Annotated in this window: 37 protein-coding genes and 1 riboswitch (1 of these 38 running past the window's edge); of the genes, 14 read left to right on the forward strand and 23 right to left on the reverse strand. The window is 54.1% G+C overall.

What is annotated here, in order from left to right:
- The 3 genes from CGZ75_RS15310 to CGZ75_RS15320 form a co-directional block, all read right to left on the reverse strand.
- On the reverse strand, window positions 1–543 hold the beginning of the coding sequence (locus CGZ75_RS15310) for an HD-GYP domain-containing protein (RefSeq protein WP_089525144.1). The gene continues 1,056 nt to the left of window position 1, outside the view; the window shows 543 of its 1,599 coding nt (coding positions 1–543); its start codon is at window positions 541–543; its stop codon lies off the left edge, out of view.
- Between the two features lie 106 nt (window positions 544–649).
- Window positions 650–1,555, reverse strand: coding sequence for a polysaccharide deacetylase family protein (locus tag CGZ75_RS15315; RefSeq protein WP_089525145.1), 906 nt, complete (start codon window positions 1,553–1,555; stop codon window positions 650–652).
- Complete coding sequence (locus CGZ75_RS15320; RefSeq protein WP_089525146.1) at window positions 1,527–2,849, reverse strand: MFS transporter; 1,323 nt, start codon at window positions 2,847–2,849, stop codon at window positions 1,527–1,529. Before CGZ75_RS15320 ends, CGZ75_RS15315 begins: the two co-directional genes overlap by 29 nt.
- A 365-nt stretch (window positions 2,850–3,214) precedes the next feature.
- Between CGZ75_RS15320 and CGZ75_RS15325 the strand changes: the two genes are divergently transcribed.
- A complete protein-coding gene (locus CGZ75_RS15325; protein WP_089525147.1) occupies window positions 3,215–4,675 on the forward strand; it encodes a catalase in 1,461 nt (486 codons plus the stop codon).
- A gap of 207 nt (window positions 4,676–4,882) precedes the next feature.
- Window positions 4,883–5,500 carry a DedA family protein gene (locus CGZ75_RS15330; protein ID WP_089525148.1) on the forward strand — a complete coding sequence of 206 codons (618 nt, stop codon included), beginning with the start codon at window positions 4,883–4,885 and terminating at the stop codon, window positions 5,498–5,500.
- A gap of 155 nt (window positions 5,501–5,655) precedes the next feature.
- Here the strand turns inward: CGZ75_RS15330 and CGZ75_RS15335 are convergent, their stop codons facing one another.
- From CGZ75_RS15335 to pruA, 5 genes are all read right to left on the reverse strand, one after another.
- Window positions 5,656–6,486, reverse strand: a complete 831-nt coding sequence (locus CGZ75_RS15335; RefSeq protein WP_176444864.1) for a helix-turn-helix domain-containing protein — start codon at window positions 6,484–6,486, stop codon at window positions 5,656–5,658.
- A 252-nt stretch (window positions 6,487–6,738) separates the two neighbouring features.
- Window positions 6,739–7,359, reverse strand: a complete 621-nt coding sequence (locus tag CGZ75_RS25370) for a hypothetical protein (protein WP_176444865.1) — start codon at window positions 7,357–7,359, stop codon at window positions 6,739–6,741.
- Entirely contained in the window at window positions 7,360–7,527 is a 168-nt protein-coding gene (locus CGZ75_RS25375; protein ID WP_176444866.1) for a hypothetical protein, read from the reverse strand.
- A 181-nt stretch (window positions 7,528–7,708) separates the two neighbouring features.
- Entirely contained in the window at window positions 7,709–9,178 is a 1,470-nt protein-coding gene (locus tag CGZ75_RS15340; RefSeq protein WP_089525150.1) for an RNA polymerase factor sigma-54, read from the reverse strand.
- 59 nt (window positions 9,179–9,237) lie between these two features.
- Window positions 9,238–10,785, reverse strand: a complete 1,548-nt coding sequence (pruA, locus tag CGZ75_RS15345; protein ID WP_089525151.1) for an L-glutamate gamma-semialdehyde dehydrogenase — start codon at window positions 10,783–10,785, stop codon at window positions 9,238–9,240.
- Window positions 10,786–10,999: 214 nt separating this feature from the next.
- Between pruA and CGZ75_RS15350 the strand changes: the two genes are divergently transcribed.
- Window positions 11,000–11,923, forward strand: coding sequence for a proline dehydrogenase family protein (locus CGZ75_RS15350; RefSeq protein ID WP_089525152.1), 924 nt, complete (start codon window positions 11,000–11,002; stop codon window positions 11,921–11,923).
- A gap of 388 nt (window positions 11,924–12,311) precedes the next feature.
- Window positions 12,312–14,279, forward strand: a complete 1,968-nt coding sequence (locus CGZ75_RS15355) for a sigma-54 interaction domain-containing protein (RefSeq protein ID WP_245850878.1) — start codon at window positions 12,312–12,314, stop codon at window positions 14,277–14,279.
- A gap of 20 nt (window positions 14,280–14,299) precedes the next feature.
- Here the strand turns inward: CGZ75_RS15355 and CGZ75_RS15360 are convergent, their stop codons facing one another.
- From CGZ75_RS15360 to CGZ75_RS15370, 3 genes are read right to left on the reverse strand one after another with little or no spacing between them, the layout of a single operon-like run.
- A complete protein-coding gene (locus CGZ75_RS15360; RefSeq protein ID WP_089525153.1) occupies window positions 14,300–15,706 on the reverse strand; it encodes a sugar phosphate nucleotidyltransferase in 1,407 nt (468 codons plus the stop codon).
- Between the two features lie 41 nt (window positions 15,707–15,747).
- Window positions 15,748–17,658, reverse strand: a complete 1,911-nt coding sequence (locus CGZ75_RS15365) for a glycosyltransferase (protein ID WP_089525154.1) — start codon at window positions 17,656–17,658, stop codon at window positions 15,748–15,750.
- Complete coding sequence (locus CGZ75_RS15370) at window positions 17,655–18,707, reverse strand: DUF6492 family protein (protein ID WP_342745685.1); 1,053 nt, start codon at window positions 18,705–18,707, stop codon at window positions 17,655–17,657. The genes CGZ75_RS15365 and CGZ75_RS15370 overlap by 4 nt, the downstream gene beginning before the upstream one ends.
- A gap of 224 nt (window positions 18,708–18,931) precedes the next feature.
- Here CGZ75_RS15370 and pepT point away from each other — a divergent pair, with 224 nt between their 5' ends.
- Entirely contained in the window at window positions 18,932–20,164 is a 1,233-nt protein-coding gene (gene pepT, locus CGZ75_RS15375) for a peptidase T (RefSeq protein ID WP_089525913.1), read from the forward strand.
- A 108-nt stretch (window positions 20,165–20,272) separates the two neighbouring features.
- Here pepT and CGZ75_RS15380 read toward each other — a convergent pair whose 3' ends face one another.
- Entirely contained in the window at window positions 20,273–23,332 is a 3,060-nt protein-coding gene (locus CGZ75_RS15380) for an efflux RND transporter permease subunit (RefSeq protein WP_089525155.1), read from the reverse strand.
- Between the two features lie 335 nt (window positions 23,333–23,667).
- Between CGZ75_RS15380 and CGZ75_RS15385 the strand changes: the two genes are divergently transcribed.
- Window positions 23,668–25,194 (forward strand): MFS transporter, encoded by a 1,527-nt coding sequence (locus CGZ75_RS15385; protein WP_089525156.1) that lies wholly within the window; start codon window positions 23,668–23,670, stop codon window positions 25,192–25,194.
- A gap of 230 nt (window positions 25,195–25,424) precedes the next feature.
- Here CGZ75_RS15385 and CGZ75_RS15390 read toward each other — a convergent pair whose 3' ends face one another.
- Both CGZ75_RS15390 and CGZ75_RS15395 read right to left on the reverse strand, forming a co-directional pair.
- Window positions 25,425–25,640 carry a hypothetical protein gene (locus CGZ75_RS15390; RefSeq protein ID WP_089525157.1) on the reverse strand — a complete coding sequence of 72 codons (216 nt, stop codon included), beginning with the start codon at window positions 25,638–25,640 and terminating at the stop codon, window positions 25,425–25,427.
- A gap of 163 nt (window positions 25,641–25,803) precedes the next feature.
- Window positions 25,804–26,715, reverse strand: a complete 912-nt coding sequence (locus CGZ75_RS15395) for a LysR family transcriptional regulator (protein ID WP_089525158.1) — start codon at window positions 26,713–26,715, stop codon at window positions 25,804–25,806.
- A gap of 236 nt (window positions 26,716–26,951) precedes the next feature.
- On the opposite strand from CGZ75_RS15395, the gene CGZ75_RS15400 reads away from it, so the two are divergent.
- The 3 genes from CGZ75_RS15400 (at window position 26,952) to CGZ75_RS15410 (ending at window position 30,847) form a co-directional block, all read left to right on the forward strand.
- On the forward strand, window positions 26,952–28,127 hold the full coding sequence (locus CGZ75_RS15400; protein ID WP_089525159.1) for a GerAB/ArcD/ProY family transporter: 1,176 nt from the start codon (window positions 26,952–26,954) through the stop codon (window positions 28,125–28,127).
- A gap of 227 nt (window positions 28,128–28,354) precedes the next feature.
- Window positions 28,355–29,383, forward strand: coding sequence for an LLM class flavin-dependent oxidoreductase (locus tag CGZ75_RS15405; RefSeq protein WP_089525160.1), 1,029 nt, complete (start codon window positions 28,355–28,357; stop codon window positions 29,381–29,383).
- Window positions 29,384–30,211: 828 nt separating this feature from the next.
- Entirely contained in the window at window positions 30,212–30,847 is a 636-nt protein-coding gene (locus tag CGZ75_RS15410) for a LuxR C-terminal-related transcriptional regulator (RefSeq protein ID WP_245850879.1), read from the forward strand.
- Window positions 30,848–30,913: 66 nt separating this feature from the next.
- On the opposite strand, the gene lepB is transcribed toward CGZ75_RS15410, so the two are convergent.
- The 4 genes from lepB to CGZ75_RS15430 form a co-directional block, all read right to left on the reverse strand.
- Window positions 30,914–31,432 carry a signal peptidase I gene (lepB, locus tag CGZ75_RS15415; RefSeq protein ID WP_089525161.1) on the reverse strand — a complete coding sequence of 173 codons (519 nt, stop codon included), beginning with the start codon at window positions 31,430–31,432 and terminating at the stop codon, window positions 30,914–30,916.
- Entirely contained in the window at window positions 31,429–31,929 is a 501-nt protein-coding gene (locus tag CGZ75_RS15420; protein ID WP_089525162.1) for a hypothetical protein, read from the reverse strand. Before CGZ75_RS15420 ends, lepB begins: the two co-directional genes overlap by 4 nt.
- Before the next feature lie 108 nt (window positions 31,930–32,037).
- Entirely contained in the window at window positions 32,038–32,808 is a 771-nt protein-coding gene (locus CGZ75_RS15425; RefSeq protein ID WP_089525163.1) for a hypothetical protein, read from the reverse strand.
- Between the two features lie 78 nt (window positions 32,809–32,886).
- Window positions 32,887–33,381, reverse strand: coding sequence for a hypothetical protein (locus CGZ75_RS15430; RefSeq protein ID WP_089525164.1), 495 nt, complete (start codon window positions 33,379–33,381; stop codon window positions 32,887–32,889).
- A gap of 397 nt (window positions 33,382–33,778) precedes the next feature.
- On the opposite strand from CGZ75_RS15430, the gene CGZ75_RS26365 reads away from it, so the two are divergent.
- Window positions 33,779–34,681 (forward strand): general stress protein, encoded by a 903-nt coding sequence (locus tag CGZ75_RS26365; protein ID WP_089525165.1) that lies wholly within the window; start codon window positions 33,779–33,781, stop codon window positions 34,679–34,681.
- A 116-nt stretch (window positions 34,682–34,797) separates the two neighbouring features.
- Here CGZ75_RS26365 and CGZ75_RS15440 read toward each other — a convergent pair whose 3' ends face one another.
- The 3 genes from CGZ75_RS15440 to CGZ75_RS15450 all read right to left on the reverse strand — a co-directional run bounded on the left by CGZ75_RS15440 (window position 34,798) and on the right by CGZ75_RS15450 (window position 38,117).
- The gene (locus CGZ75_RS15440; protein ID WP_089525166.1) at window positions 34,798–36,105 is read right to left on the reverse strand and encodes a nucleobase:cation symporter-2 family protein; all 1,308 of its coding nucleotides are present in this window, start codon (window positions 36,103–36,105) and stop codon (window positions 34,798–34,800) included.
- A complete protein-coding gene (locus CGZ75_RS15445) occupies window positions 36,098–36,718 on the reverse strand; it encodes a xanthine phosphoribosyltransferase (protein WP_089525167.1) in 621 nt (206 codons plus the stop codon). Before CGZ75_RS15445 ends, CGZ75_RS15440 begins: the two co-directional genes overlap by 8 nt.
- 174 nt (window positions 36,719–36,892) lie before the next feature.
- Window positions 36,893–36,996: riboswitch (purine riboswitch) on the reverse strand.
- Window positions 36,997–37,076: 80 nt separating this feature from the next.
- Window positions 37,077–38,117 (reverse strand): AraC family transcriptional regulator, encoded by a 1,041-nt coding sequence (locus CGZ75_RS15450; RefSeq protein WP_089525168.1) that lies wholly within the window; start codon window positions 38,115–38,117, stop codon window positions 37,077–37,079.
- 126 nt (window positions 38,118–38,243) lie between these two features.
- Here CGZ75_RS15450 and CGZ75_RS15455 point away from each other — a divergent pair, with 126 nt between their 5' ends.
- Window positions 38,244–38,825, forward strand: a complete 582-nt coding sequence (locus CGZ75_RS15455; RefSeq protein WP_089525169.1) for an NAD(P)H-dependent oxidoreductase — start codon at window positions 38,244–38,246, stop codon at window positions 38,823–38,825.
- Window positions 38,826–38,873: 48 nt separating this feature from the next.
- Here CGZ75_RS15455 and CGZ75_RS15460 read toward each other — a convergent pair whose 3' ends face one another.
- The gene (locus CGZ75_RS15460) at window positions 38,874–39,491 is read right to left on the reverse strand and encodes a DNA-3-methyladenine glycosylase (RefSeq protein WP_245850880.1); all 618 of its coding nucleotides are present in this window, start codon (window positions 39,489–39,491) and stop codon (window positions 38,874–38,876) included.
- Between the two features lie 146 nt (window positions 39,492–39,637).
- Here CGZ75_RS15460 and thrC point away from each other — a divergent pair, with 146 nt between their 5' ends.
- Complete coding sequence (gene thrC / locus CGZ75_RS15465; protein WP_089525170.1) at window positions 39,638–41,029, forward strand: threonine synthase; 1,392 nt, start codon at window positions 39,638–39,640, stop codon at window positions 41,027–41,029.
- A gap of 206 nt (window positions 41,030–41,235) precedes the next feature.
- Here the strand turns inward: thrC and greA are convergent, their stop codons facing one another.
- Entirely contained in the window at window positions 41,236–41,709 is a 474-nt protein-coding gene (greA, locus tag CGZ75_RS15470; protein WP_089525171.1) for a transcription elongation factor GreA, read from the reverse strand.
- A 157-nt stretch (window positions 41,710–41,866) separates the two neighbouring features.
- On the opposite strand from greA, the gene CGZ75_RS15480 reads away from it, so the two are divergent.
- Window positions 41,867–42,739, forward strand: a complete 873-nt coding sequence (locus tag CGZ75_RS15480; RefSeq protein WP_141136781.1) for a superantigen-like protein SSL4 — start codon at window positions 41,867–41,869, stop codon at window positions 42,737–42,739.
- A 333-nt stretch (window positions 42,740–43,072) separates the two neighbouring features.
- A complete protein-coding gene (locus CGZ75_RS15485; RefSeq protein ID WP_089525174.1) occupies window positions 43,073–43,291 on the forward strand; it encodes a hypothetical protein in 219 nt (72 codons plus the stop codon).
- The last annotated feature ends 100 nt before the right edge of the window (window positions 43,292–43,391 follow it).

Raw genomic sequence — 43,391 nt, forward strand, 5'->3', positions numbered from 1 at the left:
TGATAGCTCGCTGTGCGCTAACGGGTCCCCATAGGACTTGATCGTCATCAGCAGAGGGCGGATCGCCTGAGCCGTCAGGAAATATTCAATTACCGCATGAAGGCTGGCGATCAAAATAGAAGCAAAAACCGCGATGGCCAGTTGGCCATTCGGGATTTCGATCCATCCCAGCTGTCTGCTGGTAAGAGTAAGTGCAACTGCCGGAAGTACAAACCCGAGCATATGAGGGCCCAAAGTCCGCCGGACAGCAAGCCCGGGCAATCGATGGGTCCGGAAGTAAGCTTTTCTAATTGTAGCGTTATCCCGTTCTGTCATCTGGAAAAGCCGATGTATTGGCTCTAGATGCCGGCGGAACGTTATGCCTTCCACAACAAGCATGCAGCACACCGATAACAACAAAATCAGCAAAATAACAGTAGGCTGGCCTGGATGGAGCTCCAGGCTCATTCCAATGATGGCGCCGCCTACCCCAACAACAGCAAGAGCTGAGCCAGCTATATAATTGCGCAGCAATTGATAGATAAAGAAACGATATGTAGGCATATTACCCCTATTCGTACTTTTTCCTTTATTTATCGCCTTTCATGAAGATTTTTGTTAGATTTTGCCGAAAAAAATATATATTTGTCGAATTATATTGCATAATTAATCAATTTTTAAGCAGCTGATGCATCGCATTCCAGCGAGGACGCTTCTGCTCACGCCATACATCCCGGTAAGTAGCCAGCTCAATGCCGGCATCCCGCAGTGCGTAGCGGAAATCTCCGTCCTGCAGCAACCGATGCTCCCAAGTTCGCTTTTCCCAAGATGGAATAATTCGCCCCATTTCCTCGTCTTGAACCGCTGGATGAACATACGTTTCGGTAATTCCCTCCGGCAACTCGTAGAGCTTGTTGATCATCATCGTTTTGAAGGAACTATACGTCTCTCCCGGCTCGACATGATAGGGATGACTAACCAGATAATCTGGCAGGGGCACTCTAAGCAGATCAGCCAACGCCACAACTTTGTTTAGAATCTTGTCTGCGTTCGGGACGGAGGCGAGAAAGGCATCCTTCTCCCAAATACGCCGAAACAGCCGGAAGGGCAGTCGGCGCCTTGAACATTGCCAGAGCACAAGCGGCAAATAACTGCGTCCCGTCGCCAGTCCATACAGGCTACCCATATGGTTGTCGGCATGCGTAATGCTGATCCCAGCCTCGCGGATCGCTTTGAACTGGGCGTTCATCTCTCTTTTTACGTCCGCGGCAAGGGCGCTGCGCTCGAAAGCTTCAATGTCAGGATGCAGGAAACCGTCGCTGTCCTGTAGCGACGCTGCACCAGTGAGCGCTCCCCAGCGCCAATCGGGGAATTCACTTGTAAAGGTTAAATGAGCTCCTATGCTGACTTTGCCCCCTTGGCGGCGGCACCACTCGGCTGCTTCCCGGAAAGCTGGTGCAGGCGCCATGATCGTCGCGGAGCTGGCGAGACCTTCTTCCAACAAGCCGAAGATCGCCTCATTGGCCGCACGGCATTGCCCAAAATCGTCACAGTTGAGAATCAGTCTTTTTGTCATCTGCTCCCTCTCCTTCCTCCCGATACATAAAGGATATGGCAACCGATACCGCCAGCAGACCGACCGGCACCAAGCTAATCAGCCAGCGGAAGGCAAGCTCCGGATTCGGACCCGGGTCGATGCCGCTGGAATAACCGAGCAGCATGCCGACAATCCAGAAAGCCAGCGCCGAGATCAGTCCGCTCGAACGGGTGACAAAACCGCCAACAGCAGTGTACACGCCCTCGCGCCTGCGCCCGGTTTTCTCTGCGTCCTGGTCGATAATTCGCCCGTTCAGCACAGCTGGCGTAACGAGGAACCCTGCGAGACCGAAACCGACGACGATGCCGGCCACGATACCACCGCCGAGTCCTTCGGCGAACCAGAGCGGTACGGCGCTGATGCCATAAACGACAAGCGCGAGCCGCCAGCTGCGCAAGCCGCCGAGGCGTCTTGCAATGAGGTACCAGACCGCGACGAGCGGAATGACCGGCACAAAAATAGAGGCAAGCAGCAAGGAAACTTGGCCTTCGGGAATACCTAGAGCATATTTGGCATAAAACGGAATCATGGAGCTGAGCAAGCCGTTCACGGTTTGAGCGAAGGAATTGGCGAGATGGAAAATCCAAAAGTTGCGGTTGCGAAGCGTTTCACGGAATGCCGCGATGAAGGGCAGCGGCGGCTGGCTGCGCGCTTCAGGAGGCTCCTGAAGATGGCGGAGGAATGCCAGCATGCAGAGGAGAAACAAAGCTGCATAGGCATAGGACATGCCGCCGAAGCCTAAATTTTTGAACAGGATTGGCGTCACGGCTGTGCCGATGAGAATGGCGAGCATCTGAAAGCCTTGCTGAATGGCAGAGGCTTTGGCCCGCTTATCCGCACCGCTGTAAAGCTCAGGCAGCAGCGCCCCATAGTTGACCCAAATAACGGAGGAGGCGGTTTCGAACAGGATGAGCGATGCCAAGAACCAATAGAACAGCTCCATCCCGTCTGTCGCAGCGGTGGCGGCTACAGATTCCGGTACAGAGAACAGCAGGATGAATACAGCGGCGAATGCCGGCAACGCCCCATACAACCACGGCTTGCGGCGGCCGAAACGCGTGCGCGTGCGGTCGGACCAATAGCCGAGCAATGGCTGATTGACGGCGTCCCAGATGAGGTAAATACTACGGGCAAGCGTAGCCATTCCGATGCCAAGGCCAAGCTTGTCCACATAATAGTAGCTGTAAAAGGATAAAAAAGCCTGGCTAGGAACCATCATGGCAAACATGCCCAGCCCGTACATCCAGCTGGAATTGATTCGTTTCGACGGCATGGCGCTCTTCCCCGCTTTCTCATTCCGGCAGCCCAAAGGGCGCTCGGCGCGAACAGCTTCAGGTGCTTAGAAGCACTTTGTTCCGAGAAACTACTATTGGCATTGGCTGGCTCATGTGCGCATTGGCAAGCTCGTATTGCATTCGGCACCTGGACATACGATTTATTCTTACATTTTCTTCTAAAAACATCTTCCGCAGCGCAGCGTTTTTTCCTGCTTTAGTTCTAATTTATAATTATTATAAATAACTATTGACTACAAAGTAATGAGATTGTACAGTAGTATCAACTCTCAGCTGTCTATCAGATTGATTCAGACGCATTCATTCATGGATACCGGATAACCGGGGAAAGGGGAATTATTTCATGAACCGACTGACGACGAACCAAGGGGTCCCAATTGGGGACAACCAGAGCTCCAGAACGGCAGGCCAGAACGGCCCTACTCTACTGGAGGATTATCAGCTGCTCGAAAAGCTCGCGCACTTCGACCGCGAGCGGGTACCGGAACGTGTTGTCCATGCACGCGGCGCAGGCGCACATGGCGTCTTTAAAACAGCGGCGAGCATGAAGCGCTGGACGAAAGCGGCTTTCCTGCAGGAAGCGGGACTTGAGACTAGCGTATTCGTCCGCTTCAGCACCGTTATTCACGGCCAGCATTCTCCTGAGACGCTGCGCGATCCCCGGGGTTTTGCGGTCAAATTTTACACCACAGAGGGCAATTACGATTTCGTCGGCAACAATCTTCCGGTATTCTTCATCCGCGATGCGATGAAATTCCCTGACATGGTGCACTCGCTCAAGCCAGATCCGAGCACAAACATCCAGCATCCCGATCGCTACTGGGACTTCATGTCGCTGTCGCCGGAATCGACGAATATGCTGCTACATCTGTTCTCCGACGAGGGAATTCCGGCGAACTACCGCGAGATGCGCGGCTCCAGTGTGCATGCATATAAGTGGGTCAATGCACATGGAAACCGCGTTTATACGAAGCTGCGCTGGGTTCCTAAGCAGGGTATCCGCACTTTGACTGGGGAACAAGCTTCAGCAATTCAGGCCAATGATTTCAATCACGCGACTCGCGATTTGCAAGAGGCAATCAAGCGGGGCGACTTCCCGGAATGGGATCTGTATGTACAGATTCTCGATCCGGCTGATCTCGACTCCTTCGACTTCGATCCGCTGGATGCGACGAAGGACTGGTTCGAGGAAGACATTCCTTATGTGCATGTCGGCACAATGCAGCTGAACCGCAATCCTGACAATGTGTTTGCCGATACGGAGCAGGTCGGTTTCAATCCCGGTGTTGTTGTGCCTGGCATCGAGCCGTCGGAGGATAAGCTGCTGCAAGGTCGTCTGTTCTCCTACTCCGACACGCAGCGCTACCGCATCGGTACGAATTACTTGCAGTTGCCGATCAACTGCCCGTTCGCCAATGTGAGCAACAACCAGCGTGACGGAGCGATGTCGCAACAATCGAGCAGAGGTTCCGTCAACTACGAGCCGACCCGCCACTCGGACGCGCCGAAGGAAGATCCCGCCTATGCGGAGACGCCAGATCCTTTGGCAGCGAATGCAGCGTCAGGACGCCAGCGTATCGCTAAGACCAATGACTTCGGCCAAGCGGGCCAAGTATGGCGTCGTTACTCCGAATCAGAGCAGGCAGCTGTCATTCTCAACCTGGCAGGGGATCTATCGGCGGTAGAATCGAGCACGCAGCTGCGCGCCGTCTGCAACTTCTACCGTGCGGATGCCGAGCTTGGCCAGCGTCTGTCGACAGCTTTGGGCATTGATTTGGCTCCTTATCTGAAGCATCTGGCTTAAAAAAGCTTTCTAATCTGACTGGCGGCTGCCACCCAGCCTGCCGAGCGTTATCATACGACCACCGAGCAAGCCGCTCCTCCCTGGAGCGGCTTGCTCGGTGGTTTTTTATTTTTTTTGAAACCTGGAACGCCCCTAGCTCGTATATAGAAGAAGCTATGTCCGTATGCGGACGCCCCTGTGAGATGCGAGAGGAAGGTGCTTGCTTTAATGGAAGCTTGGATTACCGAAATGATGGACAAGTTCGGCTATGCCGGAGTGTTTTTCCTGATTGCGCTCGAAAATCTGTTCCCGCCGATTCCATCCGAGGTCATCCTAACCTTTGGAGGCTTCATGACGACTCAGACCAGCATGACGCTGATCGGTGTCATCATCTTCGCCACGCTTGGCTCTGTCGTCGGAGCTGTCTTGCTGTACGGCCTGGGTGCTTGGCTGAATGCGGACCGCCTGGAGCGAATCGTACTGCGCTGGGGCCATATTCTCCGGCTTAAGCCGGAAGATGTGCGCAAGACGGATGCCTGGTTCGACCGCTACGGCCCGTGGGCCGTGCTGCTGTGTCGCCTCGTGCCGCTTGTACGCAGCCTTATTTCCATCCCAGCCGGAATGTCCGGTATGAACTTCCCGCTGTTCCTGCTGCTGACGACGATCGGCTCGCTGATCTGGAATAGCGTGTTAGTGAGCGTTGGTGCTACGGTCGGTGCTTCTTGGGAGACGATCGTTGGATACATGGACGTGTACTCCAATATCGTGTACGCACTGCTCGCCATCGGCGTCCTCGGCGGTGCCTTCTGGTTCTTCCGCAGCCGCAACAAGCCTAAGAGCCGCTAAAACAAGTGCTAAACGAGCTTTGAGCAAGCGTTAAACAAGTGTTAAACGAGCTTTGAGCACACATTGAACGAGCATTAAGCAAACATTGAACGAGTGTTAAACAAGCAAACGGCCTGGTTGTCTCCACAGACAGCCAGGCCGTTTTTTTATTATTCTTAATTGGATTCGGCAGCCGCATGTTTGCGATACGAGGCAGGAGTTTTCCCGATAGTAGCTTTGAAGTCTCGAATCAGATGCGCCTGATCAAAATAACCCAGCTCCACCGCGAGGGCAGCCCAATTCGGCTCCTTCTCCCCTTCCAAAGCGGCCAGCTCCACCGTCTCATGCATCCGGTAGCGTTGAATGACCCACTTTGGAGTGACGCCGAGGTAGGTTCGGAACAGTCGCTGCAGGCTGCGAACCGATAATCCCCAACGCTCCGCCACACCCTCCACATCTCGCTGACTGCGGTCGAGTTGGATACCGATAACGATCCGGTCAACCAGCTGCGCGCTGGCATCTGGCTCCGGTACACGAGTAGCCCAATAGGCATCAGCCAATCTTGCCCGCTGAACCGGATTGCTTTCCGCGAACACAGCATGTTCAAGCTCTAGCAGTTCCGGGCCAAGCACTTCAGCGGCGGACAAGCGCTTGCCCGCCAGCTCTTCCGGATCGCGATCCAGCCAAGCGCGGAACGCCCCCGGGCGGAACAGCATGCCCATCACTTGACCTTTTCCCTCCAGCTTTTGGCTGGAACGGCCGGGGCTGACGATGCTGACAACAGAGCAGCCCGGCTCCAGCACGACGTTAACCGAAGGATGCTCCAGCACTTCCTGCACATGGGCCTGCCCTGGCGGCAGTTCCCACTGGATCAGCCAGTAGTGGCGGATGAACGCGGCGGCAGGCCCCGAAGGCAGCAGCCGTTCGATCCGATAGTGCATCGCCCCAGCATGAGGAGCGAGAATTCCGCGGTTGTTGAGTGTCAGCGGAGAGCTGTGTTTGTCCATTGCAGAAGCTCCTTCCAGGCTGGATGGGAATTCCATTCCTATCCATTATCCGCAAGGTGATTCGGGCTGTCCAGAGCTGTCAGCCGTTCTGCATCAAATGTACCGCATATTTGAGTGGGATGAAGTCGGCTTTTCACCTCTTTATCCTCCGGCGCCTTCCAGTACCGAAGCTGCTCTTTCAGGACGCTTGAGTTATGGCTTATAAAACCTCATAATCCTTACGGCTTTGGAGCAGCGTTCAAGTAGCTTTTGCTACTTGGGGCGGGCTACATTCAAGTAACTTCGACTACTTGCTTTGCTCGTCGGAGAGACTTCCGGTGCACTCAAGTAACTTTTACTACTTGCTTTGTTCATCGGGGTATCTTCCGACGCGTTCAAGTAACTTTTACTACTTGCTTGGCTCGTCGGGGTCGCTTCCGGCGCGCTCAAGTAACTTTTACTACTTGCTTGGCTCGTCGGGGTCGCTTCCGGCGCACTCAAGTAACTTTTACTACTTGCTTGGCTCATCGGGGTATCTTCCGACGCGTTCAAGTAACTTTTACTACTTGCTTGGCTCGTCGGAGCGATTTCCGGCGCGCTCAAGTAACTTCGACTACTTGCTTGGCTCGTTGGGGCCAATTCCGGCGCGCTCAAGTAACTTGGACTACTTGCTTGGCTCATCGGTGCCAATTCCGGCGCGCTCAAGTAACTTCGACTACTTGCTTGGCTCGTTGGGGCCAATTCCGGCGCGCTCAAGTAACTTGGACTACTTGCTTGGCTCATCGGGGTCACTTCCGGCGCGTTCAAGTAGCTTGGACTACTTGCTTGGCTCGTCGGAGCCAATTCCGGCGCGTTCAAGTAGCTTGGACTACTTACTTTGCTCATCGAAGCCATTTACGGCGCACTCAAGTAACTTTTACTACTTGCTTTGCTCGTCGGAGCGACTTCTGGCGCACTCAAGTAACTTTTACTACTTGCTTTGCTCGTCGGAGCGACTTCCGGCGCGCTCAAGTAGCTTGGACTACTTGCTTTGCCCGTTGGGGCCGCTTTTGACTCGTTCAAGTAACTTGGACTACTTGAATGGGGGCTTCGGAGCCTCCTCGGCTGCGTTCAAGCAGCACAAAAAAACCGTTTTTTCGTAGGCGGAGTAGTATACCTCTGCATTACGAAAGAACGGTTTCATTAATAATGCTTTATAAAATGATGGCGGGAACAAAGCAGCTCATCCTTGGAGCCACCCAGCCTAGGCTCTAGCGTCAGCATCCCTACGAGCCGTGGAGCAAGGGATACGCAGCTCATCCCGGTACTTGGCGACGGTGCGGCGAGAGAGCGGGACACCTTCCTCCGACAACCTTTTTGCCAGTTGCTGATCCGATAACGGTCGGCTCCTACTCTCCGCTGCGATTAAGGCTGCCAATTGCTGCCGAGCCGCTACCGCTGACACCTCTTCTGAACCGCCACGACCAAGAGTCGCGCTGAAAAAAGCTTTCAAACGGAACACTCCATGCGGGGTCCGCACATATTTATCCGCTACTGCCCGGCTGACCGTTGACTCATGCACACCCAGAAGAAGTGCGATGTTCGCCATCGTAAGCGGCCGCAGGCCGGACCAACCAACCTGTAGAAACGCTTGCTGCTCGATGAAGATGGCCTCGACGACCTTCCGCAGCGTTTGCCTGCGCGTGGCAAGGCTGTTCAGCAAGCTGCGAGCGGAGCGTCGGCAGCTTTCGATGTAAGCGTACGCCTCATGCTCCCTGCGAATTCCAACTAAAAAACTGTCGCTCCCAGCCAGTGACAACCGCGGCTCCCATGTGGTATTGAGCTCTACACTGAGCTCCGAATCCGCCGTCAGGCCAACTCTCGCATCCGCAATGATAGATTCCGTCCGCACGCTGGACAGCCGCAGCCCGGGCCGCGGATCAAGTCCGCGCAAATGCAGACGAGCTGCCTCCAACTCGTCACGGCTCATCCCAGTACCTTCGGAAATCTCATCCCATTTGCGTTCAGCGAGCTGCGGCAGCCAGCGGTCGGCCAGCTCCCGAGCACCCGAAGCAGGCTGTAGCTTGCGAACCAGCTGCTGCGGCAAGCATTTGCGCTGCTCCCGAGCACCCGAAGCAGGCTGCGGATCACGATCCGGCTGCGGCTGCGGCGGCAAGCATTCACGCTGCTCTCGCGCGCCGGGAGCAGGCTCCGGCTCGCGATCCAGCTGCAGCAGCAGGCATTCGCGCAGGTCACGCGCGCCGATGCCTGCCGGCTGCAGCGACTGCAGCAGCCGCAGCGCTTCCGCCGCCAGCTCGGCTGTAATGCCGAGCTGCTGCGCTGCTTCTTCAAGCGAAAGCGCCAGATAGCCGCTTTCGTCAAGGTTGCCGGCGAGATAGCCGGCTGCCCGCCTCAGCGGAGCTGGCGGTCCCAGCAATCGCAACTGGCCAAGCAGTTCGGCCTCCAGCGTCTGCGGCTCCGCAGGCGCACGATCCAGCGGATCGGGGGCGTTCCACGCGCTGGCGAAGCGCCGCCCGCCCAGACCGCGAAGTGCAGGAGCCTCGCGGTATTCCAGCAGCGGATTGTCCGCAGCAAGCTCCTGCACGCAGCGACCCAGCTCTATCGCTGGCAGCGAGAGCAGATGCAGCGACTGGCGCATCTCCTGCGTCAGCGCCAGTCGCTGGCGCTGCTCCTGACGGAGCAGTCCATGCTGCTGAAGGGCGGGCACATTCATCGCGGCGGCCTCCTTTGGGCTTTGCCTACATTATAGCGCTTGTGCAGGCCTCTTGGACGCTACATTTTTTCCGAAACGAGCTTCCCTTGGGTGAACAGCAACAGATAATCGCGGCCGCCTGCCTTGGAATCCGTACCGGACATATTGAAACCGCCAAACGGATGCACGCCGACGAGTGCGCCGGTGCACTTGCGGTTCAAGTACAGATTGCCTGCAAAGAACTCGCGGCGCGCCTGCTCCAGATGAGCGCGGTTGCGCGAGATGACCGCTCCGGTCAGACCGTAATCCGTGTTGTTAGCGAACTCCAGTGCTTCTTCGAAGGAGGATGCTTTAGTGAATGCGACGACCGGACCGAAAATTTCTTCCTGAGAAATACGCGCTTTAGCGTCGACATCCGCAAAAATAGTCGGCTCAATATAATAACCGCACTCGTCGCCGATACCACCGCCATGCACGAGACGGCCTTCGCTTTTGCCGATTTCGATGTATTCGAGAATTTTCGCGTACGCCTTTTCGTCCACGACCGGACCGAGGTTTGTGCCGCGCTCAGTCGGGTTGCCGAGCTTCAGCTTAGCCGTGCGCTCCACGACCCTCTCCAGCACCTCGTCATACACATCAGCGTGAATGATAGCGCGTGAGCAGGCGGAGCATTTCTGACCGGAAAAGCCGAAAGCCGAAGCCGTAATCGCATCCGCTGCCAGCTCTAGATCAGCATCCGAATCAACTACGATACAGTCTTTTCCGCCCATTTCGGCGATGACGCGCTTAATCCACTTCTGCCCTGGCGCAGTTTTAGCGGCACGTTCATTGATGCGTAAGCCTACGTCGCGGGAGCCGGTAAAGCTGATAAATCGAGTCAGCGGATGCTCAACGAGGAAGTCGCCAACCTCGCCGCCTGGACCCGGCAGGAAGTTCACAACGCCAGCGGGAACGCCAGCTTCCTCAAGCAGCTCCACAAATTTAGCCGCGATGACGGCTGTCGGACTGGCTGGCTTCAGCACAACCGTGTTGCCGGAGACGAGCGCAGCTGTTGTCATGCCAGCCATAATCGCGAGCGGGAAGTTCCAAGGCGGGATGACGATGCCAACTCCGAGCGGAGTATAGTACAGCTCATTGTCTTCCTCCGGCAGGCGAGTGAGCGGTTGAGGCTCGCTGAGACGGAGCATTTCGCGGGCATAGAATTCCATGAAGTCGATCGCTTCAGCAGTATCGGCATCGGCTTCGGCACGGTTTTTGCCGGATTCAAAAGTGAGCCAAGCCGAGAATTCATGCTTGCGGCGGCGCATGATTGCAGAAGCTTTGAACAGGTGGCTGGCACGTTCTTTTGCGCTAGTATGGCGCCAAGTTAGGAATGTGTCGTAAGCGATGCGGATCGCTTGATCCGCCAGTTCCTTGTCGGCTTGGTGCACGATGCCGATGACCTGGCCTTTGTCCGCCGGGTTGGTGGATTCCAGCATGCGACCCGTCTCGATGGCCTTGCCGCCGATGACGAGCGGATAAGTCCGGCCCAGTTGCTCTTTAACAGCCCCCAGCGCGGCGTCGTAGGCGGCGCTTTCCTGCTCTTTTGTGAAATCCGTAAACGGCTCGTTGGCAAATTCCATTCTCATCGTACATCCTCCTTGGAATCTCATTCGTCCCCTGCATCATCCCGGGGCTCTTCGCTCATATAGTAAAGCAAGAATCATGCCAATATGATTGGGGGAGCGCGAGATTTATTGGGCCAGTTGCAATAACCTACACAGTTGGCATGAAAATTGCTACGTATTTCCTACGATTATTCAGAAAACCGCCATTCATACCGCAAAAGGGGAAGGGATCAACATGGACATCGGATCCGAGCTGTACCGCAAGACGCTTCTCACCATCTCTGGCAACTCGCTTGTAGAGAAGCTCACCCTCAAATACGGCGGCAAACTGGCCGCCAAATTCATTGCCAGCCAGGAGCTGCAGCCTGCGCTGGACGTTATTCGCGAACTGAACCGCAAGGGAATCATGGTTACACTGGATCATCTCGGCGAGGGCATCAAGGCGTTATCTGAGGCTTCCGGCTATCGTGAGGAATATATTCGGCTCGTACGTGGCATCGCAGCGGCGAGCGTGAACGCCAATGTGTCGCTCAAGCCAACCCAGATGGGGCTGGCGCTGGATGCTAAGGCCTGCTTCACAAATATCCGTGCCGTTGTGCAAGAAGCAGCGGCGGCCAACAACTTTGTGCGCATCGATATGGAAGATACCCCTTTTACACAAGCGACGATCGATATGGTAAAACAGCTGCATCGCGAAGGACTGACGAATGTAGGGACGGTCATTCAGGCCTATCTGCATCGCACCCGCGCTGATGTGAAGGATCTGATTGCAAGCGGAGTCAACCTGCGTCTGGTGAAAGGTGCTTACAAAGAACCGGCTGAGGTTGCCTTCCAGAAAAAATCCGAGGTTATCGATAACTTCAAAGCAATCATCCGCATGCACCTGGACCAGGGTATTTATACGGCGATTGCCTCACATGACGATACCATTATCCGTTGGGTAAAAGAATACGCGGCAGCAAACCGAATTTCGCCGGAGAAGTTCGAATTCCAGATGCTGTACGGACTGCGTATGAACGAGCAAGCAAAGCTGGCTGCAGACGGCTACCGGGTCCGCTGCTACGTGCCGTACGGCAAGATGTGGTACCCCTACTACACCCGCCGCCTTGCGGAAAAACCCGCCAATCTGATGATGGTTCTGCAGAATATGTTCCGTTGAGTCAGTTACAATGAAACGGTCTAGTATCGTAGTTGCGCAGCGTGCTGTTGACGCTTAGCAAAGACGGCGCTGGCCGTTTTTGCGTTGCAGGCTCACTCTTTCTGTGACCCATGCAGCCCGGACTTGAAGCCTGCCGTGGTGTATCCTTTACTATGGCTCTATTAACTACTGCCGTGTTTTTATCACCTGCTGTAATTTTATCAACTCTCCCCGTGTTTTTATCATCTACTACTGCAATCACCCTCCCTTGGCGACCATCAATATGTCTAATATGTAAATAAAATTAGACACTTGTGTCTAACCTGTTTTACACTTATTAGACACATGATCCATATTTCGCCAGACCGAGCTCGAAAGAGCTGCGAACGGCATCGTCAGGGAGGTACTTATGAAGCTGCAATTGCCCCTTCTGTACCAAATAAAGTGGGATGACTATGAAATTTGTACTGCCCGGGAATTCAATTATCGTCCCGTCGATGCGCCAAATGCTGCCGATAAACTTTCCGCTGACAGCCATCCCCCCCTCTTCATTCAGCTGGAAACGAATCGCTGGGGCTGGCTACCGCCGGGCGCAGTAGATGCCAGCCGCGTTGTGCCAGCGGCAGCTCTGCCAGCGAGGCTCCGCTTGGACGAACTGCCAGAGCTGCCGACAGGCTGTCCTTGGGCGCTGCTGCTGGATGAAAACGGCCAGCCAATCGGCTGTCTAAGCTTGTCGATCGCAGCAGCACAGCTGCAGCAGGCATTCCGCCGGCTGCGGGCTGGATTTGAGACGACACTGGAGACGACGGACAGTGCGATTACGGTCATTAATGCGGAAAGCGAGGTCATCGCCTGGACGAGCGATGCGGAGCGCATGTTTGGCATTCGCCGCGAGGAAATTATGGGTCGTCCGGCGGATGATTTTTTCCAAAAGGAGCGGCTTCAGGTGCTGCGCACATTGGCGACGGGAGAGGTGCTGCGTGGAGCCCAGCATCAGCCCCGCCCGGATATGCATGCCGTCATTAACGCCCGGCCGGTGGAGCTGGACGGTGAGCGGATCGGCGCGGTCGCCGCTGAGCTCGATATCACCTCACAAATTCGTATGAACCAACAGTTGTTCCGCATGACAGCCAAAATGCAGCATCTGGAGCGTGAAGTGGCAAAGCTTAGTCCTACGGTCGATCCGTTTGCGACGATCAAAGGCACGAGCACCACCGTTCGAGCCTCAGTCGAAACGGCACGCAAACTCAGCGCTGCCAAAGCTCCGGTGCTCATCCTCGGTGAGAGCGGCGTTGGCAAAGAACTGTACGCCCGCGCCATCCATGATGCCGGAGCCGGTCCAGACGCACCTTTCATCGCCATCAACTGTGGAGCGATTTCGCCTACGCTGTTTGAGAGTGAGCTTTTCGGCTATGAGAAAGGAGCTTTCTCTGGAGCAGATCCCCGAGGACGCAAGGGGAAAATAGATCTTGCTGCAGGCGGCACGCTTTTTCTCGACGAGATTGGTGAAATGCCGCTTGAGCTTCAGGTGAAGCTGCTGCGTGTGCTGCAGGAAAAAAGCTATTACGCCGTAGGCGGCTCCACACTCCGCAAAGCCGACTGCCGAATTCTGGCGGCAACGAACCGGAACCTGCTCGATATGATCGCCACCGGGCGCTTTCGCGAGGATCTGTACTACCGACTCAGCGTAGTGACGCTGGACATTCCACCTCTTCGCGAGCGCAAAGGGGACATTTATGAGCTGCTGCCGCTCTTCTTGAGCGAATTTGCGGTTGTTTATGGCCGATTCCTGGAGGCATGCCCACATGAGATTGTGCTGCGGATGGCTGCCTACGACTGGCCCGGCAACATCCGAGAGCTGCGCAATGCGGCCGAACGGCTCGTCCTGTTGGCTGCGGATGGAGTCATTCGCGCGGATTACTTGCCGCCGAGACTGATGCAAGGGTCAGCTGACGCGAGCGGTATGGGCGGTGCGACTGGCTCGGCCAACGCGGCGGGTTCGAGTGGTCCGACGAAATCAGGTGGTTTAGCTGGCTCGGAAAGCGCGCCAGAGCTCCAAGGCAGGGACAGCCTAAACCTGCCGACCGTTTTCACGGGCGGAACTGCTGCTGATGCTCACCCTAGTCCTAGTCCGGGCTCCCCTGGCTCTTCTGCCACGCCGGAGGAAATAGCCTGGACGAATGGAGCGGTAATGCCCCAGCCCCATTCCGCAGGCTCCGCAACAGGTTATCGCGCCGGAGCGGAGAACTTGGAGCGGGAGCAGATTCGGCGACTATTGGAAGCCGAGCGCGGCAACAAAAAAGCGGTTGCCAAGCAGCTCGGGATCTCCCGAGCAACTTTGTACAACCGCATGAAAAAACTGGGCATGCCATTATAAACATGCCCTTGCAATCAACGCTACCAGCTCATCAACAGCCGTTCGATGTCTCTCTCGTCGTGCACTCGTCCGATCTCCACCTGCACGCAGTGCAGCTCCGTGATCGCCTTGACCCCGTGCCGGGAACCAGGCGGGAAGCGCATGACGTCGCCGGGGCCGACGTTATAAATCTGATCCTCCAGCATGAAGCGGCCGACACCGCCTAGCACGGTCCACACCTCTTCTTTACCCGTATGCAAATGATAACTCGTACACTTACCCGACTTCAGCACAACCCGTCGGGTGAGCACCTCGTCCCCGCTCTCCAATCGGTCGACGTCCAACGTCCGGCAGCTACCCCAGCGTTTCTCCTCCTGCATCGGAAGGCTCGGAACGACGCTGAGCGATTCCTTAATCCGGTCCGCCTGTTCTTTGCTAGCAACCAGAATGCCATCTGGGCTTGCCGCCACGACCGCATCGGAGATGCCAATAATATGGATTGGACTACCCAGCTCATTGATGAGATGGGTATTTATCGTTCCTGCCGATACGCTGCCGGGACCGAGTTGAGCATGGCCGAGCTGTCCCAGAAAGGTGCTCCAGCTTCCGAGATCCTGCCAGCTCCCGCGATAACGCATTACCATGCGCCTTTCCGCCTGCTCAGCTAACTCCTTGTCAAAACTCTTCTCCGCCCACTCGGTATACCCCTGCTGCAGCTCCTCCATGCGGACTGGATAGCCCTTTGCCCTCAACTTCTCTTGCAGCCAACTGAGCCGAAAAGAAAAGATGCCACAATTCCATAGCGCGCCCTGCTTCATTAATTGATTGGCTAACGGCGGATCCGGTTTTTCGGCAAAGCGCTCCACCAGCTGCCAACTATTTTGTTCCCCGTTCGATGCCATCTCGGACAGGCCAGATGTTTCGTCGGCGGACGAGAGCAACTCGTCGCCCCTGCGGTGCTTCCGTTTCGGCACGATGTAACCGTACTGGGTGGATGGATGAGACGGCTCCGTGCCGATCATCGCGAGCTCAGCCCCTTTTAGGACGGCCTCGGGCAGATGCCGCAACAAGTCAAAGAAATCCTGCTGCACAAACAGGTCGACCGGAAGCACACAAACTGGCTCATCCAGGCTAGCACCTCCCCGAGCGGCAAGATAAGCTGCACCGAGCGCTGCCGCAGTAAAGGTGCCGCGCTTGTGAGGCTCCTCTATGATCGGGATGTCAGGTCCGGCATGTACACGCGTAATCTCCGCCTGACTTCGATGCGTCACGATGATTGCCCCCTGCAGGAGTCCAGCCTCGCGAAGCTGACGGCACAGCCGTTGCATCATGGACTCCAACCCGCCATCCGGTGCGGGCAGCAGCTTTAGGAACAGCTTGGATCGGATGTCATTGGATAGCGGCCACAATCTTTTGCCAGAGCCGCCGGATAGTAATATGATTCGCAAAATAAATAGAGCCCCCTTGCTTCCTCGGCCGGCGTCCCGCTTCAGATAAGCGGAACGCTCGCCTTGACCTTCTTGCCGCTGGCTCGGCGTAGCAGGGCAACAACTCGCCAGTCGCCAGAGGCGCTGCTTGGCTTCGCTGAGGACGGCTTCCCATCCGGTTTCCCGCTAAGCCTCCAAATTTCAGCTCGCTTGACCCCCGCACTCCAGCCCGGCCTCTTTCCGCTCTCACGCCAGATCCCTGCTCGGCTTCCATCCATGCTCCAGATTGGCGGTTTTCTCCTTGCCCGCCAGACTCTCGCTCCCTTGCCCTCCTTGCTCCAGACCAGCTTTCCTTTGACCAAACGCCAGCCTCCAGTTCGCCTACTCGCCACGTTCCGGCTCAGCTTCCTTTCGCTCCGCCGCCGCATCTCCGTTCGGTTGCCCTCAGCGCTGCGATTCGGCTTCCCACCGATTACACGCCAGCCTCCCGCTTGCTGGCCCACCGCCGTATTACGGCTCGGCTTCAATACGCTCGGCTTCACCACTCTTGGTCTTCCGCTCTCCGTACGGTTGCCCGCCGCTTTCCAGCTCGGTCCCCCGACCTCCGCTCGCTTGCTCTCCGTATTCCGGCTCAGCTTCCCTCCGAGCACACGCCAGTCTCTTTCTCGGCTTTCCCCCGTGCTCCGGCTCGATCCCCCACCGATCACACGCCATTCTCCCGCTTGGCTTCTCTTCTCGCTACGATCTAGCTTCCCTACGCTCGGTCCCCAAATCGCCGCTCGTCTGCCCTTAGCGAACCAGCTTGACTGCGCTCCGCTCGGCCGCCAGACGTGAACTCGGCTGGCGCCCTCGCCGATTCTACCCTCGCTGATCCGCTCCAGCGTCCGGCGCAGAATCCTGCCAGCCGCCGTCCAGCTGTGAGCCAGCATATCTTCCCGCCCTCGGCGTCCCTTTTGTCGGCAGAGACCGCGGTCCCCGCTGGCGGCGCGCATTTGCCGCTTAAGCCCGTTTATGTCCGCCTCGGCCCAAAGCTGGCCCTCCTGAGCAAACAGACCGCGGAAGCTGCGCGCGATCGCCCTGTTCCCCGTCATCTTTTCAGAGGGCTTGCAGAGCCTGTATGGGACAGCGAACGAATTCCCATCCGTCAAAAAATCGCTCTGTCCGCCCCAACGAGTTGCGATGACGGGGATGCCGCTCGCCAATGCTTCCATGAAGGGCATACCTACGCCTTCACCCCGCGTCGGCAGCACAAAGGCATCCGCAGCTGTGTAAAGTCCCCGCAGCTGCCTTTCGCTGATATTCCCGGTAATGATATGGATTGGCGCAGGTCGATGCGGCAGTCGCAGCGAAGCCCGATAACGGGCGATGCTCCGCCTCACCGCTTCTGCGCCGCCGGTCTCCTTCCAGCCGCTCGTCTTGATGACGAGCAGCACCCGGTCCTGTTCGCTGAATTCTTCCAAGTAGGCGCGCAAGAGCGCCTCAGGATTTTTGCGATGCTGGAAGCTGAACACCGACAGAAACACAAAACACCCAGCGCTCCCCGGGAGAGCCGCAGGCGAGTTGCCGGGATGAAAACGGCTAGTGTTCACACCATGCGGAACCCGGTACAACGGTACCGTCACTCCACTGTCGCGCATCACCTTCACATTATGTCGGGAAGGTACAATTACAGCGTCGTACCGGTTGATCGCTCTTTTCCACTGGCTAGGAATTTTTGTCGTCTCCCACACCGTGTTCAGCACGACTTTGGCATATCTTCTGCGAGCCTTGTTTGGATCGAGCGTATTCGGCGGGAAATGATAAACGAGCAGTTGCCTCCCGTTCGAACCAGTCAGCCTTCTCGGCGCACCCGTAGAGACCCCCATGCCTGCCCGTCGCAAAGCTCGAACGTACTCGCGGCTCGCGTTGCCGAGCCCTCCGAACCGTTCCATCGGACCGCGCCAGACGACAGACTTCAGTTTCGAATTTTTCATCGGCTTCCACTCCGCGAGTTCATATTCCGCTGCACTGTTGTTGCAGCTTTGACCGGTTGATGCGCTTGATTGACCGAGACAGCTTTTCCGCGAGTTTCCAATCTGGACTGAAACACCGCGCTTAACCAGATGGCGCTGCGACCGTGACTGGATATCAATGGAGCCCCTTCCGGAGTGACGCCTGCACCGAAAAATGTACCAAAAGGAAGCTTACTCTTTAAATTACTTTGCGCCGCTGTGCCTGCCTTGCGGACATAGCCCCTCCGCTGATGAAAGCTGACGGAGCGATACTTTGCCGCAAGCTCTTTCGTCCGCTCTGGGGTCAGACTAGAAACGCCGGTGTGAAGCGCGCGGTTTTGGGCCGTGAGTAACCGCACGGAGCCGGGATCCCGGCTATAAACGAAGTTACCGTAGGTTTCATATTCGCTGAAGCCGAACTGCTGCTTGCGATCCAGTTTCGTCAAAATAGCCCGATGCCAGCTCATCCCATGCCTGACCTCGATGTCACTCTTCATTTCGCGAAGCTTTTTCTTTTCGAACAGCATGTAGTGAGTGACCAGGGAGCGTGGTGCGGACGCCTTGCGGCCCATCAATCGGGTATGCATGCGGAGATACTCCGGCTGCGTCCAGCTACGAGTGTAGAACGTTGTGCGGCCCCCCGTGCGGAATGTATGGGGCCTTATAAGTACCGTGTCAGCATCGATCACGAGAAAATAATCCGCCGAGCAAAGCTTATCCCCGCTCAGCTTTAACAACTGCTGAAACAACCAACCAGAACGCTCCCAGCGAGCTGACCGGTAATGGATGTCTTTTTTCCCGAGAGGCAGCACCGTGTTCTCGTCCACGAATCTCCAGCCGTTCGATCGGCACAGGGAAACGATAGAGTCCTTGCGAGGAGCAACGATGATAATCTCACCGATAGGATGGCGCACCTGGCTCCGCACGGAACGGATGGCACGGGGCAGAGTATGAAGGTCTTTTTCGATGGCAGGCACGAGCACGTCAATGCGGGGAAGCGATTGGGCTCCCAAACCGGCTGTTTGAGGCATTGGGCATAGTCATCTCCTGTAAAGTCGTCATGAGGCATCTGTCATCAATATATGCCGGCATAGCGTCCCAGGGCTGGGCAAGCTCAGCGAAAAAGGCTCTCGTCTCGGGCTGAGGGCGAATCTCGTAGGCTGAAGACTGGCTGGATTTCACCTCTGCGCAACTGCTATAGTGGACGGTATACAGGATGAGCAAGTCCAAGTTGAAAAGGAGAATCCCCATGGATATGAAACAGGAACTGATCCGCCGGCTGACCGCCTACGCGTCTATGGACACTCGCTCCGACGACAGCAGCGACAGCTGCCCCTCTACGCCAGGCCAACTAGAGCTGGCTCGTCTTTTGGCGGCCGAGCTGAAAGAAATTGGGCTGACGGAAGTCACGCTTGACGCAAACGGCTACGTGATGGCGACACTTCCGGCCACAACGGCAAAAGAAGTGCCTACCATCGGTTTTCTCGCCCATATGGACACCGCATCCGACTTCACCGGCACGAACGTCAAGCCGCAGCTTATCGAAGCCTATGATGGCGGCGATATCGTGCTGAACCGTGAACTTGGTGTTATCCTTTCGCCAAGGGACTTTCCAGAGCTGGCAGGATACGTCGGCCAGACCCTGATTACGACAGATGGAACCACGCTGCTCGGAGCTGACGACAAAGCCGGCATCGCCGAAATCATGACTGCGATGGCCTATCTCGCCAGCCATCCCGAGATTCCGCATGGTCGCATCCGTATCGGTTTCTTGCCGGACGAGGAAATCGGACGCGGTCCTCATCTCTTCGACGTGGCCGCATTCGGCGCACAGTTCGCCTATACGATGGATGGCGGAGCGCTTGGCGAGCTGGAGTACGAGAGCTTCAACGCCGCCGAGGCGATCATTACGGTGCAAGGCAAAAACGTACATCCCGGCTACGCCAGAGGCAAAATGCTCAATGCACAAACAATCGGCATGGCACTGCACGGGCGACTTCCAGCGGGTGAGGTGCCGGAGTTTACGGAGGGATATGAAGGGTTCTTCCATCTGATTTCCTTCGAGGGAACCGTGGATCTGACCCGGATGCACTACATTATCCGCGACTTCGACCGGGAGAGCTTCGAGAACCGCAAGACCCTGGTGCAGACGATTGCGAACGAATTCCGCCAGACTTACGGCGAGGGCAGCATCAAGCTGGAACTGAATGATCAATACTACAACATGCGGGAGAAAATCGAGCCGGTGTTCGGCATCGTCGAGCTGGCGCGTCAAGCGTTGGAAGAGTGCGGTGTGAAGCCGAATATCAAGCCAATCCGCGGCGGCACAGACGGTTCTCAGCTCAGCTATATGGGGCTGCCAACCCCGAATATTTTTGCCGGTGGCGAGAACTTCCATGGCCGCTATGAGTATGTGTCCGCAGATTCGATGGTCAAAGCCGCTGAGGTCATTGTACGCATCGCGACGCTGGCGGAGGAACAGGCTTAGCAAAAGTCATACTTAATATTGTTTAGTAACACCGACTGCGTGCCAATAGAAAAAGACCTGGATTAGGCGATTGAACGCCATATCCAGGTCTTTTTTCACACTTCCCGCCTAAACTCCCGTTCCCGGAACCCCAGGATCGCTGCCTGCCACAGCAGTTCGCGTGCGCCCCGCTTCTGCAACAGCCTCACGCCGTTGGCGGGCTGACTTGCGGAAGAACAGAACTTCATAGATGCACGGTACAATGATCAGTGTCAGCACGGTGGCGACGACCAGACCGCCGATAACAACGATGGCCAAGCTTTGCGAGACGATGCTGCCGCTCTCCGACGAACCAAACACCAGCGGCAGCATGGCGCATACCGTTGCGATGGCCGTCATCAGAATCGGCCGCATCCGTGTGCCTGCCGCTTCCAGCAGCGCCTCGCGAATCGTCATATGCTCCTCGTTCTGCTTGACGCGATCGATCAGTACGATCGCGTTCGTTACAACGATGCCGATGAGCATCAGCGCTCCAAACATCGCCGTGAAGTCCGGCGTGACCTGCGTCACGATCAAGCCAAGCACCGCCCCGATGGCAGCGAGCGGCAGCGTGAACAGAATCGCCAGTGGCGCGCGCAGTGTTTTGAACGTCAGCACCATGATAAGGTAAACGATGCCAATGGAAATCAGCGCGATCATGCCGATAGCAGAAAAGTCCTGCATCATATCGGCTGAAGCGCCGCCAACATGGACTTTGACGCCTTCAGGCAGTTCCAGGCCAGTCACGGCTGTGCTTATGTCCTTACCGACAACCGACAAGCGGCTCGGCTCTGCCGATACGGTAATTCGCACATAAGGCTTGCCATCTTTCAGATAGTACATGGCTGGTTTATCTTCCTTGACCCACTTGGCGACAGCCGATACCGGCTCCGGTCCCTTGTCAGTCAGAACGATCAAGCCATCCAGATCAGCAGCCTTCTGCGGCTGCAATGCCGGCTGCAGCATAATCGGTACCTGCCGGCCGTCCTCTTTCGTCAGCTTCCCGACCGGGATCGGATTCAGCATGCCCTGCAGCTGCTGGGCGAGCTCCCCCGCTTTAGCACGGGTCGCATCAACTTGCAGGGTATAAACAGGCTTCAGCTCCTGCTGATTGCTCTCAACCTTGAGCACATCCTTGATCGGCTTAATACCAGCCATAACCTTATCAGCCGCCCCGCTCACCGCAGCCAAATCTGGACCAGTCACGTCGATGAATACCTGTGATCCGCCTCCGCTGCTCATCCTGCTGGAGGTTTGTACGTTTAGCTCCGCATCGGGATAAGAAGCGGCTTGCTTTTTGACTGTTTGGGACATAACCTCAGCATCCGTACCCTTTTTCAGATCCAGCATATAAGTAACTTCGGTCCGGGAGGACACTTCTCCGTATTGGGCAGACTCCGCATTGCCTCCGGACGACATATACAACCAATTCTTATCTGTGAATCCCTTCAAATATGTTTCCAGCTTCTTACCCTCGGACAAAACTTGCTCCTGAGTCGCATCTGCCTTGAACTTCAGCGTTACGGTCAGAGTGGATGCGTCCGAGGAATCGATCGCGCCTTTCGGCATCACCACGTAGGCTGCAATCGAGCCAGCCAGCAGCAGCACAGAGATCGTCAGCGGCAGCCACTTGCGGTGCAGATTCCATTCCAGGAAACGTTGGAAACGGCGGGACGGCTCATGCTCCGTCATTTGCACACCACGGAACAGTCCTGCGCTCAAAAGCGGGATGACGGTCAGCGCGACTAACAGCGAGGACAGAAGCGAGTACGTCACGGTTAGCGCAAACGGCAGCAGGAAATCCTGCAGCGAGCCGCGCAGCAGCCCCATCGGCAGGAAGACGGCGACCGTCGTCAGCGTCGAAGCCGTAATGGCTGTAGACACCTCACGCGTAGCGTCGATGACGAGCGCTGTGGAGAAGCTCTCTTTTTTCAATCGCCGGAAGATGTTCTCGATGACGACTATGCTGTCGTCCACGAGCCTCCCGACCGCAACGGCCACCCCGCCAAGCGTCAGGATGTTCAGTGACACGCCGGATAGATCCAGCAGAAACAAGGTGAGGCCGAGCGACAGCGGGATCGACACGATGGTAACAAGCGTCGCCCGGATATTGCGCATGAATAAGAGAATGACCAATGTGGCAAAAAGCGCACCCAACAGCACCTCTCGCAGCATGCTATTTACGGAATGCACAACATCCTCAGAGGTGCTCGTCAGCACCTTCAACTGGGCTCCCGCCAGCTCCTTGTTCAGTCGCTCTACGATATCATTAACGCCCTCGCCGACCGCTACCGCATTGGCTCCAGCGGTTTTGGTGACGACGAGTACCATTGCGTCCTGACCGTCTAGTCGGCTGACGCTGTCCGCGTTAACCTTTTCCTCAATCTTCGCCACATCCCCAAGTACAACCCCCGGTGCGACCGGCAGCTTGCGCAGCGTCTCCAGATCGTGCAAACTGGACGTTACATTCAGATTGACGGCACTCCCGTCCAGCAGACTCTCACCGATAGAGGCGGAGCTGGTACGACCTTGCAACACGCCATAAAGCGCCTGCATCGGCACGCCCCTCTCCGCAAGGCTGACCGCGTCAGGCGTAATCGATATGGATGACGAAGGCCGACCGGATAGCTGCACAGAGCCGACTCCATCCAGGCTCTGGAACGACTCCAGTACTTCTTTTTCAGCTTCCTCCCGCTTAACCGCAATGACCGTTTCGTCGAAAGTAAGCGTCACCCAGCTGATTGGAATCATCGAAGTGTTGAGCTGGATGATATAAGGAGCGGCTACCCGCTCTGGCAAAGGCACTGCGGCTATTGCCCGCTCCACATCCGCCCTGGCCTGCTTCATATTCGTCTTGTCATCAAAAGACAGGTTCACCTGTGAATAGCTGTCTCCTGACGAGGCAAATGAAGCCGTTTTTCCTTTGATAGCCGCCGTTGCCTCCTGAATCGGCTTTGTCACCAGCGCCTCCATCGAGGCAGCGTCATAACCCGGCCCAATCGCCGTAATCGTCACCTGCGGATTATCCGCCTCCGGCAAGAATTCCATTGGCAGCTTTAAATAGCTGATAATACCCATTCCCAGCACCAGTACGATGCACAGCCATACCGCTGCCTTGTTGCGAAAAGCTCCCGTAATAAAAGACCTCATCCCCATGTTCCTCCCGATTGTCCGCTTTTTCTCTCTGCTGGTCTAACTTTCTTGTCTGACAAAGTGTACATCGGAGCAGGCCGCGTCTGTAATCGCCTCGAGAATGGTATTGCCGCCCTCCTCCAGTACGGGGGACGACTCGGGCTAGAGACCGAGAGCAGAAGGAGAACATGAGGTGTACCCGCTTGGGTGAAGTCGATAGGTATTTTATATATTTACATGCTATATATTTAGATGGTATATATTTATGCAGTGATATATCTTGAATCAAGACGCGCTTGGGAAGCGAAGGCTGTAGCGTGTAGAGCAACTAAACCGAGGAAAGAAGGCCTTTAATGACAGGATCACGCTCTAATCAAACACTCGTCATTGTTGCAATGGCGCTTGGATTGTTGATGTCATCGCTGGATAATACGATCATCGCATCTTCCATCAATAAGTTAAGCGAGGACTTCAACGTATTTGATAAAGTAAGCTGGGTATTTACAGCCTATATGCTCGCTTCAACTAGCACGATGCTCGTTTTCGGCAAGTTATCCGATCTGTTCGGTAGAAAAATGTTCTATTTAATCGGGATCGGAATTTTCCTTATTGGCTCCGCCCTATGTGGAATTGCTCAAAACGCGGATCAGCTCATTTGGTTCCGCGCCCTTCAAGGCATTGGCTCCGGCGCTCTGCTGCCAATCAGCTTCACGATCATCTATACCATTTTTAATGATCCGAAGGATGCCGCGAAAATGTCAGGTGTATTCGGAGCCATCTTTGGTCTCTCCTCCGTTGCGGGGCCGCAGTTAGGTAGCTTTATCGCTGAGCATTTCGGCTGGAGATGGAATTTTTATATCAACGTCCCCATCGGCTTAGCCTCTATGATCATTTTAATGATCGCGTTAAAGGAAACCCGCTCCGACCGCAAGCCTAAAATCGATTATTTGGGAACGTTGTTCCTCATCATTACGACCGTTTCCTTAATGCTCGCGCTTGAATGGGGCGGTAAAACTTACGCTTGGAGCTCTTGGCAGGAAATCAGCTTATTTGCAGCATCAGCCCTATTCGGCACTTTGTTCATTCTCGTTGAGCTGCGAGCGCCCGAGCCCGTGCTTCCATTAACTATTTTTAAAAATAAAATGGTACTGGGAACAAGCATCATCTGCTTCTGCCAAGGCGTCATCATGTTCTCGGCGATTACGTATCTGCCCAGCTTTACCGTAGGGGTATTAGGTCAGCCCAACTCTAACGGCGTATTAACGCCGATGATGGGTTCGCTCATTGCCGGAGCCATTTTATTCGGCTTCTTGCAATCTAAATTTGCCTTCCGTACGCTGATGCTCTACACGATGGTGATGACAATCATCGTCGCTTCGCTGCTATCCACTATCAGCTCCCATGCTTCAAACGGGTATATGATCGCGCTGATGATTTTGCTCGGTTTTGGCGCAGTTGGGCCTCTAATGAGCGTGGCTCAGAGTGCAATTGCAGCAAATGTGGATCCCAAATATATGGGCATCAGCTCTTCAATTGTCGGATTCTGGCGTAACATTGGCGGCATCGTAGGTGCATCCATCATGGCGACGATTGTGAATAACAACCTGAGCCGGTTAATAACAGCGGGAGCTAGCCAAGCTGGCATTCCCGCCGACAAAATCAGCACATTAGCTAATCCAGAACTGCTTATGCGGGCAGGCGGCGACTTGGACCCTCAAATTCGGGGCTTCCTGCAAGAGGCGATGGGAACAGCGATCAACCACGGCTTTATATTAAGCATCTGCATCGGCGTCATTGGTTTCGTTACGGCCATGTTCGTGGGATCAAGCAGAATAAGCTCTAAGAAAGAGCAACAGCCAGCTGTTGCCTCTCATATCTAAATCACCTGATGGATGGAAAAGGCCTCTAACATTAGAAAAAACGCCTCCTCCTATTCACTCGTGCCGCACAATGGCATGTTGAATAGGAGGAGGCGTTTCTGCTTTTTAAACGATGACAAAATCTCTTTTTCTTTGTAACAGGCTCGGACTGCCTAACAGGTTTACCAACAGCCGCGAGCGGATGACGCGCCTGTACGCAACACTGATATGCCGGATCAAACCAAGCATTGCTACCCTTTTAATCTGGGGTTACCGTCAAGGCCGCCAGGCAATACGATGTTGAACCCTACAGATTCCTCTGCAATTCCGAGATTCCCTCCATCTGCAACGGAGCGGGGCGCAAACGCACAAATGACAATGACGAGAAGGATGAAAAGCACAAGCCCCACACTTTTGGAGTTACCATTAAAGCCTCTAATCTCAGCCTTCCTTGAATTAATAATCATTGTAGTTTACTCCTGTTAGTCTCAATTTAAGATCTCATAAAAATAGACTATGAGAGCAACAAGAGAAGGTGGCGGCGCAAACCTATCGTGGTATAACTTCCTTTTCAATGAAGCTATGAATGGAGCTGAATCCTTTCCTGCAATGAGGCGAGCCCCGCTCGTATCACCCCTTGCGTCCCGCAACCGCCTTCTCGAGTTCCTCGACATAAGCTGCTCCCAAGCGCGAGAGCGTCCGGTGGCGATGGCTAATCCAGCCGATCTCGATCATCTCCTCGCATTCGAGAGGGACTGGGATAATCTCGTTGCCATTGAGATCGGCGCTAAGCACTCCCGTCGAAATCGTATATCCGTTGAGACCGATCAGCAGGTTGAACAGCGTAGCTCGGTCGCTGACGCGGATGCTTTTGGGATGGGACAGCGTACTCATAATCTCCTCGGCAAAATGAAAAGAATTATACTCCCCCTGATCAAACGACAGATAGGGATACGGCTCCAGATCCTCAATCGTGACGCTCGATTGGCGCGCCAACGGATTGCGGATGCTGATGAACACATGCGGCTCCGCCGTGAACAGGCTGTTGAACTCCAGATTGGCGGAGGCCAGCAGCTTCTGGATCACCTGGGCATTAAACTCATTGCGGTAAAGGATGCCGATCTCACTGCGCAGTAAACGAACATCCTCGATAATCTCATGTGTCTTCGTCTCGCGCAGGGCGAGCTCGTACTCCTCCTGCCCGTATTGCTCGACGAGCTGGACGAATGCATTCACCGCGAACGCGTAGTGCTGAGTCGACACAGAAAAATGCTGGGGAGCCTGGCGAGCGTTGCGATAGCGACTCTCCAGCAGATCCGCTTGCTCTACAACTTGCCTGGCGTAGGCGAGGAACTCCGTCCCCTCGAGCGACAGCTCAATACCCTTGTTCGTCCGCCGGAAAATCGTGATCTGGAGCTCCTGCTCCAGCTCTTGAACCGCTTTAGACAAGCTTGGCTGCGAGATGAACAGGCGACGTGCCGCCTCATTCATAGAACCCCGCACCGCTACTTCAATGATATAGCGCAGCTGCTGCAGTGTCATGGGATCGGCCCCTCTTTCTCGTTCATGTCTGATGTTAGATAGACCCAGTATAGGCTAGGAGGCCGCAGTCGTAAATGCATGTCCCCACGGCATCAAGCTCAGACGCTGATCTCTCAAAGGGAACTTTGCTACGTCGGGATCTTAGCTTTGGATAGCCTTTCCAACCGTTGGAAATACTACTTAAGCTTCTGTCGAAGCTGAACTCATTCGTTTTTTTGAGATAGGTGGATCTTTGCATGCATACGACCAACAACTTCCGGATTACTGCACGCCAATTCAAGATTACCATCATCTTCAGCGTCATCGGAGACACCATTCTCATTCTACCGAACATTGTAGGGGGCTCAGCCAAGCAGGATGCATGGATTTCCATGTTGATAGCTCTTACCGGAGGCATGTTAGCCGGATGGCTGTTTTCCTCTATGTCCGGACGCCAACCTGGTCTCAGCGTTATCGGCGCCGCTAAAAGTTTAGCCGGAAAATGGGTTGGAGGCCTGATTGGGCTCGTTCATCTCTTTTTCTTCTATCTCTTGGCGATCTCGCTGCTAATGGAAATTAGCTTTTTTATGAAAACTCAATTGATGCACGATACCCCTTCCGAGGCCATCGTTTTTGCCTTTCTTATCGTTGTGACAGCAGGCATGCGTTATGGAGTGGTAAGCTTTGTACGCATGAGTGAATTGCTGTTTCCTATTTTTATCGCCATGTTCCTCTTTCTGACTCTATGCCTGCTTCCTCAGGTCGATTTGCACCATCTGACCCCCATCGCCAGCAACGGCATCGGCCCGATTCTGAAGGGTGCTTACCCGGCTTTTACTTTTGGATTCGTGGAAACAGTAGGCATTCTAATGCTTCTTCCTTACCTCGATGGAGGACGAAAAGCCATTATGCGGTCGATCCGGGACGGTTTTTTGATCGGGTGGATCTTTCTTTTCATTATCGTTCTGCTCTGCGTGCTCGTGCTCGGCCCCGATATGATGGAAAAAAAGTACTTCCCAACCTTTCTGCTGGCACAACGGATTGAGATTGGGCAGTTTTTAGAGCGGGTGGAAGCCGTGCTCGCTTTCCTCTGGATCGTAACCGTTTTTTATAAAACGATTCTGTACGGCTACTCCATGATGAGAGGACTAGCCGAAATCCTTAGCTTGAAGGAAGAGCGCTTCCTCGCGATGCCGCTGGCGCTGCTGCTGCTTGCGGGCACCCAGATCAATGCTCCAAGTATTGCGGGATATAATGAAATTTTGAGTTATGCCCCCAATTACGATGTGACGGCTTATCTGATCTTTCCTTCCCTGCAGTATTTGCTGCTTGGACTTCCTGCCTTCAAGAAGAATCGACGGCCAGGCAACAACAGCCAAGGCTCCGAACAAGAGGGCAATAATCTTCAGAAAAAAGAAAAAGGAAAGACATAGGTCAACTAAGCCAGTCGGCTTGCAGACGGGAATCCCGTCCCACGGACGGTGATGCCGTTTGGCCTTCACGCTAGAATGTAATATCCGATCGGATTATATTCTTGTGTTGCTTTCGCCAACGTTTCCCTGTCCCGTGGACGTTGATACCATTCGGTTTGCATGTTAGAATGAATATTCGATTGGTCGTTTTCGCGTCACAAACAACAAAGTACAGGAGGAACAACCACATGCACACCTCTGACCATAAATCCATAAAGTATTCCATCCTTGATCTGGCTCCCGTCACCGAGGGCTCAGAAGCTTCGGATTCGTTCCGCCGCACGCTGGAGCTGGCTCAACTTGCAGAAGAGCTCGGCTACCATCGCTACTGGCTTGCCGAGCATCATAACATGCCTGGAGTATCCAGCTCCGCCACTTCGCTCGTCATCGGGCATGTAGCCGGAGGCACAAGCCGTATCCGCGTCGGCTCCGGAGGCATCATGCTGCCGAACCACGCTCCGCTAGCCATTGCCGAGCAATTCGGTACACTGGAGTCCCTCTATCCTGGCCGGATTGATCTCGGTCTCGGACGTGCGCCAGGCTCCGATCAGCCCGCATCCAGAGCATTGCGCCGGGGACTGACTGCCGGCGGCCAAGATTTCCCGGAACTGCTGAGCGAGCTGAGAGGTTACTTCGACCCCTCACTCGGCACCGCTGCACCTGGAGTGCGTGCTGTGCCTGGAGAAGGACTAGACATTCCAATCTGGCTGCTGGGATCGAGCGGTTTCAGCGCTGAGTTGGCCGGTCAGTTAGGGCTGCCTTTCTCTTTTGCCAGCCACTTCGCACCTGATTATCTGCTGCCGGCGCTTTCGCTGTATCGCAGCAGCTTCAAGCCTTCTCGTCATCTGGATAAACCTTATGCCATGGTAGCTATAAACATCGTCGCAGCGGATACCGAGCGTACAGCCGAATGGCTGGCAACCTCGCAGCAGCTGCAATTTTTGAACATTATTCGCGGGCGCACCGGCAAGCTACAGCCTCCCGTCGATTCGATGGATGGATTATTATCGCCCCAGGAGCAGGCGGCGCTCTCCAATACGCTGCGTTATTCCATTGTGGGCACAAAAGAAATGATCAAACAGCGCCTGCCTGAGATCCAACAGGCGACCGGCGCCGATGAATTCATCATCTCGAGCCAGATTTTCGATCATGAGGCCAGGCTGAATTCCTTCCGCTTGGCGGCGGAAGCTTGGAGCGAGCTGCAGCTTTCCCGTTGACCTGATCTGATATAACAAAAGAGGGTGCCTCCAGAGTCAATCGAAATGATCTCTGAAGCACCCTCTACTCGTTCAATATAGGCGGACGGCGCTGCATCGTTTTCGAATGTGAGGCGGCTTGAACTTTCACTTTTATATGAATGGTCAAGCTATACGCTCTGAGTTCCGCTCGCCCATTAATTCATACTCCTCCCTCGGTAGCGTAATAATTTGTAGCTTGTTTTGAGGCGAAATAAGCTCTCTCAGTTCCGTAAGAATGTGCGTGGACAAGCAGAGCACGAGCGCTTTGAGATTCCCTAGTGTTAAAGCGAAGCGATAGAAACTTGCACACAGGGGCTGTCCCTAGTCATCCAAGGAGTGACCATTGAGACGCCCCCTTTGCTATTGCTTACCTTTTTTTAAGTATTTCAAGATCCCAATAATAATCCATTCGATGATATGATAAAAAACTGATATAGATATAGCAGCCATAAAGCTATCAACAAATATCCCCTCAAATAATCCAGCAACCATAAAGATAATAATAGTTTCTGCAATAATACCTGAATCCGTTCCGTCACGGATTCAGGTTTAACCATATTTCTAAAATATTAATCAGGACATTTTCACTATTTTTAACACAATAAGGAATTTTATTACAATAGAAATAAACACCGCTACAACTAGAGATATCGCAACACCATTGCGCGAAGCCTTCATTGAGAAGATCAAATAAGAATTGTATAATAAGAAAATCATCCTATTTTGTATGCCTGTGCCAACAACGGAAAATGTCCATGAGGATTTGAAATACAGTTCATAATTGATAGAGAGGGGATAAACATAACGATGTCGATCGGAGTCATAGTCGTGGACCCCTATCAGTTAGTGCGAAGAGGGATTACATCCATCTTGTCAGGCGTGGATTCCATCCAGGTAGTGGGCGAGGCCTCGGATCGCAAGGAAGCGCAGGCGCTTATCCAAAGTTTGAATCCAGAAATTTGCATTATGAACAACCGCATTAACCAGCAAAGCGGGCTAGATGTGATCGGCAAGCTCAAGCTTGCAGGGGCATCTTGCAGCTTCGTTTACTTAACCTCATTCATGCAGCCTTCCGAACTCAAACAGGCACTAGAGCTGCAGGTCGAAGGACTTGTATTGAAGGAAGCGCTTCCCGAGGAGCTGATTCATGCCATCCGCATGATTTCACGCGGACGCAAGTATTACGATGTCGAGCTGCTAGAGTCCCGCTTAACGGACAAGCCGACGGACAAGTCGACGAATCTGACGCCCAAGGAGAGCGAGGTTCTCCAGATGCTGAGCGAAGGTTTGTCCAACAGGGAGATTGCCGCCCGGCTCTTCGTGACCGAGTACACGGTGAAGAAACATGTGAGCCAAGTTCTCGCCAAGCTCGATCTGCCCGACCGTACAAAAGCCGCACTCTTCTATCATCAGCAGAACCGATCCCAATCGATCGGCGGATAGCCCCATAATCGCCCTATCTCAATACAACAAGCCGATGGACTTTGGTCCACCGGCTTGTTGTATTGGTTAGGAAAGCGGCGCTGCTATAGCGCCCCAAGGCAGAAGCTTGATCAGCGCATAACCTTGAATATCCTCTACAAGCACCTGTCCAAGCTCAGGGCTGCGGCTGTCGAGGCTTGCTCCAAGATCACGATTATCTCCAAGTACAAAAACATGCCCCTCCGCCACTTCCTGCGAGCCTATGTCCTCTGACTTGCCGATCGAATACAGCTCCGACAGCGGACTGCCGTTTACGTAAGCCACTCCATCCGAGATTGAAACTGAATCTCCCTCCGTTGCTATGACACGTTTGACGAGGCTGTAACCCAATGCCTCACTGCCAATAACTACTACGTCGCCATATTCCGGCTTGTCTATGTACAGAGATAACTTGTTAATTAACAAAATATCGCCGCTGCTCAGCGACGGAAGCATCGATTCACCCGACACTCGACTGAGCCCAGCGGCATTGGTCAGGATAAACATAGCCAGTGCAAGGCCGATGATATAGCGGATCCAACCGATCAGCTTCGACCGGCGGGTCATGGCTGTCCGCTGTTATACACTTCCTCGGTTACTGTAGGCGCAGCTGGTACATTCAGTCCGGACATCGTCGACCGGGCCGATTCCACAATGCCTGCAAGCTGGGAAGCATAGTCCTGCTTCTGCTGCTCATTGTCGAAGCTGCGCGAGCGAAGCAATTCATCCGCGTAATTGCGAATTTCCTGGATACGGACCGCCTTCTCCTGCTCAGCATACTGCTCGAACTCCGCTTCTTGCTGAAGCAGATCCGCCCGAAGCTGCTCTTGAAGCCGCTTCTTCTGCAGCTCCGTTTCCTGGCTGATTGCCGTCTCTAGGCCGCTGATAGCTGTTGCAGTCTCAATGCCGGCCCAAGCGAGAATTTTTCCCTTCAGGTCCACATCTGCATAGGCTGCACCAGCTGTAACCGCCATCGTAATCCCGATCGCAGCCACTCCGATTAGCGTCCGCTGCTTCCAGCCACTAGGATTGGCCGCTCTTACGCTGCCTCTTTGCTTCCTCATTTCGCATTCCGCTCCCCTCTGTGCAGAGAGGGAGCATCGCAGGAATTCAAGGAATCCCCGCCATGCTCCCTATTGTCAGGCCTTGATGTTATGGGCGCTCAAGGACAATTACTTAATCGTTGCAGCTGCTTCCAGCGCGACCAGTGCGGCTGCTGTTTTCTTGTCAGCTTCTGCTTTAACAACTGCTTTGCTCAGCTCGACTTGTTGCTTAGCATAAGCAGTCAGTTCAGCGCGCAGCTCAGCGATTTTAACTTCGATGTGGGCACGAACTGCTTTGTCGGAAGTTGCTGCTTGGTCTTTGATCAGTTGGTTAAGCTTAGCTTGACGATCTTGAATCGTAGCCGTCAGATTGTCTACGGACGATTTTTGGTAAGCGGCAACGTCTTTACCGACTAGCTCAACACTTTTCGGTGTTTGTGCGTCAACTACTTTTTTCAGGCCGTCTTCACCATAGATTTTCGCTTGAGCCTTCAGACCGTCAACCGTTCCGTTCACGGAGTCTACGAAAGTTTGGAAGTCGCCAGGAGCTTTAGCCTCAAGGCCGTTAGCAGCAGCGTTCACTTGGTTGATGTAGTCATTTTTTTGCTTGTTGAGCGTCAGCATGGATGCAGTAGACTGATCTTTTTGGAAAGAAACAACTTCATTTACGGAGTTGCTTTTCAGCGTATTGTACTCGTTGTTGTAGTTGTTCAGGTTTTTCGCGTAATCAGCCGTTGCATCAGCCGTTACTTTATTTGTAGTTTGCTTGAAATTCGCTTGGTACCAGCTCGAAAATTGGCCGCTGATGTCCACGCCTGCGAATGCCGTTCCCATGCTTGCCAGAATACCCGTTGCCAGTACACCTACAGCGATTTTTGTTTTGATTGATTTGATAGCCATGATTGAATTTCTCCTTTTTAAATGGGTTTAGGTATGGGCCTTCTCTGGATTACTCCAGTATGTAAGCGGCCTGTCCGACTACTCCGCCGGTTCAGGCGGTTTTTCCTTATGTACAAACTCTGTCAGCAGCTCGTCCAGTGCCTCCTCCAACTCAACGTCGACCTGTGATCGACCGGCTTCAACTGCCTCGTTGAACTGGCTTTCAATGCTGCCTTGTGCTCCGACTCCGCCTGCCAGCTCGGCTTGCGCCTCGTCCAGCCCTTGAAGGTAAATCTCATACTGATTGTTGTAAGCATCGAAAGCCCCTTGACGGGCCAATTGAGTGGCATCGTCCACCTGCTTCCCGTAGGTCAGTTGCCATTCCTTGACTATCGAGTCGGCTGCGGACTGGAATGATTCGCGAGCTTCGGCCTCCGCCCCCCCGCGGAGTTCTTCTGCCTTCTTATCGGAAGCATCCCAATACCATTTCTGCATAGTCGCCTTTACGTCTATAGCTCCGTAGGCTGTTCCCGAACCTATCGCTGCTGCTAGCAAAAGCACTACCGTTCCTGTAGCCATGCCTGCGCGTTTCATCCCGTCTCACCTCCAAATTCGTATCAGGGACTTTCGTCCTGCTGTCTGAATCAAGTATAGAACGGAAGCACTGGTAGAAGCTTCATTCAATAGGATACTTTTAGTTATTCCAGTAAGCCCCAATAAATGAACGAAAAGGAGAAGCAGCCTCATCGCTTTGGTGGAGTATCACCACACCGATTTTGAACCTATCAGACTCCACTAGTAGAACATCACCCTATCCTGAAGAGCCAAGCATCATCTCCAAAAGAAGCATCCAGGAAAGGAATTTATCGACATGGGCATGAAATCCATGTGATCCTATACGTTTATGACGATTGCTACAAGGTTAAATACCTTCAACAGCAACTTACTCGAAACAACCGAATCCCACTCGATGAAAGAGAGGTTTTACAATATGAGCAAGAAAATTGTTGGAGTTTATGACACAGAGCAAGCAGCGATCCACGCCATTGAGCATTTGAAGCAGCACGGCGTTGATGGAGACGACATCTCAATCCTAGCGAGGGACAAAGGCGATGTATCGGCGATCCAAAAGGAAACCGGAACCCGAGCGCCTGAAGGAGCCGCAGCTGGAGCTGCCGGAGGCGGTATGCTCGGCGGCCTGACAGGGCTGCTGGTCGGCATCGGAGCTCTCGCCATTCCTGGCATCGGCCCAATCGTCGCAGCGGGGCCAATCGCGGCCGCCCTGGCGGGAGCCGCTGTCGGAGCTGGAGCGGGCGGCCTAGTAGGTGGCCTGATCGGACTCGGCATCCCGGAGAACGAAGCTTCTCTTTATAATGAATACGTGCAGGATGGCAACATTCTCGTATTGGTAGAATCGCGGGCAGAGCGTGATCATAAAGTCTATGATGCTCTCCGCAGTACAGGCTCCATCAACTCCCCTTCGTATGAACGGGATGTGCAGCCTTATAACCAAACTGCTGCAGCCAGCGAGCTGCGAACCGACGCAGGTGCTGTTCCTGCCAGTGAAATCTATCCCGATAGACAGCCCGTTCGCAGCAAGGACTCCGATCCTTCCACCACGATTGGACTTTCAGGCAGCAGCTACGCCGATCGCGATCTGGACAGAGATGGCCGCGTAATGGGCGCCGACCGTGATCCGGTAGATGGCAGCTACCGAGCAGCCGACGGTTATGCAGAGCTCGAGCGCAACCGCGACAGCCGCTACTACGAAAGTGACAATCGGAGCGACCGACCAGATGCCCCGCGCCTTGATCATGACCGTGACGGAGACGGTGATGTGACACTCAAGGAGCGTGCGCAGAACCTTCGCGACAAGGTCGATAAACGTCTCTAAATCTTTTCCTACTATAAAATAGGAAAAATAAAATGCCCTTCCGGTATCCTGTTCGCAGGATCAGCCCGGAAGGGCATTTTTTCATAAAAGGAAATTCACTCTTGGACAAAGCTCGGTTAGGTCGCTTCTCCAGCTTCTTGATATGCGGTCGTCGACTCGCGTCGGCGACTCATGAGAATATTAAGAATGATAGCAGTCAATGAGCCGGTGACGATGCCGCTTTGAAGCAGCATGGACAGCTCGGGTGGCAGCTTGCCGAACATCGCAGGCACGGTAGCGGAACCAACGCCGACAGCCAAGCTACAGGCAACGATCATCAGATTGCCTTCTTTGCGCAGGTCGATCTCAGACAAAATACTCATGCCAGCCGCAGCGACGGAACCGAACATGACGATCATCGCTCCACCCAGCACCGCATTCGGTACAACTGTCGTGAGCGCCGCCAGCTTCGGCAGCAGGCCGAGCAGCACCATAATGCCTCCAGCGGCGAAGATGACGTTGCGCGTTTTCACCTTGGTCAGTGTGAGCAGGCCGACGTTTTGGGAGAAAGCGGTGTACGGGAAAGCATTAAGAATGCCGCCCAGCATAATGGCCGCTCCCTCAGAACGTAAACCGTTGACGATTTGACGCTGTTCAACCTTCTGATCGGTCGCTTTGCCTACGGCGAGATAGACGCCAGTCGACTCCACCATGCTGACGATGTTCACAAGAATCATCGTGCCGATCGCGACGAGGCTGATCTGCGGCGTTCCGAAGTAGAATGGCTGAGGAACGCTTAGCCAAGAAGCTTCCGCAACACCAGCGAAGCTGACCATGCCCATCGCATAAGCGGCGCCTGTACCGACCGCAAGCCCGACGAGCACGGAGACGGTGCGCAGGAATCCTTTGGCGAAGCGGCTAACGAGCAGGATGACAACGAGCGTTAACAAGCCGAGCAGCAGGTTGCGCGGAGCGCCGAAGTCAGGTGCTCCCTGGCCGCCAGCGACGTTATTCATCGCAACAGGAATGAGTGACAGGCCGATAATCGTCACAACCGAGCCGGTGACAACCGTTGGGAAAAAGCGCAACAGCTTGCCATAAAGCGGCGCGGCCAAGAGTACAAACAGGCCGGATATAATAATCGCGCCGTATACCGTGGCCATGTTATATTGCGAGCCGATGATGATCATCGGACCGACTGCTGTAAAGGTACAGCCGAGCACAACCGGTAGGCGACTGCCGAACCAACGGGTGCCGAGCACCTGCAGCAAAGTTGCCAATCCACAGGTGAACAGGTCAGCCGCGATTAGATACGCCATTTGAGCCGGAGTAAGTCCGAGCGCTCCACCGACGATGAGCGGTACCACGACCGCTCCGGCGTACATGGCGAGCACATGCTGCAGACCGAGCGCGGCGACCTTGGTCGGAGCGAGCGGCTTAGACATGAGCGCCTTCCTCTCCACGAGCGGTTATAGCCGCTTCAGCCTCGTGTACATATGTCACTTCACCCGGTTTCATCGAGGCGATGCGTGCCAGCGAATGTATTTCTACACCCATTGCCTCCAGCAAGCCGCGCCCCTCTTGGAAGCTCTTCTCAATGACGCAGCCAACGCCGCATAGCTGAGCTCCGGACTGCTTCACGATGTCTACCAAGCCAATCAAGGCTGCGCCCGTTGCCAGAAAATCATCCACAATTATGACTCGATCCTCCGGGGACAGATAGGACTGCGAGATGCTGACTTGATACGTCTCCCCACGGGTGAACGAAACCACCTCGGATGAATACAGCTTTTCGGTGAGGGTGACCGCCTTTTTCTTCTTGGCATAAATGAAAGGCACGTCCATCGCGATGCCTGCCGCCATCGCAAATTGGATGCCGCTCGCCTCGATCGTCAGTATTTTCGTAATTCCCCGCCCCGCGAAGATGCGTGCGAATTCTTGTCCAATTTCCAGCGCCAAGCGTGTATCAACCTGATGATTCAGGAACGAATCCACCTTCAGAACTTTTTCAGAGAGAATCAACCCATCCTCACGGATGCGTTTTTCTAATTTTTCCATATGGTTGAGCAACCCCTTTTCCTTATAATCCCGATAAATAAAAAAATAATGAAAACAAAAAAGACAGATCCCTCTCTGGATACTGCTCCAAAGTGAGATCTGTCGTCATTGACAAGTCTGGTCTACGCCCGCCGCCTGGCAGCCATGGGCCTGAATTCAGGCACGGCCCCGCTAGGCGCGGGCGCTCTCACTCATAGTCGGATGATTACATTGGTCATCCGGTAGAAACTTATGGGCCATATCCCCATTATTATACGAGCTTTATTCGTTTTGTCTTTTGTCATCCTACACGTTTCGACAAAGGCTTGCAACAAAAATATGCAACATCGCGATGTAAGCTTTTGGAAGTGGTATTTTCTCAGTAACCTCCCGCCGTCCGCCCTGCTTCACGACCCCTGCTCTGTCGGTATTGTCCCGGCGTCTGTCCGGTCCATTTCTTGAACGCGCTATGAAAGGCGCTCGGCTCGGAAAAATGAAGCAAATACGCGACCTCTGCCACGCTATGTTCCTCCCGAGACAGGTACCGTAATGCTAGCTCCCGGCGCAGCTCCGCCGCAAGTCGATTGAAAGTAGTACCCTCCAGCTTCAGCCGAGCCTGCAGATTGCGCGTGCTCATCCCGAGTGCCCGGGCGGCTTCAGCCAGCGAAGGAAGTGCCGCTCCGGCGTGATCCAGCAAGTAGCGGGATAGTTGCAGCGTCGTTTGGCGGCCCTCCTGCATACTTGCATATACCCGATCTGCGACCGCCTTGAACTCCTGAAGCAGCCGTTCGTCGCGAGCCAGCACCGGCCAATCCATGACCTCATCGGCCACCCGCAGTTCGCACGCCTCCGCACTGAATTCCGGCATGACACCAAGCACTTTCCGGTACACCTCTGGGTCAACCACTGGCGCATGCTGCAAGGATAGGCCGAATGGAACAAGCGAACGGCCAACGAGGCGGGACACAGCCCGGTACAAAGAAGCGACCATATCCTCCGTGCAGTGACGCGACACCTTTACAGATGGGTCCCAGATTCGGAACCGCAGCGCTGTCATCCCTGCAGATAAAGGTATGACCTCTAAATCATAACCGCTGCATATCATCTGATGATATCGGTTCAACGACTCGACCGCTTCCCTCACCGTGCCGCAATGCTGCATCACATAACCAGGGATACCGAGATCGGAGAACTCCATCGTCGCTCCTTGATTGAAGCCGAACAGCCGGTCGCCGGTGAACCGACTAGCCTCCTCCATCAATCGGTCCATCTCTTCATAGGAGATGCGGGCATCCCCGCGCTGCAGCAGTTCCGGGTCCAAGCCCGTCTCCCGGCAAAAAAGCTGCGTATCAAAGCCCCGCGCCGCCATACCCCGGATCGATGCGGCGAGCAGCGTGATTGACACCCCTTGCATACTCATCCCTTCGCCTCCCCTGCCTCAATGCGCCTTTCATCATGAACGAAGCGCCTTCGCTCACTGCCGTTTCCTTTAAACCAGTTTATCATGAAAGCATCAACCAACCGGAAGAAAGAGGGAGAAAATGTTATGACTAAAAAAATTGCGATCATCATCGGCCATCCAAATGCCGAAAGCTTCTGCCATTCCCTAGCCGCCAATTATGCCAAAGGAGCCGAGCGCTCCGGCGCTCAGGTAACGATTCTGGATCTCGCTGAGATGCAGTTTGATCCTATCTTGCACAACGGTTACCACAAACGCACCGAGCTGGAGGAGGATCTGCTGCATGCCCAGCGCGTGTTGCTGGATGCGGATCACACGGTTTGGATCTACCCGATCTGGTGGGCGACGATGCCGGCGGTGTTAAAAGGCTTTTTGGATCGCGTGCTGCTGCCTGGTTTTGCTTTCAAGTATACCAAGGGAAAAGCCGTTCCAGAAAAGCTGCTGCTCGGACGTAGTGCCCGAATTATCGCGACGATGGATGCTCCCGTATTGTATTACCGGGTAGTACTAAGGAACTCCGGGATTTATGCCATGAAAAAGGGGGTGCTGGAATTCAGCGGTATCCGTCCCGTAGCAACAACTCGATTGGGCAGCATCGGCAGTTCCACTCCCGATAAGCTGCAAGGCATGCTGGAGTTGGCTGAACGCCTCGGCCAACAGCAGAAATAAAACAAGCGGCCCGAAGCAGACAACTCTGTTTCGGGCCGTTTGTTTCCCCTAGCGATTGCGGGCTTTCGGTCCCGACACATTCGGGTTTCCCCGCTCCCAAAAACGCCAAGGGTAATCGCGCGCCTCGCCGCTGTTGTCGATCCCTATGCGCGGACCAGCCGCAATCTCTCCAGCCTCTCTTCCAACTGCTACGTAAATGGGCGGTTTCCATAAAGGACGCGCATAATCCTCCATCGTTATTCCCAGTGCCTGAGCCAGCTTGCCGGGGCCGCTGGCGAGCTCCGCGAGCTTCTTGTTCCCACCTCGTCGGCGCTCCATCAGCTCAATGCCTGCGCAAGGCTCCAGCGCCCGAATCAGCACTCCCTGCGGGCAGCCAACTTCCGCGCTGACAATGTTTAGCAGACAGTGCGTGTGCATCACATGAGCATAGGCATGTCCTGGTTCCCCAAACATAATCTCCGTTCGGGCGGTGCGCCGTCCCCCATAGCTATGCGCTGCCCCGTCATGCGGGCCGCAGTAAGCTTCCGTTTCCACAATCCAGCCGGCGGCGATTCCCTCCAGAGATTCCTTGACGAGCACCATGCCCATTAGCGCTTGTGCCAACTCCAATGTGGGCAACCGGAAAAATTCCGGCTGAACCGCTTGCCATGCCATTTTTTCTTCCATATGTGATCGCTCCTTTGCAGCGTTCTTTTCCTATTAAATACATAGCTTGGCGCAGCTAATCTCATCCTATTTTAAGCGGCAGGGGTGGGTAAAGGGGCTATTTTCTGTTACAATAACGAAAAATTCACACAGATTAGGGGATCGATATGGAGTACATCAGCACGAGAGGCAAAGTGTCCGGAGTCGGCTTCATCGACGCCATCCTGATGGGACTGGCGGATGACGGCGGCCTGCTCGTACCCGCCCGAATTCCTCAGGTGTCCGCCGACACCTTGAAGCAGTGGCAGGAGCTCAGCTACCAGGAGCTTGCCCTTGAAATCTTCACCTTGTATATTGGCGAGGAAATTCCTCGCGAGGAGTTGCGCCAGCTCGTGGACGACAGCTACTCTACTTTCCGCGATGCTGACGTTACCCCGGTGCGCAAGCTGCACGAGGGCTTGGACGTAATGGAGCTGTTCCATGGCCCAACCTTCGCCTTTAAAGACGTGGCCCTGCAATTTCTCGGCAATCTTTACAGCTACGTAGCGCGTAAAACGGGATCGACGATCCACATCGTCGGTGCGACTTCCGGCGACACCGGCGCCTCTGCCATAGAGGGCGTACGCGGCAAAGAAGGCATTCGCATCTGCATTCTTCATCCGCATGGCAAAGTAAGCAAAGTCCAAGAGCTGCAAATGACAACGGTTGATGACGCCAATGTATTGAACCTCGCGATCGACGGCACTTTCGACGACGGCCAGCGCATTATTAAAGAGCTGTTCGCGGACGTACAATTCAAACACCGCTACCATTTGCGCGCGATCAACTCCATCAATATCGCCCGTATTCTGGCACAAACCGTCTATTACTTCTATGCTTACCTGCAGCTGGCGCGCCGTGGACAAGCCGCAGCCGTGAGCTTCAGCGTACCAACAGGCAATTTCGGCGACATCTTTGCTGGTTACTTGGCAAAACGGATGGGCTTGCCGGTGAACCGACTGATTCTGGCAACCAATGAGAACAATATCCTGGCTCATTTCGTCAGCGAAGGTGTGTACCAACCCGGTGAATTCCGTGGTACGTACAGCCCATCGATGGATATTCAAGTGGCCAGTAATTTCGAGCGCTACCTGTTCTATCTGTACGGCGAGGACGCTTCGTCCGTCACCGAGTTGATGGAGCAGTTCAAGCAGAACGGGACGATCACCATCCCACAGGAAAAGCTGGCTGTCGTGCAAAGCGACTTCTCCGCACATGCTGTTCTCAACCAGGAATGTCTGGACACAATTGCACATTACCATAAGGAGAACGGTTATCTGCTTGATCCACATACGGCATGCGGCGTAGCCGCAGCTGACCGGTTGGCGTCCGAAAGCGGAGCAACGGTTGCCTTGTCGACGGCCCACCCGGCCAAGTTCGACGAGTCGATCCGCCTTGTCGGAATCGAGCAGCCATTCCCTTCGCAGATTTCAGGCCTGTTCGAGCAATCGCAGCATGTCGAGCTTTCGCCTGCATCGAATGAAGCGATTGCCGCTAGACTGGTGAAATTTTTCGAATAGCAAACTTAAGAGGGCGTCCTATTGTCATGCCAGCATGACGGGGGCACCCTCTTTTTGTTGAGCTTCAACACTTGTTTGGCTAAAAAGCGAGGACTGCCTCTGTTGCTAAGCCTCAACATCCGCATGACTAAAAAGCGAGGATGCCTGCGGCGTCATTACTGACCCCACAGGCATCCCCGCTTATTTAAATGACTTAATTTGCTTACTTACTTGCTGTTGATCCCCAGCACTTTATAGTTGATTTTGCCCACTGGAGCGTCTACCTCTATAACGTCACCGACACGCTTGTTCATCAGAGTTTTGCCAAGCGGGCTCTCATAGGAAATACGGTTCTCAATAACATCCGCCTCCGCGGGCGCAACGATCCGGTACTTCAGTTCCTCGTCAAACTCTTGGTCAAGCAGGGAGACGACCGAGCCAACCACAATCTTCGAGGTATCCGAGCTATCCGCTACACGCGCTTTTTTCAGCATTGCCTGGATCTGCAAAATCCGAGTTTCCATGAACGCCTGGTCTTCCTTGGCAGAGTGATACTCGCTGTTCTCTTTGAGATCACCGTAGCTGATTGCGGTTTTGATGCGCTGGGCCAGCTCGCGGCGTTTAGGACCCTTAAGCTCCTCCAGCTCGCCCTCCAGCTTGGCAAGACCTTCTGCGGTCAGGATAATTTCTTGATTGGACATTGCATTCTCTCCTATCGCTTGCTTATTCCTCTAGTGTAACACAATAAGCCTCCTCCATGCTTTGTTGGGCACGGTACATGCAACTTTTCCGATTTCAGTTCCGTCTCAATGGGTATACTTTAGTTATAAAGTAATTTTCACGGAGGAGGAACTCATCATGAATCGAAATGTCATCACTCTGTCCGTTCTACTCGCGGGCTCCGCCCTGCTTGGTGGGTGCGCCGCCAGCGCCGGTAGTCCTTCAGCTACCCTGCCGACCGCCTCGCTCTCTCCGGCTGCATCTGCCACCCTCACACCTGCGCCGTCTCTGTCGCCTTTGCCCACAGCTACTGCTACTGCTTCCCCATCGCAGAACGGTAGCGAGACGAGGAAGCCGAGCGCATCTACAAGCGCCACAAAGAGCGTTGACGTGCCACAACAGGTGCTGAGCATGCTGAAGAAAAAAGGAGCTGTTCTACCGAGAACCACTCCTTTGGATAAGGGTCAAAAACTGACCGCCTCCATCGCGAGCAACGATGCCAAAGGGTACAAGGTATACTTCTACGGCGCGCCGAAGGCTCTGCCGATAGGAGATCCTTCGCTGTCGCCGGATGGAAAAATCCCGGTGGCTGCCTCTTTCACAGCGCGTGGCAAGGACACGAAGCGTGATAAGGATCTTTTTGCCAAAATCGACTTCAGCCAGTGGCCTGCAGAGCAAGCGGTCGACCTCGGCCACAAGATCAAGGGCTATCCGGAAGGGGCCGCTGGCTCCCAATATTTAAGCTGGAAAGAAGGCCGCTGGCAGCTGCAGCTTCGCTCGACCACCGAGGACAAAATAGACAATGCTGCGATTGCCCGCAAAATCGTCAATTACCTGGAGAAGAACGCTCTGCCCGCTCCGCATGACAATGGCAAAATCACCATCGACTATCGCCCCGGCGGCAAAGAAGTTAAAGTCGGTGTCTACTGGCAGGATGGTGACATCGTCTACGAGCTTGAAACCGGACGAGTGCCGATCGACGCGTTGACAATGGCTGTGTCTGTAAAATAAATGCCAATCTGTTAAAATAACCTGCTCCGCTGAATGCGGAGCAGGTTATTTGTATGGCAGTAGGTACTCGACTAAATGCTTGGTTTATTGCTGCTGAATTATCGGTAATACCATCACCCACTGCGCCTTTATCCTCATTTTTAAGTCTTTTCCATCCTATAATGGAACATATATCCCTGTTTATATATGACATTTAGACTAATCTCAGATAAAAAGAACAATTGTAACCCAACAATCTTTACTGCTTTAGTAACTGTAAATATTTACGTATACATAGTACCCTATTTATATACAGAAAACTTTTTCCGAAAAAATCAAATAAGGAGTGTACTAATGAGCTGGAGAATGAAAAGAAAAAAAAGAAGCTTTTTTATACCTGCTTCAATACTTTCATTGATTATCTTGTCTTTTTTTGGTTTTTTGTTCAGCATGGATAATGGAGATAGTTATAAAAAAAATAATGAAGATATCGAAAAAGTGAATTCAAACAATGTTTCCACAGACAAGGAAAATGTTTACGAGAAAATAAAACAAAAAGATATTATTATATAGAGCGCACTTAAGATCATAACCAAACAAGCAGACGATCGATGGTTTCCATCGGATTCTTATTAATTCGATTCATAAATTGACTCACATGAAGCTTGATCTT

It is taken from the genome of Paenibacillus herberti, assembly GCF_002233675.1.
GTDB classification, from domain to species: Bacteria; Bacillota; Bacilli; order Paenibacillales; family Paenibacillaceae; genus Paenibacillus_O; species Paenibacillus_O herberti.

Excerpts from the sequence above, each read along its gene's own strand:
- CGZ75_RS15315 (WP_089525145.1), bottom strand. The coding sequence starts at position 1,555 with ATGACAAAAAGACTGATTCTCAACTGTGACGATTTTGGGCAATGCCGT.
- CGZ75_RS15320 (WP_089525146.1), bottom strand. The coding sequence starts at position 2,849 with ATGCCGTCGAAACGAATCAATTCCAGCTGGATGTACGGGCTGGGCATG.
- CGZ75_RS15325 (WP_089525147.1), top strand. The coding sequence starts at position 3,215 with ATGAACCGACTGACGACGAACCAAGGGGTCCCAATTGGGGACAACCAG.
- CGZ75_RS15330 (WP_089525148.1), top strand. The coding sequence starts at position 4,883 with ATGGAAGCTTGGATTACCGAAATGATGGACAAGTTCGGCTATGCCGGA.
- CGZ75_RS15335 (WP_176444864.1), bottom strand. The coding sequence starts at position 6,486 with ATGGACAAACACAGCTCTCCGCTGACACTCAACAACCGCGGAATTCTC.
- CGZ75_RS25370 (WP_176444865.1), bottom strand. The coding sequence starts at position 7,359 with ATGGCTTCGATGAGCAAAGTAAGTAGTCCAAGCTACTTGAACGCGCCG.
- CGZ75_RS15340 (WP_089525150.1), bottom strand. The coding sequence starts at position 9,178 with ATGAATGTGCCCGCCCTTCAGCAGCATGGACTGCTCCGTCAGGAGCAG.
- pruA (WP_089525151.1), bottom strand. The coding sequence starts at position 10,785 with ATGAGAATGGAATTTGCCAACGAGCCGTTTACGGATTTCACAAAAGAG.
- CGZ75_RS15350 (WP_089525152.1), top strand. The coding sequence starts at position 11,000 with ATGGACATCGGATCCGAGCTGTACCGCAAGACGCTTCTCACCATCTCT.
- CGZ75_RS15355 (WP_245850878.1), top strand. The coding sequence starts at position 12,312 with ATGAAGCTGCAATTGCCCCTTCTGTACCAAATAAAGTGGGATGACTAT.
- CGZ75_RS15365 (WP_089525154.1), bottom strand. The coding sequence starts at position 17,658 with ATGAAAAATTCGAAACTGAAGTCTGTCGTCTGGCGCGGTCCGATGGAA.
- CGZ75_RS15370 (WP_342745685.1), bottom strand. The coding sequence starts at position 18,707 with ATGCCTCAAACAGCCGGTTTGGGAGCCCAATCGCTTCCCCGCATTGAC.
- pepT (WP_089525913.1), top strand. The coding sequence starts at position 18,932 with ATGAAACAGGAACTGATCCGCCGGCTGACCGCCTACGCGTCTATGGAC.
- CGZ75_RS15380 (WP_089525155.1), bottom strand. The coding sequence starts at position 23,332 with ATGAGGTCTTTTATTACGGGAGCTTTTCGCAACAAGGCAGCGGTATGG.
- CGZ75_RS15385 (WP_089525156.1), top strand. The coding sequence starts at position 23,668 with ATGACAGGATCACGCTCTAATCAAACACTCGTCATTGTTGCAATGGCG.
- CGZ75_RS15390 (WP_089525157.1), bottom strand. The coding sequence starts at position 25,640 with ATGATTATTAATTCAAGGAAGGCTGAGATTAGAGGCTTTAATGGTAAC.
- CGZ75_RS15395 (WP_089525158.1), bottom strand. The coding sequence starts at position 26,715 with ATGACACTGCAGCAGCTGCGCTATATCATTGAAGTAGCGGTGCGGGGT.
- CGZ75_RS15400 (WP_089525159.1), top strand. The coding sequence starts at position 26,952 with ATGCATACGACCAACAACTTCCGGATTACTGCACGCCAATTCAAGATT.
- CGZ75_RS15405 (WP_089525160.1), top strand. The coding sequence starts at position 28,355 with ATGCACACCTCTGACCATAAATCCATAAAGTATTCCATCCTTGATCTG.
- CGZ75_RS15410 (WP_245850879.1), top strand. The coding sequence starts at position 30,212 with ATGTCGATCGGAGTCATAGTCGTGGACCCCTATCAGTTAGTGCGAAGA.
- lepB (WP_089525161.1), bottom strand. The coding sequence starts at position 31,432 with ATGACCCGCCGGTCGAAGCTGATCGGTTGGATCCGCTATATCATCGGC.
- CGZ75_RS15420 (WP_089525162.1), bottom strand. The coding sequence starts at position 31,929 with ATGAGGAAGCAAAGAGGCAGCGTAAGAGCGGCCAATCCTAGTGGCTGG.
- CGZ75_RS15425 (WP_089525163.1), bottom strand. The coding sequence starts at position 32,808 with ATGGCTATCAAATCAATCAAAACAAAAATCGCTGTAGGTGTACTGGCA.
- CGZ75_RS15430 (WP_089525164.1), bottom strand. The coding sequence starts at position 33,381 with ATGAAACGCGCAGGCATGGCTACAGGAACGGTAGTGCTTTTGCTAGCA.
- CGZ75_RS26365 (WP_089525165.1), top strand. The coding sequence starts at position 33,779 with ATGAGCAAGAAAATTGTTGGAGTTTATGACACAGAGCAAGCAGCGATC.
- CGZ75_RS15440 (WP_089525166.1), bottom strand. The coding sequence starts at position 36,105 with ATGTCTAAGCCGCTCGCTCCGACCAAGGTCGCCGCGCTCGGTCTGCAG.
- CGZ75_RS15445 (WP_089525167.1), bottom strand. The coding sequence starts at position 36,718 with ATGGAAAAATTAGAAAAACGCATCCGTGAGGATGGGTTGATTCTCTCT.
- CGZ75_RS15450 (WP_089525168.1), bottom strand. The coding sequence starts at position 38,117 with ATGAGTATGCAAGGGGTGTCAATCACGCTGCTCGCCGCATCGATCCGG.
- CGZ75_RS15455 (WP_089525169.1), top strand. The coding sequence starts at position 38,244 with ATGACTAAAAAAATTGCGATCATCATCGGCCATCCAAATGCCGAAAGC.
- CGZ75_RS15460 (WP_245850880.1), bottom strand. The coding sequence starts at position 39,491 with ATGGAAGAAAAAATGGCATGGCAAGCGGTTCAGCCGGAATTTTTCCGG.
- thrC (WP_089525170.1), top strand. The coding sequence starts at position 39,638 with ATGGAGTACATCAGCACGAGAGGCAAAGTGTCCGGAGTCGGCTTCATC.
- greA (WP_089525171.1), bottom strand. The coding sequence starts at position 41,709 with ATGTCCAATCAAGAAATTATCCTGACCGCAGAAGGTCTTGCCAAGCTG.
- CGZ75_RS15480 (WP_141136781.1), top strand. The coding sequence starts at position 41,867 with ATGAATCGAAATGTCATCACTCTGTCCGTTCTACTCGCGGGCTCCGCC.
- CGZ75_RS15485 (WP_089525174.1), top strand. The coding sequence starts at position 43,073 with ATGAGCTGGAGAATGAAAAGAAAAAAAAGAAGCTTTTTTATACCTGCT.